Genomic DNA, 57671 nt, shown 5'->3' on the forward strand with positions numbered 1-57671 from the left:
CTCTCGGCCCTGGAGATGGCTCTGTGGCGTCGCGATCGCGGCGGCAGGCCCGTCCATGTGGGCGAGCTGGTGCATCATTCCGATGCGGGCTCGCAGGGCGGATTCAACTGGTCGTCGCAACACCTCGATCACGAAGGTGTGCGATGGGACGCAAGAACAAGCAGATACCCCAGGCGCCTGCGGGAGCGCGACGGCAGTGGGCAGCGGATCGGGCACTACGGCCGCCGATGCGCTCACCGGGCCGCCCGGAGCCCTCGCGTGCGGTGCAGCGGGACTTCTGGCGACAGGTCGCCTCGGGTGTGACCACGGCCGAGGCCGCCCAAGCGGTTGGTGTGTCATGGCCGGTCGGGGCCCGTTGGTTCCGGCACGCTGGCGGCATGCCTCCCATCAGCCTGGATGAGCCCACGGGCCGCTACCTGTCGTTCGTCGAACGCGAGGAGATCGCGCTGCTGCGTGCCCACGGGTGCGGGGTGCGCGAGATCGCCCGCAGGATCGGAGGCGATGCGGGAACGATCTCGCGTGAGCTGCGCCGCAACACGGCGACCAGGGGCGACAAACCCGAGTACCGGGCCTTGGTGGCGCAGTGGAAGGCGCAGTAGGCCAGCAAGCGCCCCAAGACGGCCAAGCTCGTGGACAACGATCGGCTACGCGAGTACGTGCAGGAACGGCTCGCCGGGAGCGTTCGCCGACCCGACGGCACCATCGTCGAAGGACCCCGGACACCAGCGTGGAAGGGGCTGAACAAGCCGCATCGACAGGATCGGCGTTGGTCTGTGGCGTGGAGCCCGCAACAGATCGCCCAACGGCTCAAGCTCGACTTCCCTGATGATGAGTCCATGCGTATCAGTCACGAGGCGATCTACCAGTGCCTGTTCATCGAGGGGCGCGGCGCGCTCAAGCGTGAGTTGGTCGCGTGTTTGCGTACCGGGCGGGCACTGCGGGTTCCCAGAGAGCGGGCACGCAACAAGCCGCAAGGACATGTCACCACCGATGTCGTCCTCTCAGAGCGCCCCGCCGAAGCTGCGGATCGTGCGGTCCCGGGGCACTGGGAAGGGGATCTCATCATCGGGACGGGCCGGTCCGCGATCGGCACGCTCGTCGAGCGCAGCAGCCGATCCACGCTGCTGGTGCACCTGCCCCGGTTGGAGGGTTGGGGCGAGAAACCGACGGTGAAGAACGGTCCCTCGCTCGGTGGATACGGTGCCGTGGCGATGAATGCAGCGCTGACGGTGTCGATGGCGAAACTGCCCGAGCAGCTACGAAAAACCCTCACCTGGGACCGTGGTAAGGAGCTGTCCGCGCACGCCCAGTTCGCGCTTGAGACCGGGACGAAGGTGTTCTTCGCTGATCCGCATTCGCCTTGGCAACGGCCGACAAACGAGAACACGAACGGGTTGCTGCGCCAGTACTTCCCGAAGGGTACTGATCTGTCTCGGTGGTCGTTTGAGGACCTTGAAGCTGTTGCCCTGGCGGTGAACAATCGGCCTCGTAAGGTCCTGGGCTGGCGGACTCCGGCCGAGGTTTTCGAGGAGCAGCTACGCTCGCTACAACAGCCCGGTGTTGCAACGACTGATTGAACTCCCCCAGTACACCTCGTTCCTGCTCACCGCGCATCTGGCCGGTGAGGGCATCGCCGCCTCCATCGGATCGGTGGGCGATGCCTACGATAACGCTCTGATGGAGTCAGCGATCGGGTTGTACAAGACCGAGTTGATCAAACCGCGTCGCCCGTGGAAGACGCTGGGCGGGGTCGAGTTGGCCACGGCTGAGTGGGTGGACTGGTTCAACAACACCCGGCTCCACGGTGAGCTCGGTCACGTTCCACCCGAGGAGTATGAAGCCAACTACTACCTTCACAACATCCTGGAACCGCAGGTCACAGCACAGAACATGAGTCTCTAACCAACCCGGGGCGATTCACATCTCCGTCTCCAATAAAGCCGCGGGCCATCCGTCCTGACACCGGCCCGCACCAGCCAGGAACAACGTTCCCGGCCGTGCCGGAACGCCGCCTCCGCGGGAAAAGACGTTGTGGACTTCGCGGGTACTCGGACACAGTGGCCCAGGCACAGACTCGATCGTCCTCAACGGACCCTCACAGGAGGAGGAAGACCATGTCCACCCTTCGGGTGACCGCCGAGCGGCTCACGATCCACCCGCACCCCGACGCCGACGCGTTGGAGCTCGCGCAGGTCGGTCTGTTCCACGCGGTCGTCCCGAAAGGGGCCTACCGAACCGGCGAATGGGCGGTCTACATTCCCGAGAACGCCGTACTGCCGGGCGAGCTCATCGAAGAGCTGGGCCTGACCGGCAAGCTCGGGGGCTCCAAACGCAACCGGGTCAAGCCGATCCGGCTGCGCGGTGAGGTGTCTCAGGGCATCGTCTGCCGACCCTCGAAGTTCGACGGCCGCAATCTCGCCGCCGACCACGAGGCCGGTACGGACTTCGCCGGTGATCTCGGGATCACCAAGTGGGTTCCGGAAGTCCCGCTGCACATGAGCGGCGAGCTCACCCCCGCCCCCGACCTGCTCAGGTGGATCGAGGTGGAGAACGTCAAGCGCTACCCCGACGTGTTCGAGCAGGGGGAGCCGGTCGTGGCCACGGAGAAGATCCACGGCACGGCCTGCCTGTACACCCTGGTCACCGAGACGGGGGAGGGGTTCGTCTCCTCCAAGGGCCAGGGCGCCAAGGGCCTCGGTCTGGTGCACTCGGCGGACAACCTGTATTGGAAGGCGGTGGACGCACACGGCGTCGCCAAGGCCGCGCGCATGATCGCGGAGCGTTTCGGCGCCACGCGGGTGGGCGTGTTCGGGGAGGTGTTCGGCTCGGGCGTGCAGGACCTGAAGTACGGCGAGACCGGACGCAGTGAACGGCCCGGCTACGCGGTGTTCGATGTGCGCATCGACGTCGACGGCGCCTCTCGGTGGATCGACGCCGCGGACCTGCCCGACCTCCTCACGGAGGTGGAGCTGCCCGCGATGCCGCAGCTCTACGACAGCCCCTACGACGAGGCCGCGCTGTTCGCGGCCGCGGAGGGCAAGGAGGCCTGGAGCGGGGCCTCCCTGCACCTGCGCGAGGGCGTGGTCGTACGTCCCGCGTACGAGCGGTTCTCCCGGGTCCTGGTCGGACGGGCGATCGCCAAGTTCGTCTCGGATGCCTACCTCACCCGCAAGGGCGGCACGGAGTACGAATAGCGCCGCGAGTCACCGCTGGCTACGCGTGTCCGCTCCCGCTGCCGCCCTCACCGGGCCTTCGCCTCGGTGGGGGCGGTGGCGGCCGTGGCCGGTATGCCTGTCGCCGGTTCGTCGGTGACCAGGAAGGGGTCGAGGATCCCCGGTGCGGCCACGGCGGCGAACCGGGTGGACTCGTCGGCGGCGATGTCGGGTGTCTCGTACCCCCCGGCCCCGGCCGAGGTCATGGCTGACACACTCCGGAGACCCAGCCAGCGCTGCACCACCGACTCACGGACGACGACGGTGCTCACCGCGTCGCGCCGTAGCGCGGTCGTCGCACGGTTGGCCAACCCTGAGCGGAGGACGACGTATTCGTCGGCGATGGCGTGGCCCAGTGCCCGGTGGGCGACCACAGCACCGACCAGGCCGAGTGGCCAGAGCACCACGGGAACCGCCCACACCGCCGCCCACGGCACCGCACCGGTCGCGGCCGCCCAGGCGAGCAGACCCGTGGGTACCCCTGCGGCCAGGGTCGCCCACCAGAGCCGTCGGCCCAGTGCGGTACGGGGATGGTGCCGCAACGGAGCCGTCAGCGGATTCCCCGCCGTGGCCAGCACGGCCGCGGCGGTCGGCCGCGCCACGCTCACCGGCCCCCGTGGCAGGACGGCGGTGGGCTGCGACATTGCCCCCTCTTCCAGGCCGGTCGTGATCACCGTGGTGTCGGCCACGCCCAGCCAGCGCCACAGCACCGGCTCGGAGACCTGGACCCCGCGGATCCGGTTCTCGTCGCGGTTGATCTCGCGGGTCCTGAAGAGCCCCTGCCGCGTCCGCAGCAGGGTGCCCTTCGTGCCGGGCACCCGGGCCAGCTGGAAGTTCCAGTACTCGGTCAGGAAGCTGACCGCCATCCCGGCCGCGCCCAGGACGCCCAGCGCGGCCACGCCCGCCAAGGCGGCCCACACCCAGTGGAGGTTCCACACGTCGAGGAGGTTCAGGACCCAGCCGAAGGGATCGACCCCGAACACGGAACCGACCGCGAAGACACCCCAGAGCAGGCCGACGGCGAGGACGTAAGCCCACACGTTGAACATGTTGTACACGAACCACCCGGGCCGGAACCCGGCCAGCACCTGGACCTGTCCGGTGTGCTCGTCCGGGTTCTCCTCGGCTCCGGCGGCCTCTTCAGCCCCCTCGGCCTCTCCAGCCCCCTCGGCCTCCTCGGCTCTTGGCGGCTGAGCGGAGGAACCGAACAGCAGGAGTCGCCGCAGGCTCTGCGCCGCCTCTTTGGACACCGAGTCCAGCTCGAATGCCGACTCGCCGGCTGCCGCCTGCTGTCCCGCGCCGATGTTGACCACGCGCAGGCCCAAGAGCCGGTGCCAGAGTTTGGCGTCCAGGTCCACGCTGCGGATCCGGTCCCTGCGCACCGAACGGTGGTTGCGGACGAACACACCGGTTCGCAGCTCCACGTGCTCCCCGGTTACCCGGTAGCGGGTGAACACCCAGCGCAGCGCGTCACCCGCCGCGCCCAGCACCCCGACGACCGCGACGGCCAGCAGCGGCCACAGGGTTCCGGCCCCGAAACCCTGGTCGAAGACCCACACCGCGATCACCATCGGGGCGAGTGAAAGCAGAGTCCACGCACCGTCGGCCCAGACCATCCGGACGCTCAACCGTGACCAGGGGGCGCTGCTCGTGCCCCCAGCGCCCGTCACCGGGCCCTCCGGGATCGTCCCCTCCGTGCTTTTCTCCGCCGGGGTCATGTGGCATCACCGGGGGTCCGCTGGGTGATGCCGCGCAGGTTCTCTGCCACTTCGGCGGCCACCTCGTGGTTGAGCCCGCCGATCTCGATGGCTCCCCGGGACGAGGCCGTGGTGACCCGGAGCGTGGACAGCCCCAAGAGCTGCTCCAGGGGACCTCGCACCGCGTCCACGGTCTGGATGCGCGAGATCGGCGCCACCCGCCACTCGCGGACCACCCAGCCGCTGAGCCCGTAGACGGCCTCGTCGGTGACCTCCCACCGGTGGACGGCGTACCGCCACCAGGGCTCCACGAGAGTCCCCACCAGGGTCAGAACGGCCGCGACCAGCAGAGCCAGGAGCAGCCACGGGCGGGCCGCCTCCCACAGTGCGTAGGCCACGAGCACACCGGCGAGGACCGGGCCGCCGAAGGCCAGCGACTGCAGCGTCCACCACAGGGTGGCCCGGCGTTCGACGCGGTGGCGGGGTGGGCGCAGCCGCACGCCCGGCTGCGGAGGGTTGGTTTCCGGAACGGGCTTCGGTGGTGCCGTACTCATGGGGAATCCTCCCGGCGGATCGCGTGGTGGACGAAGTCGAGGAGCGTGTCCAGCTGGTTGTCCAGGTCGACACCCGGGTCCATGGCCCAGGCGGTCAGCAGACCGTCGACAGAGAACAGGATGATGGTGGCGGTGCCCCGGGGGTCGAAGCCCCGGAACTCGCCCTCCTCCTGTCCTCGGCGGAGGATCCCCGACAGCTCCTCGACCTCCTCCTCCAAGGAGTCGGCGAAGTGCCGCGAACCGTCGGGGGAGCGGTGGTTGGTGATGATGTCGGACATGGCGAGGAACCCGGTGCGGTGCGCGCCGAAGTGCTCCACCTGACCGCTGATCCACGCTCTGACCTGACCCGAGGCGGTGGGTTCTGCTGAGATCCGGGCGGTCATGTGCTCCCCGGCCGCCTCGATGAACTGTTCCGCCACCCGGACCAGGAGTTCGTCCTTGCCCGCGAAGTGGTACGAGATCACGCTCTTGCTGATCCCGGCCTGTTCGGCGATCCGGGACAGCGAGGTGTTGGCGTAGCCGACCCGGGCCACCGTCTCCGAGGCGGCCTTGATGACCTGCTCCCGCCGCGCCTGCTCGATGAACGAGGAACGCTTGCGGCCGGATGGACTGTTTTCAGTCTGCATGTTCCTATTTTAGGCCGATCGGCCTACGATGGCGCAAGGGCCAACGGGCACAAGCGATGGAACACGGTGGTGAGTACCGACATGAGTACGGAAGACCCGATGCGAGGATCTCGCCTCTCCACATACCGGCTTCTGCTCTGCGGCGTGGCCGCCGGGCCCCTGTTCGTCGCGGTCTTCACCGTCGCCGGCGCCCTCCGAGCGGACTACGACCCCCTGCGCCACCCGGTGAGCGCCCTGTCCCTGACCGGGGCCGGGTGGGTCCAGGTCGCGAATTTCCTGGTCACCGGGGTGCTTCTGGTGCTCTTCGCGGTCGGCGCGCGCAGGGCGCTCAATCAGGGGGCGCTCGGGCGCAAGACGAAGTCGGGCGCCAAACCCTGGCTGCTCGGGATGGGCGGGGTCGGGCTGTTCGGCGCCGGGCTCTTCCCCGGCGACCCGCTCAGCGGCTACCCGCCGGGCACCCCGGACCACATCGTCTACACTCCTCCGGGGATCGCGCACGACGCGCTGTCGATGCTCTTCTTCCTGGGGATCCCCTTGGCTTGCGCCGCCTTCACCGGCTGGTCGCTCCGGACCCGTAGATGGGTACTGGCGGCCTACTCCGTCCTCAGCGCGATCGGGTTCCTCACCTTCTTCTTGGTGGCGAGCGAAGGGTTCATCCAGACTCCCGGCTTCGTCGAGTGGGGCGGACTCAACCAGCGCGTCTCCATCGCCACCGGCCTCGCCTGGACCACGGTGGTCGCCCTCGTCCTGACCTCGCTGACCCGGTCCCAGGAGAGCCGGTCACAGCAGGACGCCGCGCATGCCGGGACCAGCGCGCCCACAAGGTCATGAGCCCCGTCTCTCGAGTCCTGTCGGCGGCCGCCCTGGGTCAGGGAGCGGACGGCCACGACAGCCAGGCCGCCGGGTTGGCCACCAGGATCGCGGCCAATACCTCGTCACCGAGTTCCGTGCGAACCCGGGGCAGGAAACGGGTCGGCAGGTAGTCCATCCCGGGCATGCCGCCGTAGGCCCGGTACCGGGTGCGCCTGGCCGCGTCGCCGCCGAGGAGGAGGCGGTCCGGGCCGACACGCTCCACGGTGCGGACCAGGCAGTCCAGCACCGCCGAATCGGGCAGTGTCCGGTGCCGGGCCATGCCGTCGTAGCCCAAGTAGCAGCCGGTGGCGCACAGCTCCGCGTGCAGCCCCGGGTCCGGGTTGCGGTCGGCGTGCGCGAGCGCGACCGACGAGGCCGGCACCCCCGACGAATCCAGGATCTCCAGCACCTCGAAGGCAGCGCTGCCGTGCTCCAGGTGCACCATGACCGGCGCGCCCGTCGCCCGGTGCGCCGCGGCCACCGCCGCCAAGACCCGGTGCTCGAAGGGGGAGACCGACCAGTAGCCGACCCCCGCCTTGAGGAGCCCGGCGCGCACGGGGGAGCCCCCCGACTCTGTTCCCGCCCCGGCCCCGGCCTCCGAGCCTGAGCCCGCTTCCGCCGCCTCCTCGGTGAGGTTTCGGAGGAAGAGTTCCACCAGCCCCTCCTCCGTGAGCCCGAGCAGCGGGTCGCCGTCGCGGTAGTGCACTTGACGGTGACAGCCGGTGGTGGCGACGACGTTCAGGCCGGTCGCCTCCGCCACACGCGCGCTGGCCGCCGGGTCCCGGCCGAGGCCGAGCGGGGTGGCTTCCACCAGGGCGTCGATCCCGGCGACACCGAGCATCGCCGCTTCGTCCCTGCTCGCCTCCTCGTCGTCCAGCTCGTCGCCGGGCAGGAGCGGACTCACCTGGAACAGGTGCTCGTGGTAGTCGGTCCGGCCGAGCCGCTGCGGCGGGATGTCCCCGAGCACCGTCCGGACGAACGCACCGGACCTCCCGGCCGTCGCAGTCCTCCTCGCGGGCGTCACCGGACGCCCTCCGCCAGCTCGGACAGGCTGGAGACGTCCTCCTGGGTGATGGCCAGGTCGAAGACCTCGGCAATCGCCTGCGACCAGCCGTGCACGAAGTAGCGCCAGCCGTCCACGGAGTGCGCCCCGGCGGCCCGGGCCTGGTGCAGGAAGTCGAGTTCGCCGCGGTAGTTGATCTCCCACGCGATCGCACTCTCGGGGAACCGTGCCCGGTCCGAGACCGGAGAGCCCGGCATGTCCTTGCCCATGCCGGTGGCGTTGACGACGAGGCTGCCCGGTGGCAGTCCATTCAACAGGTCGTCCGCCGGGCCGTCGACCACCACCGGTTCCAGGACCACCGGTTCGGGCTCGGGGCCGCCGGGTGCCGCCTCCGCGAGGATCCTGCCCATGGAGTCGAGCGGACCCCGGTCCAGGGCCGTCGCCACGATCCGCCCCGGCCGGTCCCGGCGGTTGGCCAGGTACCAGGCGATGGCGGTACCGGCTCCGCCGGAGCCGAGGACGAGTACGTCGCCCCCGGTGTCGGTGAAATGGGTGGGGGAGAGGAACTCCTCCAGGGACAGGCCCGCGGTCAGCGGGTCCTTGGCGTGGCCCAGGAGCCGCCCGCCGCGCTTGGACACCGCCGACACCTCGCCGCACAGCCGTCCGAACCCGTCCACCTCGTCGAACAGGTCCCCGGCCGCCCGGTAGACCCCCGTCTTGTGGCTGGTGACGAGTGCTCCCGCGTACCGCTGGTCGTCGCGCAGCAGCTCGACGGTCTTGCGGTAGTCCCCGTCCGGGGCGCCGAGCGGAAGGTCGTGGCCGACCAGGTGTGCGCCGGGCAGCCCGAGGGCCTCGGCCCACAGCGGGAACACCCGTTGGATCGACGAACCGGCCGTGCTCACACCGACGAACCCCAGGGCGCTTCCCGGCTGGTCACTCATACACTCCCGCCTTCCCCGGCCTGTGGTGGCTCCGGCGCCCTCTGCCCTGGTCCCTCGTGCGCCGGTGGCGGTACGAGGCCCGGTGGTGTCCGGCCGTCGAGGACCGCCAGGACGTTGTGTACCGTACCCGTGCCCATCCGGTCGATCGCCTCCACCGTCTGCGCGCCCGAGTGGGGGGTGACGACCACGCGGTCGGCGAGGTCGGCGGCGAGGAGCGGGGACGGGTCCGCGTGTCCCTCGGACGTGCCGTGTTCCGAGGCCAGGGTGTCCGCCGCGTACCCGGCCAAGGTTCCGGCGCGCAGTGCTGCGGCGACGGCGGCCTCGTCGACCGTGTCCGCCCGGGCCGTGTTCACCAGGAACAGCCCGGGTCGCGCGGAACCCAGCCACACGGGGCCGACCACCCGCTCTCCGCCGGGGACGTGCAGGGTGACGGCGTCGCAGTTGGCAGCCAGGCCTTCGAGGGACGCGGGTTCGGCGCCGTACCCGCGCAGAACCGCGTCGGGTACGGCGGGGTCGTGGGCCAGGACCGTGCAGCCGAACCCGCGCACTCGGGCGGCGACGGACCGCCCGATCCGGCCGAAGCCCGCGATGCCCAGGGTGAGGCTCCCCAGTTCGCGCCCGGGACGGGGCCGCCAACGGCCCGCGCGCACGTCTCGGTCGCCCGCTGCGACCCCGCGCAGGGACGCCAGCAGCAGTCCGACGGCCAGGTCGGCGACGGCGGCGGAGTTGGCCCCGGGCGTGTTGGTGACCGGGATCCCGAGTGCGTCGGCGGCCGCGCGGTCCACGTTGTCGACGCCCACGCCGTGGCGGGCGAGCACACGGAGCCGCTTCGCGTGGCGCAGGTGCTCCGCCGTCACCGGTGCGGTACCGCAGATCCACGCCTCGGCCTCCGCCAACGACGGGGCCAGCGCCGCCATCGCGTGGCCGGTGGGGCCGTGCACCACTTGCAGCCCTGCACGCTCCAACTCCCCGACGAGGTCGGAGCTGCCGCGGCCGAACGACCGCGACGTGACGAGCACGGTCCCACGGGTCCCATCGCTCACGGGTGCCTCCTCTCGAACCAGGGCTCCAGTGCCGCGTAGGCGTCTTGGAAGGCTGAGTGCCGTTCGAGGAGGGCGTCGTGCCGCTCCCCGTCCGGTTCGAACTCGGCGGTGACCTCGGACAGGGAGCGCGCGGCGGACAGGTCGTCCAGGAGCCCCGTTCCGACGGCCGCGGTGACGGCCGCGCCGAGGCTGTTGGCCCCCTCCACGATCGACCGGCGCCGGACCGTGGTGCCCCAGGTGTCGGCGAGGATCTGCAGCCAGACGTCGCTCAGGGCGCCGCCGCCGATCGCGTCCACGCGGTCCACCCGGCGACCGGCGTCGGCGAACGCGTCCAAGCAGGTCGCGAGGTTGAACGCCACCCCTTCGAGGACCGCGCGGGTCAGGTGGGTGCGGTCGTGGTGCCGGGCCAAACCGACGAAGGCACCCCGGGCCAGGGCGTTCCAGTTCGGGGAGCGCTCTCCCATCAGATGGGGCAGGAAGTACAGGCCCGCGGTGTCGGCGGGGTCGGCTGCACCCACGAGGCGGTCGATGCCCTTGCCTCCCGGGCCGCCGGGGAGCAGCAGTTCACCGATCCAGTCCAGGGACGCCCCGCCCGCTTGCATCGTGGCCGTCGGCACGTAGTGGCCGGGGACGACGTGGTCGAAGGTCATGCTCCGGCGCATCGGATCGTGCAGGGGTTTCTCGGCCGACATGGAGATCCACGACGACGAGCCGAGGTAGGTGTAGGCGCCGTTGCCCGGGTCGATCACCCCCGTGCCCAGCGCGGCCAGTGGGCCGTCCCCGCCGCCGACCACCACGGGGGTGCCGACGGCGAGCCCGGTCTCCGCCGCCGCGGACACGGTGACCCCGCCCGCGACGGTGGTGGAGGGCACGATCGGCGGGAACAGGCCCGGGTCCACACCGGAGGCCTGCAAGACCTCGGCCGACCACGCGCCGGTGCCCTGGTCGTAGGCGTTGGTGCTGGAGGCGTCGGAGGGGTCGGTGACCAGCTCCCCGGTGAGCCGGTGCACCACGAAGTCTTTTGCCAGGCACACGTGTGCGATGCGGCGGTGCGCTTCCGGCTCGTGCGCGCGCAGCCACAGCAGTTTGGCGAGTGTGTAGGTGGGGTGCAGGCGGTGCCCGAGGTGCCGGTAGGCGCGGTCGGCGCCGAGCCGGCCCTCGAGTTCGGCCGCCTCGTCCACGCTCCGGTGGTCGGCCCAGATCAAGGCCGGCCGGACCGGTTCGTGGGCGGAGTCGAGCACCACGGCCCCCATCATCTGGCCGCTGAAACCGACGGCCCGCACCGACGCGGGGCTGGTTCCGGTCGTGGCCAGGAGGGAGCGCGTCGCCGCGCACACGGCCGCCCACCAGTCCTGCGGGTGCTGCTCGGCCACCCCGCCGTCGGCGTAGTGCGCGGGGTAGTGCTCCGTCGCCGAGGTGACGAGGCGGCCGTCGTCCTGGTGCAGTGAGGCCTTGTTGCCGGTGGTTCCCAGGTCGTGCGCGATGATCATGCGACTCCTCAGGGGCGGGGGTGGCGGTGCGGGTTCAGGGTGAGTACGGCAGGAACTCGTGGGTGCCCGGCCCGCCGGAACCGTTCCGGGCACGGACCACGCGGCGCCCCATCCCGTGGGTGAGGACCCATGCGTAGTCGTGTCCGGCGTCGCCCGGGTAGACCGCGAGGAAGCGGTACGGCTCGTCGCCGACGTTCACACTGCGGTGTGCCCACCCCGGGGGGATGTAGCCGATGACCCCCTCGGCCATGTCGACCCAGGCGCTCTCCCGTCCGTCGTGCATCAGCAGCCCGCCCACGCCGGACAGGCCCACGTAGATCTCACCGCGTGCCTTCGTGTGCTGGTGGCCCTTGGTCATGTGCAGCTCGCCGCCGACCGTGCCCGGGTGGATGGTGGTGATGGACTGGGGCAGCTCCCCGGCCAGTTCGGGTACGGGTGAGGACGCGACCTCGTAGACCACGGGATCCCCCGCCTCGACCGCCGCGGACCAGGCCTCAGCGTCGGCGAAGAGCCCTTCGAGCGCCGACATCCTGCGGGTCTGCACCGGTCCCCGGGGTTCGAGGGCCGCGCGGTCGGCGGTGGCGGTGATCCCCATCGGTGGGACGGGCCGGGCGGTGAACTCAGGCATCGGTACTTCCTCCCTGTTCGGACGCGTCCTGTGCGCGCGGTTTCCTGGACGGGGTACGGCGGCGGTACGACTGCAGCTGGTCCATGGCGACGGCTACGAGGATCAGCACGCCGATCGCGATCTGGAGGTAGAAGGGGTCGATCCCGAGGAGGGTCCCGCCGTTGTTGAGGATCCCGACGATGAGCGCGCCGAGGAACGCCCCCAGCGCGGTCCCCCGCGCCCCGAACAGGCTGGCGCCGCCGATCACGCAGGCCGCGATCGCACTGAGTTCGTAGGTCGTGCCCGCCGTGGGGACCCCGTTGGCGAGGCGGGACGCGAGCAGGACCCCGGCGACCCCGGCGAGCAGCCCTGACGCGGTGAACACGCTGATCTGCACCGCGCGTACCGGGACACCGGACAGGCGCGCCGCTTCCTCGTTGGCGCCGACCGCGTAGACGTAGCGCCCCCACACCGTGCGGCGGAGGGCGAACGTGACCGCCAGCAGCACGATGAGGGTGATCCAGATCAGGTTGGACAGGCCGAGGAACGTGCTGTTGGCGATAGCGACGAATTCGGGCGGGAGCGGCTGGATGGTGCGTCCGCCCGAGATCAGCAGGGTGAGCCCGCGTGCGATGCCCATGAAGCCCAACGTCACGATGAAGGCGGGGATGCGCACCACTGAGACCAGCAGGCCGCTCGTGGCGCCCACCGCCGCACTGGCGAGCAGCGCCAACAGGATCGCGACGGCCACAGGGAGGGCGCCCGAGGTCTCGTACACGGCGGTGGCCGCGATCACGCCGGACAGGCCCACCACGGATCCGACGGAAAGGTCGATCCCCCGAGTGAGGATCACCAGTAGCTGCCCCATCGCGATGATCGCGTAGATGGAGACCTGGCGGCCGAGGTTGTCGAGGTTGGTGAGGGTGAGGAAGGAGTCCGTGGTCAGGGCGAGCGCCAGGACGAGGACGATCAGCACGGGGATACCGTTGACGCCCCGGCCGAGCATCTGCCGTGCGGTCAGGACGTCCTCGGAACGGGACCCCGCCCGGTCCCCGTCCTGGCTGACCGCTTCCTTGCCGGAATCAGTGGTCATGGGGCCGCTCCTTCTCGTCCGATCGGGGCTTCCCGGTGCCGTCGGCTCCCTCGGGGGAGCTTGCGTACCTCTCGGGGGTGCCGCCGGCGCCGTCGGTACCCGCGGTGTCGAGGCTGGCGTGGCGGGCGATCTCGGCCTCGGAGGTGTCGGCCGCCCGGAGGTCGGCGGTGAGGCGTCCGCCCCGCATGACCGTGATGCGGTCGCAGAGGCCGAGCAGCTCCGGCAGGTAGGAGGAGACGACCAGGACCGCCATGCCCCGTTCCGCTAGGCCGGCGACGAGCTGGTAGATCTCCGCCTTGGCACCCACGTCGACGCCCTTGGTGGGCTCGTCCAGGAGGAGGACGCGGGCGTCCAGGGCGAGCCATCGGGCGAGCAACATGCGCTGCTGGTTTCCGCCCGACAGCGATGACGCCGGATCGTCCAGGTCCCGGTACCGCAGTCCGAGGCCCTCGATCGCGGCGTCGGCGTGCCGACGCGTCCACGACGGCGACAGGTAGCCCCAGCGGGACCCCCGCGTGTAGCTGGCGATGGCGATGTTCTCCCGGATGGAGAGCCCCGGCAAGAGCCCGGACTCCTTGCGGTCCTCCGTGAGCATGCCGATGCCGTGTGCTGCCGCGGCCCTGGGAGAGTTCCCCGGCACCTCGGTACCGTCGACCAGTACCGCACCGCCGTGGACGGCGTCGGCGCCGAAGACGGCCTGGAGCAGTTCGGTCCGCCCGGCCCCCACCAGGCCGGCCAGGCCCACGATCTCCCCGGAGTTCACCGTGAGGTCCACGGGATCGGGGAAGGCGGGTGCGGTCAGGCCGCGCACCTCCAGCCGCGGCGTGCTGCCGGGGGAGCGCGGATCGGGGTAGAGGGCGTCGACCGACCGTCCCACCATCGCCTCCACCAGACTGCCCGGGGTGAACTCGGAGATCGGCCGGGTGGTGACGTGTGAGCCGTCGCGCAGCACCGTGACGGTGTCGCCCACCTCGAACATCTCCTCGATGCGGTGCGTGATGTAGAGGACCGCGATGCCTTGGGCGGACAGTGTGCGGACGTGTCCCAGGAGCACGGCGGTCTCGGAGTCCGACAGTGCGGTGGTGGGCTCGTCGAAGACCACCAGACGGGCCTCGTCCCCGAGGACCCTGGCGATCTCCACGAGCTGCCTGGTCGCCATGGGCAGGTCGCCCACGACGCTTTCGGACGGCAGGTCCGCCAGACCGACGCGGGCCAGCCGCTCCCTGGCCAGACGGGACCGGCCCCGCCGGTCGACCAGGCCGAAGACCGACGGAAAGCGCCCCATCAGCAGGTTGTCCTGGACGCTGAGCTGCGGCAGGAGGCTGAGCTCCTGGTAGACCGCTCCGACACCGGCCTCGCGCAGCCTGGCGGGCGTGGGTTGGTGGCCGATGGCCTTTCCGTCCACCGCGTACGTGCCTTGGTCCCGGGGCTCGGCGCCGGTGAGCAGCCGGATCAGAGTCGACTTGCCCGCCCCGTTCTCGCCCGCGACACAGCGGACCTCACCGGGCAGGAGGCACAGGTCGACCCGGTCGAGGGCGCGCACCGGACCGTAGGACTTGCTGAGGCCCACGGCCTCGACGACGGGTGCCCTGCCCCCTGCCGACGCCTTTTCCGCCGAGGACCGCGGGGGGTCGGGCCGCTGTGGCCGCTCACTCATCGCCACCCGCTATCCGGTCGTGGTGGGCGGGTCGAGCAGGACCTGCAGGTCATCGTCGTCGATATTGTCGATGTCGACGACGACCGCCCCCGGATCGAGCTGGACCGGGGCGATGCGGTCGGAAGCTGTCATGGCGGCCTCAACCACGCCCTGGTAGCCGAAGAAGACGGGGTTCTGCACGATGAGCGCGTCGATGCTGCCGTCCCGGACCGCCTCCACCTCGGCGGGGTCGGAGTCGAACGCGACCACGGAGACCTCGTCGGAACCGAATTCGTCCACCGCGCGTGCGGCGCCGGTCCCGGAGGTGTTGTTGTCCGCGAACACACCGGCCAGGTCGGGGTTGGAGTTGAGGGCGTCCGCCACATCGGTGACGGCGGTGTTGATGTCGTTCTCGTTCACCAAGGTCTGCGTGATCTCGGCGTCCGGGCAACCGCTGGCCAGGCCCTGCTCGAAACCCTCGAAGCGGTCGATGAGTACCTGCTGGCCGGAAGCGCCGGACTCGTGCAGGACCTGTCCGTCCTCCTCACCGCGCTCGCCGAGCAGGTCGCACATGCGCTCGCCGGCCTGCTCGCCGGCCTTGATGTTGTCGGTACCGATGAACCCGTCGTGATCGGTCTCCACGGCGTTGTCCGCGATGATCACCGGGATCCCGGCGTCGCGGGCGCGGTCGATGGTGCTGTCGAGGGCAGTGGAGGAGTTGGGAGCCAGCACGATCGCGTCGACCCCCCGGGTGATCGAGTCCTCGAGCATGCTCACCTGCTCCTCGATGTCGGCTTCGGACGTGGGGCCGGTGAGGTGGACGTCCACGCCGAAGTCCTCTCCGGCCTGCTCCGCCCCGGCGAGCATCGACTGCCAGAAGTCGGAGTCGGTGGCCTTGACGAGGACGTCGACACGGAGTCCGGCGGCCTCGGACCCGGCGGCCTCCTCCGTGGCGGCGCCGCCGAAGACGGCCCGGCCGCCGATGACGCCGATGGCGAGGGCAAGTACCACGGCGAGTCCGGCGAGGGTTGGGGAAACGGTCCTGGGGCGTCTCATGGGTCGATCACTCCCGTTCGGGTGTGCCATCGCCCTGTGTATTGCCCCCGTCTGCGATGGCGCGGAGATTTCCGGGGAGTGTAATCCTGTAATTACAAGTGACGCAAGTCTCATCGGAGAAGCTTCCGCCACCCCCGCCCCCCCGCCCCCGCCAGACGGCCCGGGGGCGGGGCACCCTCCTGGGCAGCGGGAGCCTGGGCGGAGGTCAGTCCTCGTCGGTGACGATCATGAGCGGGCGCGGCGGGGACCCCGGGTCGGAAATACGGGTCAGCTCGACCTCCATGCGGCTGCGGTCGCCCCGGTGGAAGGCCACGAAGCTCTCCACAGGCCGCTCTTCGGCGTTCACGCTCAGGCTCCTCAGCACGAGCACCGGGGAACCCGCCCGCACCCCCAGGTCCGAGGCGAGCGAAGGGCTGGCCACGGACGCCTCGATCGTGCGGCGTCCGCGCGCAAGGCGCACCCCGTAGGACTGCTCCAAGAGCCGGTACAGCGACTGTTCGGTGAGGTCCTCGTCCACCAGTCCAGGAGCGACCTCCTCGGGCAGGTCGGTCACCGTCAGTACCCAGGGGACGTCGTCGACGAACCGCAGGCGCTCGATGTGCACCACCGGGTGCCCTACCTCGACCCCGAGCTCGGCGGCGACCCGGCTGTCCGCACGGCGGGACTCCAGGCTCCGCACCTCGCTGCGCAGGTGCGAACCGCGCGCCTCGGCGTCCTCGAACAGGCCGGTCAGCGACTGGGCCAGGCCCTCGTTCACTTTGGGTCCGGCCACGAAAGTGCCTCGCCCCTTGAGCCGCTCGATCACGCCCGCGTACTCCAGCTCGGTGAGCGCCTGGCGCACCACCGTACGGGAGACGTCGTAGGTGAGGCACAGCTCGTGGTCTCCCGGGAGCCGCGCCCCGGCCCTGAGTCCACGGCGCTCGATGTCGGCCAGCAGGATCTGTTTGAGCTGGTGGTAGTACGGCATCGGCGACGTACGGTCGATGGTCATCATGTAATGAGAGGATAACCAGTCGTCCGTCGGGCGGTGCGATCGGTTCAGCTCAGGCGCCAGGACTCTCGACGCGCAGGCGCCGGGGTGTGACGGTGGCCGGTTCGGGCATGCGGAGCGGTCCGGCGCCCGGGGTGAGGCGGCCGGCGATCGGTGCCCTGCGGGCACCGGTGCAGGACGGCACGGAACCGGCGAGCCCGTGCCAGCTGAGGAGGCCGATCAGCGCGAACAGGTAGGCCTCCTTGGCGTCGCTGTCCAGCCCGAGGTCTTCAGAGGTGCCCAGCCGCGCGGGGCCGAGCCGGTCGGCCAGCCGCTCCATCAGCACAGGGTTGTGGGCGCCGCCTCCGGAGGCGAGGACCTCGGCCACACCGAGGGGGCGCAGCGCGTCCGCGACGGTGACGGCGGTGACCTCCACCAGGGTGGCGAGCAGGTCCGCGCCCGAGAGGTTCGTGCCCAGGGTCTTGCCGCTGCCGCGCAGGGCGGCGTCGAGGTGGTCGGGGCCGAACAGCTCCAGTCCGGTGGTCTTGGGCGGGGACAGCTGGTAGTACGGCTCGGCGAGCAGGTATTCCAGCAGCGCGGGGTCGGGGCGGCCGGCCCCGGCAAGTGCGCCGCCCGCGTCGAAGTTCTCCCGGCCCTCCGTGACCAGGCGCATCGCGGCGTCCATGAGGGCGTTGGCCGGGCCGGTGTCGAACGCCTGGGGCGGGCTCCCCCCGCGTGCGACCGTGACGTTGGCGATCCCGCCGAGGTTGAGCGCCGCGGTGGGTTCCGCGTGCCCACCGAGCAGTAGCAGGTCCAGTGTGCTCGCCAGTGGGGCGCCCTGACCTCCGGCGGCCACGTCGGCCACCCTCAGGTCCGACACCACGGGAAGGCCGGTGGCCTCGGCGATCCACGCGGGCTGGCCGAGCTGGAGAGTCCCGTGCACGGTGCCGCCTTCGGCCCAGTGGAAGAGGGTCTGTCCGTGCGTGGCGACCAGGTCGGCCCGTCCGTCGGTGAACTCCTCGATCCCGCTCCGGGCCGCCTCCCCGAACTCCTGGCCGATGCGTGTGTCCAGCTGGCACACGGTCTCCAACGTGGTCCGGGCTGGTGGCAGCGCCTCACGGATCTGGTGGAGCAGGGGCGCGGAGTAGGGGCGGGTGAGGTGGCCCATCGGCGTGAGCCGCACCAGGTCGCCGTCCAGCTCCATGCGGGCGGCGGCGACGTCGATCCCGTCCGCCGAGGTACCGGAGGAAACACCGATGACGATCATGCGGCTCCTAAGCCAGGGGTGGTGCGTGTGAGGTGTCGACCGGGGGTCGGCACCCGACGTTACCCGCCGGGAACCCGCAGGGCATCACCGGTATGCCGTGTGCAGCGGCGGCGCCCCCCGGCTCCGGCCGAGGGGTCACCGGACGGTGGCGGGGGCCGCTCTGGCGGGTCAGCGCCGTCGGCGGCTCGACCGGGTCCCGTACCCGGCCATGTGCACGGCCAGGAAGGCCAGTCCGGCGAGAGCCATCGTCGTGGGGGTAACGAAACCCTCGATGCTCTGGCCGAGGAGCTCCAGGAGAAGGGCGATTCCGAACAGGACCGCCGCGGTGATCGCGAACACGGTGCCTCCGGGGGGGTTGGTCGGCACTGCGGTTGGAGTTGCGGTGTACCCGGAAGCCGCCCGGGTAACCGGATTCCCGGGCGGCGCCCCCGTGGTCCTCCCGTGCTCAGCTCAGGTGGTGCACCTCCTGCAGCCCGTACACGGGGGTGGGGATGTCCTCGTGGCGGGCCTTGAGCTGGAGCGCGAGGTACAGCGAGTAGTGCCGTGACTGGTGCAGGTTGCCCCCCTGGAACCAGAGTCCTTCCTGCCGGGTGGGTTTCCACATGTTGCGCTGTTCGCCCTCCCACGGGCCGGGGTCCTTGGCCGTGTCCGAACCGAGGCCCCACACCTTCCCGACCCGGTCGGCGACCTCCTGGCTGATCAGGTCGGCGGCCCAGCCGTTCATCGATCCGTAGCCGGTCGCGTACACCACGAGGTCGGCCGGGAGCTCCGTGCCGTCCTCGAGAACCACGGAGTCCTCGGTCAGCTCACGGACCTGGCCGTGCGCGAGCTGCACGTCCCCGTTGGCGACGAGGTCGGCGGCGCCCACATCGATGTAGTAGCCCGACCCCCGGCGCAGGTACTTCATGAACAGCCCGGACTCGTCGTCGCCCCAGTCGAGCCGGAACCCGGCCCTCGCCAGGCGTTCGTAGAAGTCCCGGTCGCGCTCCTTGATCGCGGCGTAGATCGGCTGCTGGAACGTGTGCATGATCCGGTACGGAAGCGATGCGAAGGTCAGGTCGGCCTTGTGCGTCGTCATGCCCGCGGCCAGGGCGCGCTCGGAGTAGAGGTCGCCGAGCCCGAGGTCCATCAGGGAGTCGGACCGCACGATGTGCGTGGACGAGCGCTGCACCATCGTCACGTCGGCGCCGTTCTCCCACAGCGCACCGCAGATGTCGAAGGCCGAGTTGTTCGACCCGACGACTACGACCCTGCGGCCCCGGTAGGCGTCCGGACCGGGGTGCTGGGAGCTGTGGTGCTGCTCCCCGCCGAACCGGTCCTGTCCCGGGAGCTCGGGCACGTTGGGTTTGCCGGACATGCCGGTAGCGAGCACCAGGTGCTTGGGACGCAGCGTGAGCTCCTCGCCGTCTCGGTCGACGACAACGGTCCACTCGCCGCTCTCCTCGTCGTAGGCGGCGCTCTCACAGGTGGTGGAGGACCAGTAGTTGACCTCCATGACCTTGGTGTACATCTCCAGCCAGTCCGCGATCTTGTCCTTGGGGGCGAACACGGGCCAGTTGCGCGGGAAGTCCAGGTAGGGGAGGTGGTCGTACCAGACGGGGTCGTGCAGGCAGAGCGATTTGTACCGGTTGCGCCACTGGTCGCCGGGCCGGGCGTGGCGGTCGACCACCACGTACGGGACGCCGAGCTGGGTGAGCCGGGCCCCGAGTGCGATCCCGCCCTGGCCGCCGCCGACCACCACCACGTAAGGCTGGCGGCTACGGCCCATCTCCTCGACCTCGGCCTCGCGGGCCTCGGCCCAGGTCACCCGGTCGCTGCGGGCCCCGTGCACCGTACCTAGCGGGCGCGATGCGCCCGCTGACTCCTCGTGCCCCTTGAGCTCGTAGAGGGTCGTGAGGAGGGTGAACGCACCCTCCTCGGTCAGGCGCAGGTGCCCGCGTCCGCGGCCGACCGCGGTCTCGAAACCGATCCAGGCCTCGACCACCCCGTCGCTCTCGGTCGGTTCCTCCTCTGTGTGGAAGCCCGACGGGTCCGCGGCGTCGAGGACGGACTCCAGCAGGTCCGCCACGCCTTCGGGACCCTCGACGGTCCGCAGGTTCCAGGTAAACGCGACCAGGTCGCGCCAGAAGCTCGTGGCGGCGAACATCCCCGCCGCCCGTCGGGTGTCGCGGGCGGTAAGCGCGGCATCGAAGTCCGCGAGCCACGCGTCGACGCGTCGCTGGGGCGTGGACAGTCCTGACGATTCCGCCTCGGATTCGGTGAAGAGTGTCATGGGACAGCCTCCTTGGCGTAATGTGACTGCCATCACAGGCCAAAGGGGTGTGCGGCGCACAGGGTTGCGGATGATTGCACGGGGCGGCCGCACGGAGTGGTGGACCCCCGGGTATCGGCGCATCCGCGCACCCAAGGACGGACTTCGCGAGGACGGTGAGTCGTGAGAGGCTTCAACGCGATCGCTCCCGGCACCGACCTGCCCGCCCACGCCCGGTCCCTGCACCGGACCCGCAGCGCGGTCATCGGCGGGGACCGGCCCCCCGAACACCCGCGCACCCTCGTTGCCCGCTCCTGGTCGCGGGTGCTGGATATGGGTGTCGACCCCGACGGCGCCAACCCCCGGCTCGTTCTCCCCCTCGACCAGATCGAGCGCAGGCGCCGAGAGTCCCCGCTGGCACCGGTGGTGGACGAGTTGCGCCGGATGCTCGCCGACGTCGCGGAGGCCTCGCAGTGCCTCATGGTGATCACCGACGCCGACGGTGTCATCCTCTGGCGGGACGGCGCCACCCGGATTCGGATGCGTGCAGACAGCCTCGGCTTCGGGGAGGGGGCCTCCTGGACGGAGCGAGCGGTGGGCACCAACGCGATCGGCACCGCCATAGCCGAAGCCCAGCCGGTGGAGCTGTTCGCCGCCGAGCACTTCGAGAAGGGGCAGCTCCCCTGGTACTGCACCGCCGCGCCGGTCCACGACCCCCGGACCGGGGCGATGCTCGGGGTCGTCGATGTCAGTGGTCCGGCGCTGACCCTGCACCCGCTGGTCGGCGCGCTCGTCGCGAGCGCCGTGCGCCTGGCCGAGATGCGCCTGGCCCGCTACCACGAGCAGAGCCTCGAGCGGCTGCGGGCGTCCGCGGGGCCGAGGGTAGCGGGCGCTTCCGGGCCCCTGTTACTCGTCGACGAGGACGGTTGGGTGGCGCACAGTGCGGGGATCGCCGCCCGGGAGCGTGTCGCCGCTCCGGTGGAGGACCGGGCGCTCACCGTGCCCGGCCTGGGGGTGTGCTTGCCGGAGCCGGTTAGGGGAGGCTGGTTGGTGCGCCCGTGCGGTGACACGGCCACGGTGGCGCTGAGACTGGACCTGTCCGGGCCGCCCGCGCTCGAGGTCACCGGCGGGCGCGCCCCTTGGCGGAGCCCGCTGAGCACCAGGCACGCCGAGATCCTGCTGTCGCTGTACCTGGCGGGGCCGGCCGGCTTGAGCGCGTCGGACCTGAGCCGGGCGCTTCACGGGGACGAGGACCACGTCGTCAGTACCCGGGCGGAGGTCTCACGGCTGCGCAGGGCCGTGGGTTCGGTGGTGGCGTCGCGGCCCTACCGGATCGAGGACGGGGTCCGCCTCACCGTGGACACGGGCGGTGCCGAGCGCTTGGACGACTGCGCGTTCGTCCGCACCAGTGCCAGTCACGGAGTGCGTGCCCTCCTCCCGCCCTGAGGGGCCGAGCCCGCCGGTCCTGATCCGAGGATGGTGTGTGCCTGCCAGGTCCGAAGGTGCGCGTCCGGTGTTGCCGCGTGCCGCTACGGCCCGTCCAGATCTAGTGTGGCGGTGATCAAACCCGTGGTCACGGCCGCAGTTTGCATGTTCATACATTTACGTGCATACTTTTTGCATGTCCAAGGTGCTCACTTCCCTGCCTGTCGGTGAACGTGTCGGAATTGCCTTCTCTGGAGGCCTCGACACGTCCGTAGCGGTCGCGTGGATGCGCGAGAAGGGCGCGGTCCCCTGCGCTTATACCGCCGACATCGGCCAGTACGACGAACCCGACATCGCCTCGGTGCCCGGTCGTGCCACCGACTACGGGGCGGAGTTCGGCCGCCTTGTCGACTGCCGTGAGGCCCTGGTGGAGGAAGGTCTCGCCGCTCTCGCCTGCGGAGCGTTCCACATCCGCTCCGGTAGCCGCGTGTACTTCAACACCACACCGATCGGCCGGGCCGTCACCGGCACCCTGCTGGTGCGGGCCATGCTTGAGGACGGCGTCCAGATCTGGGGCGACGGCTCCACCTACAAGGGCAACGACATCGAGCGGTTCTACCGCTACGGCCTGCTCGCCAACCCCTCCCTGCGCATCTACAAGCCGTGGCTGGACGCTGAGTTCGTCACCGAGCTCGGCGGCCGCAAGGAGATGTCGGAGTGGCTGGTCGCACGGGACCTGCCCTACCGGGACAGCACCGAAAAGGCCTACTCGACCGACGCCAACATCTGGGGCGCCACACACGAGGCCAAGGCGCTCGAGCACCTCGACACCGGTATCGAGATCGTCGACCCCATCATGGGAGTGCGGTTCTGGGACCCTGAGGTCGAGGTCGCAACCGAGGACGTGACGATCGGCTTCGAGAAGGGCCGTCCGGTCAGTCTCAACGGCAAGACCTTCGCCACCTCCGTCGAGCTGGTCCTCGAGGCCAACGCGATCGGCGGCCGCCACGGCATGGGCATGTCCGACCAGATCGAGAACCGGGTCATCGAGGCCAAGAGCCGCGGTATCTACGAGGCCCCGGGCATGGCACTGCTGTTCGCCGCCTACGAGCGGCTGGTCAACGCCATCCACAACGAGGACACCCTCGCCACCTACCACAACGAGGGGCGCCGCCTCGGCCGGCTCATGTACGAGGGGCGCTGGCTGGAGCCGCAGGCCCTGATGCAGCGCGAGGCCCTGCAGCGCTGGGTGGGCACTGCGGTCACCGGCGAGGTGACCCTCCGCCTGCGGCGAGGGGACGACTACTCGATCATGGACACCACCGGCCCGGCGTTCAGCTACCACCCGGACAAGCTGTCCATGGAGCGCACCGAGGACTCCGCGTTCGGTCCGAGCGACCGTATCGGCCAGCTGACCATGCGCAACCTCGACATCGCCGACTCCCGCGCCAAGCTGGAGGAGTACTCCGCCCTGGGCATGGTCGGCGACTCGCACCCGACGTCGATCGGCGCCGCCCAGGCCGCCTCGACCGGCCTGATCGGCGCGATGCCCGAGGGCGGCGCCGAGACCATCGCCTCCCGGGGCCAGGGCTCCGAGGACGACCTGCTCGACTACGCGGCCATCGAGGCCGGCACCGACTGACGTGTCATAGGAACCGGGCGGCCCGCCGCCCACCGCTTCCGTCCGCCCCGCCCGGTTCACCGAGCGGGGCGGACGTGTGACCGGGTCCGGGGCCGAGCCGGCTGGTCAGGCGGGAGCGGTCGCCTCGATCGCGCCCCACGTGAGGCTCTCCAGATGGGGCCCGAGCACCCTGCCTTCGGTGAGGAGGGTCTCGGTAGCCCGGTCGCCCATCTCCGCGCGCAGTTCCCGCTCGTGTTCGCGGATCAACGCGTAGAGCCGCCCCCACGCCTCCGGTTCGCCCGGTAGTTCGTGCCGCGGCCCCGGTACGAGTCCGGCCGCACGCAGCGGCTCCGCCAACACGGTGGCCCCGCCGTCGCCCACACCATCCCTCGGCTCGGCCGCGGTGAACAGTAGGCGGCCCCCGGGGCGCAGGATCCTCCGCACCTCCCTGAACGCGGCGTCCGGATCCAGAGCCAGGACCAGGGCGTCGACGCTGACCACCGTGTCCGCCGATGCCTCGGGGAGCCCTGTGTCGGCGAAGGTGCCGGTGCGGAACTCGGCACGCCCCGAGGGCAGCCACGCATCGGCCCGTTCCCGTGCGATCTCCACTGCAACGGGGGACCAGTCCACTCCCGTCAGCCGGGTTCCGGTCGCCCGCGCCAGCCAGAGCCCCGGACCCCCGAGGCCGCATCCGAGGTCCACCAAGGTGGTTCCGGGTGCGGGGCGCAGTGCCGCGACCATAAGTCCGAGCAGGCGCCACGGGCACCCGCTGAACGGGCGGACCTCAGAGGGGTACTGCTCACCCCACGCGCGTGCCCACAGGTCCCTGAGCAGGGAGCTGTCGTTCTGGGCGCGGAACTGGGCGTCGAAGAGGTCGGGGGTCATCTCCTCGATGTCCACGGTCTGGGATTCGCCGGTCGCGGGCGGGTGTTCGTTCGACAAGAGCTGGCTCCTTGAGATCGGGGGTGGTCCTCGTACCCGAGTCTCGCAGCGGTCCCCGGCCGGGGGGACTCCAGGCCGGAGGAGTGCCGTAAGTCCTGGTCATGCGAGTGAAAGTCGGGACCTTCGGTCCTACAACGGACTGAGTACAAAACTTGACTTACTCCAGAAAACGCGGCAGACTTCGAGGCATGCCAACCCCTTCGGATTTCGAGCAGATGCTGCGCGAGTCCGCCCTGCGGGTGACGAGCCCTCGGTTAGCGGTGCTGACCGCCGTGCACGACCACCCCCACGCGGACACGGAGTCGATCATCGACGTCGTGCGGGGGAACCTCGGCACGGTGTCCAACCAGGCCGTCTACGACGTGCTCAAGGCGCTGACCAGTGCGGGGCTGGTGCGACGCATCCAGCCACAGGGCACCGTGGCCCGATACGAGACGCGGGTCGGGGACAACCACCACCACGTCGTGTGCCGGTCCTGCGGTGCCATCGCCGACGTCGAGTGCGCCGTCGGCCACGCACCCTGCCTGACAGCGTCCCACGGCCACGGCTTCGCGATCGACGAAGCCGAAGTCGTCTATTGGGGCGAGTGCGCCGAGTGCTTCAGCGCACACAGCCCCTGAAACAGCAAGTTCACCCCTTCCCTAAGGAAGTCGATGTCTGAGAACAACGATGTAGTCGCGCCTACACCCGCGGAGAACCAGGGCGGCGGCTGCCCGGTCGCGCACGGTGCCCGGGCCCCGCACCCGACCGCCGGCGGTGGCAACCGCGGCTGGTGGCCGAACCAGCTCAACCTGAAGATCCTGGCCAAGAACACCCCCGTGTCGAACCCGCTGGGCAAGGACTTCGACTACGCGAAGGCCTTCGAGGCCCTTGACCTGGACGCCGTGAAGGCGGACATCGCCGAGGTCCTGACCACCTCCCAGGACTGGTGGCCGGCCGACTTCGGGCACTACGGCCCGCTCATGATCCGCATGGCCTGGCACAGCGCGGGCACCTACCGCTCGCACGACGGCCGTGGCGGCGGCAGCGCCGGCCAGCAGCGGTTCGCGCCGCTGAACAGCTGGCCGGACAACGTCAACCTGGACAAGGCCCGCCGTCTGCTGTGGCCGGTCAAGAAGAAGTACGGCCAGAACATCTCCTGGGCCGACCTCTACATCCTCACCGGCAACGTCGCGCTCGAGTCGATGGGTCTCGAGACCTTCGGCTTCGGCGGCGGCCGCGAGGACGTGTGGGAGCCGGACGAGGACGTCTACTGGGGTCCCGAGACCGGCTGGCTCGACGACGAGCGCTACACCGGCGACCGTGAGCTCGAGAAGCCGCTGGCCGCCGTCCAGATGGGCCTCATCTACGTCAACCCGGAGGGCCCGAACGGCAACCCGGACCCGATGGCCGCCGCTCGCGACATCCGCGAGACCTTCGGCCGCATGGGGATGAACGACGAGGAGACGGTCGCCCTCATCGCCGGCGGTCACACCTTCGGCAAGACCCACGGCGCCGCCCCGGACGACAACCTCGAGGCCGACCCCGAAGAGGCCGGTCTGGAGATGCAGGGCCTGGGCTGGAAGAACCAGCACGGTGCCGGCAAGGCGGGCGACACCATCACCTCGGGTCTCGAGGTCACCTGGACCACCACGCCCGCGCAGTGGGGCCAGGGCTTCTGGAAGAACCTGTTCGAGTACGAGTACGAGCTCACGAAGAGCCCGGCCGGCGCGAACCAGTGGGTCGCCAAGGACGCCGAGGAGATCATCCCCGACGCCCATGACGCCACCAAGAAGCACAAGCCGACCATGCTCACCACGGACCTGTCGCTGCGCGTCGACCCGGTCTACGAGCCGATCTCGCGCCGCTTCTACGAGGACCCCGAGGCCTTCGCCGACGCGTTCGCCCGCGCCTGGTACAAGCTGACCCACCGTGACATGGGCCCGAAGGCGCGCTACCTCGGCCCGGAGGTCCCCGAGGAGACGCTGATCTGGCAGGACCCGCTGCCCGCCCAGGAGGGCGAGGTCATCGGTGACGCCGAGATCGCCGAGCTGAAGACGAAGATCGCCGAGTCCGGTCTGTCCGTCGCCCAGCTCGTGTCCACCGCGTGGGCCTCGGCGTCGAGCTACCGCGACAGCGACAAGCGCGGCGGCGCCAACGGCGCCCGCATCCGCCTGGAGCCGCAGATCGACTGGGAGGTCAACAACCCGGCCGAGCTGCGCGGCGTCCTCGCCAAGCTGGAAGGCGTCGTGGACGCGTTCAACGCCTCCTCCGCCAAGAAGGTCTCCCTCGCGGACGTGATCGTGCTCGCCGGCGGTGTCGGTGTTGAACAGGCCGCCAAGGCGGCCGGCCAGGACGTCTCCGTCCCGTTCACCCCGGGCCGCGTGGACGCCACGGCCGAGCAGACGGACACCGAGTCGTTCGCCTACCTCGAGCCGGTCGCCGACGGCTTCCGCAACTACTACGGCAAGCAGAACCGCCTGCCCGCCGAGTACCTGCTGCTCGACAAGGCGAACCTGATGGGCCTGAGCGCGCCGGAGACCACCGTCCTGGTGGGCGGCCTGCGCGTGCTGGGCGCCAACTACGACAACTCCGACGTGGGTGTGCTCACCGACAAGCCGGGCACGTTGACGAACGACTTCTTCGCCAACCTGCTCGACCTCGGCACCACTTGGGCGCCGACCGGTGAGAACTCCGAGACGTCGCAGACGTTCGAGGCCAAGGACGACTCCGGTGCGGTCAAGTGGACCGGCAGCCGCGTCGACCTGGTGTTCGGCTCCAACTCCGAGCTGCGCGCCGTGGCCGAGGTGTACGCCTCCGACGACGCCAAGGAGAAGTTCGTCCAGGACTTCGTCGCGGCGTGGACCAAGGTCATGAACGCTGACCGGTTCGAGATCGCCTAAGTCCGCGTTCGTGTGCCCTCCTCCATGAGCGGCACCCGGATCCGGAACCGGCCCGACCGCCTTGGTCGGGCCGGTTTCCGTTGGGGCGGCTCTCCGGCATAGCTGGACGGAGGGGGCCGGTTCACCCGCCTCCGTGAGAGGACGCGTCAGGCCACTTCGTGCCCTGGGGTAGTGTCCTGGCGCGATCGGCCGGTACTGTCATGCGGCGAACGGTGATCGCCGCGGGCAGAGCAGCCAAGGTGACGGCCGTTCGCTCCTGTGTGAGAACTGTGCAGACGCGGGTGGCGTTGGTCTCGCTACCGCGAATCGGGTTGAACCCGAAGATAACGAAGTGGTATCGATAAGAGATATGCGTGTCGATCAGACCCCCGTGAGCCGCCCAGCGCCGGCGCCGACCGCCCCCGCCCCGGCAACGAGCTGGATCGATTTTGCCCGGGTCGTCGCGGCCGCGGCCGTCGTGATCGTGCATACGATCTCGCCGCTGGTGAGCACCGCCTACGCGGACCTCAACACCCCGCCCTGGTGGGTCGCGAACGTCCTGGACTCCGCGCTGCGTTGGTGCGTGGCGGTGTTCGTGATGCTCAGCGGGGCCCTGCTGCTGCGCCCGCGGGACGAGAGCCCTGGGGCCTTCTACCGCAAGCGGTGGGCCAAGATCGGTGTGCCCCTGATCGTGTGGACCGCCGGCTACCTGCTCTGGATGCGGTGGCGCGACGACATCAGCTTCTCCGACGCCGTCGGCCAGGCCGCTTCGGGATCGCCCTCGATCCACCTGTACTTCCTGTACATCATCGCCGGCCTCTACCTGTTCACGCCGTTCCTGCGGACGGTGGTGGCCCACACGTCGCGCTCCGGGCTCTGGTGGTTCGCCGGAGTGTCGCTGGCCGTGGGCATCATCGACCAGATCCTCGCCATGGTCGACGGCGCCGGCGGCGTGACCGCCGTGACGCACTTCGTGCCCTTCCTCGGCTTCTACCTGCTCGGGTACCTGCTGCTGCACAGTGAGCCCACCCCTCGGGCGACCCGCTTCGGTGCCGTCTCCTTCACCGTGGGAGTCACCGTCATCGCGGTGGGCGCGTGGGTGGCCACCATGGTGCAGGGGGAATGGGGGACCGGCGGCGAGTACGTGTACGACTTCCTGTCCCCGCCGATGGTGCTCGCGGGTGTGGGCGCCTACCTGCTGCTGCGCGCCGGCGGACTACGCTTGGCGGAGGCCACCGGACCCGTGGCGACCAGGGCGACCAAGGCCGTCGGTGCGCTGTCCGGTCTGAGCTTCGGCGTCTACCTTGTACACGTCATGGTCCTGAACACACTGCGCGACATCGGCGGCACCTTCGAGGGCACCCAGGCATTGATGGCGGCGAGCGGCTACGCGATCGCGACCGCTGCCATCAGCCTCCTCCTGGTGGCCGTCGCACAGCGGATCCCGCTGCTGCGCGCGACGGTCTGACCGCGCCTCCGCGCGCCGCCGTTCGGGCAGGTGAAAAACGGGGCGACCCGCCTGCCCGAACGCGGCTAGCATGACCCCCATGTGCAGCCCGATCGCCTTCACGGAGTTCCGCCGCTTCTAGCGGCGGCGCTCGATCCCACATCAGCGTCTTGCCGCCAGGACTGTGTCAGCGGGCGGCTTCTGAATGCTGCCCGGAACATCTCTTCCGAGCGGTAGACACCTGTGTCTTTCACATCAAAACACCAAGATGCCCGGCGTGACGCCGGCTCCGCGCGGCCCTGGGTCGCGCTGACGTTCCTGTCGATGCTGCAGTTCGTGATCGCCATCGACGTCACCGTCGTCAACATCGCGCTTCCATCGATCGGGGCGGACTTCGGGGTCGAGACCCGGCAGCTGACGTGGGTCGTGGTCGCCTACACCATCACCGGAGGCGGCCTCCTCATGCTGGGAGGGCGCCTCGCCGACCTGTTCGGCCGACGTCGGGTCCTGATCGCCGGCACCTGGATCTTCGGCGGGGCCTCCCTGCTTGCGGGCCTCGCCCCGACCTTCGAGTGGCTCGTGACCGCACGCCTGCTCCAAGGCGTTGGTGAGGCGCTGATCCTGCCCGCCGCGATGGCGAGCATCATCGTGCTCTTCCCGGAGGGTCCGCGCAGATCCAAGGCGCTGGGCATCTGGGCGGCGGTGGCCAGCAGCGGGCTCGTCGTCGGGTTCGTGATGTCCGGGGTCATCACCGAGCTCTTCGGGTGGCGCTGGATCTTCCTGGTAACCGTTCCGTTCATCGCGATCGCACTCGTCGGGGTCCTCACGGTCGTCCCGGCGGCCCACCGCCCCTCCCGGGTCCCGCTCGACGTCGCGGGCTCCCTGCTGCTCACCGCGGCGCCCCTGCTGTTCGTCTTCGGTGTCGTCGAGGCGGGAGAGGGCAGCGGTACCGGCATCGGCACGCTGCCGCTCGTGGCACTGGCCGCCGCCGTGGCCGCGGCGGTGCTGCTCGTCGTCGTGGAGCGCCGCGCCGCCGACCCGATGGTCCCGCTCAGCTTCCTCCGGAACTCGGGACGGCTGTCCGCCAACGCCGCGACCGCGTGCCTGAGCGCGGCGCTGTCGACTTCGTTCCTGCTGTTCACGCTGTACCTCCAGGACCGGATCGGCCTCTCACCCCTTCAAGCAGGGCTGATGCTGCTACCGCTGGCGATCGCGCTCATCGCGGTGGTGACCTTCGTGCCACGCGTGATGGAGAAAGCCGGGCCCGCCGTCGTCGCGCGCACGGGGATCACGTCGACGGCGCTCGGCATCCTCTCCTTCGCGACGACCGCATGGTTCGGTGCCTCCGCGCCGACCTTGATTCCGGCGATGCTGCTCATCGCGGTGGGCATGGGCTTCGGCCTGGTCGGGCTCCAGTACGCGGCGGTGTCCGGGGTGACCGAGGAGAACGCCGGCATCGCATCGGGCATCCAGCGCGCCTCCGACCAGCTCGGCGGAGCGGTCGGCGTGGCGCTCTACATCGGCCTCGGGTTCTCCCCGCTGATGGCCCGCTTCGGGGACCCGTTCATCATCGCGAGCGTCATGGCCACCACGGGACTCGTCCTGGCCGGGCTGCTCACCCGAGGGATCGGCCGTGCCGAAACGGCGGATGACGCTACCGCCTGACCGGCGGCGACCCACGCGGTGCGGTAGCTCTTGGTGGCAAGAACCGGGCGACACCGCACCGCGGGGCGGATCTTCGACAACTGGGCAGGTGCTGACCGTCAGGCGGACGAATCCCGCCAGACCCGGCGCAGCTGTTCGGCGACGACGCCCACTGCGGGGCTCTGGTGGCGTCGGGGGTGGGCGATGATGTGGACCCCGCAGTCCGTGAGCGGGGGACCGTCGAGGACCCTCAGCGTGCCGGAGCGGATCTCGGACTCCGCGGTGATCCGCGGCAGCACGGTCCAACCGAGACCGACGTCGACGCAGCGTTTGATGGCCTCCACGCTGCCGAACCGCGACCGGCGTCCGGGTGCCTCCCCGGTGGCGGCGAGCTGGTCGGCGACGTCGTCGCTATAGCCGCACCCCTCTTCGATCAGCAGAGCGTCCCGGCGCGTCAGCTGCGCCCACGTCCCCGTGCCCTCGGTCCCGGTGCTCCCTCCCTCGGCACCCCCACTTGGGGTGCCTTGGTCGAGAAGGACCAGAGTTTCGGTGCCGACGGGCTCAACCTTCAGCTCCGTGGGTGGTTCCTGGGGCTCCATCGCCAGCGCGAGGTCCACCGTTCCCCGGCGCACCGCATCCAGGGCGTCGTCGATGCCGCCCGGGGTGACCCATACCTGGACCTCGGGCTCCACCCCGCGGACAGCGCTGATGATCGCCGGAAGCCGGTACGTGCACAGAGATTCGGGGGCCATGAGGCGTACGGTTCCTGACGGGCGGCCGCTGCCGCAGGAGGCCGCGCGGAGCCGCCCCTCCGCGGAGAGGACCTCTTCGGCGCGCGGGACGAGCCGGGCGCCGACGTCGGTGACGGCCACCCCGGTGGGGAGGCGGTCCAGCAGGCAGCCGTCCAGCTGCCGTTCCAGCTTCTGCACGTGGCTGGTCACCGTGGACTGGGTGTAGCCGAGTTCCGACGCGGCGTCGGTGAAACTGCCCAGACGCGCGACCGCGAGGAAACTGCGCAGGAGTCGGGTGTCCACGGTGCCTCCAAGCCGTCTGGAACAGGGGCTATTTATTTTTGCAATGGAGTCAATCATGAATCATTGTTTGACGCGATAGCGTTCCGAGTCGGACGCTGGACCCGTGAGTGGACAGCGCAGTGAGAACCCGCGACGGACGCCAAGCGCGGACGGAAGGCGGGGCGACAGGCTCGTCATCCTGCTGGTCGTGACCTTCCTGGCCTTCGTCAACTACGCGGCCCTGCTGTCCGTGGTGCCTCTTTGGACCTCCGAGGGCGGCGCGGCCAGCGTGCTGGTCGGTGCGATGACGGGTGTGATGATGGCGGCCACGGTGGGCACCCAGGTGGCCATGCCGTGGCTGTTCGCCCTCATCCGGCTGCGCACGATGATGGTCTTCGGTGCTGTGCTGCTGGGAGCACCCACCCCGCTCTACGCAATGTCCACGGAGGTCGCGCCGATCATGGCGATCACCGTGGTCCGGGGCATCGGCTTCGCCTTCGTCGTCGTGGCCGGGGCCACCCTGGTCGCGGATCTGGCCCCGGAGGGCAGGCTCTCGACCGCGGCCTCCTACTACGGGGTCGCCGCCGCGCTGCCGAACCTCGCCGCGCTGGCCGGAGGGGTGTGGATCGCCCAGACGTGGGGCTTCTCCCTCGTCTTCGGAGCTGCCGGTGCGGCCAGCCTGCTTGGAGCGGTACTGGCGGTCCGCCTGCCCGGAGAGAACCGCGGATCGTTCCACCTGGTGTCGGTGGGCGACATGCGCGCGATCGCGGCGCCGATGGTGTTGTTCCTAGTGACGGCGGGTTCGTTCGGGGCGGTGACCACGTTTCTTCCGGTGTCCGGCCCGGGGGCGGGAGCCGTGACGCTCGCCCTGCTTGCGGCGTCGGTCGCGCTGGTGGTCGGGCGGCTCGGGGCGGGCGCGATCGGTGACCGGTACGGGCCGGCGCGGCTTCTGACGGCCTCGGTGCTCACCGGAGCCCTCGGATGCGTCCTCATCGCCGGGTCGCTGGACGGACCGACCTGGGTGCTGCTGCTCGGGGCTGCGCTCCTGGGGGCCGGTTTCGGGGCGTGCCAGAACGACTCCTTCGTGGTCACCGTCCAGAGGTTGGGCGTGGGACGCGGTGGCACGGCGAGCACTGTCTGGAACATCGCCTATGACGGAGGTCTGGGGCTCGGCGCGGTGGCGCTCGGGTGGGTCATCGGCGGCCTGGGGTACGCGGGGGCGTTCGTCGCCATGGCCGCGGTTGCCGCGGCTGTGACGACGCTCTGCTGGATGCCCCGGCTCCCGCGCATTGCGGGCAAGGCTGTGCGGTAGCCGCCCCGATCCGTTCTTGCCAGGTCAGGGGACTGAACTTGGAGACCGTCGTTCTCGTGTGAGTCGCACACACAGAAGACATGAAAATCTCCCGTGTCGACCGCTGAGGCCTCTCGTAGGGTTCCTCTTGGCTTCGAGGAAAACGAGGATGCGCGAAGGATAGCGGAAGTGGCAAAGTGCCCTGCTTATGGCAAGTCTGACCAGTTCCCCGGCCATCTCCCAGCTTCGCCTTTCCCGGGCTGTCCATCCGTCGGCCCGATTTCCCGGCCACATGAAGGAAATGGTCCGTATTTCCAACGCCGGGCGAACAGCGCGGATGTTCGAGGTGGGCCCTGGAGACCCGGGAGAGGGGCGCCCGGCCATCGGTAAGGTGTACGACCACTGACCCGGCCACCGGGTCCGTCGGCGCTCTGCCTGCCCACGTGCCGCCGCCCAGGCGATCAACGAGGGATCCTCCATGCTTGCGACGCCGGTATGGCTGGGATGGCGTTCTGTACGCCACCGGCCGGGAACCGTTCTGGGCGCGACGATCGTCCTGACGATCGCGGCGACGCTCGTGAGCGCGTTCGCCTTCATCTACTACTCCGCTGACCAGCAGGTAGCAACCGTCGAACGGTATGCCGCAGCTCCCGTGGTGGTGGCCTCCGACTACCGTTGCTGATGTCGTAAGTAACCATCAGCATTCCGTGCATTTCTTTACGAAAGGTCCGTGACGGTGTCACCACAACCTGGGTTGGGTGTCCTGACGACGGTGTCCCGCTTCTGTCCGCATGTGCGGTCTTGCGCCACCGGCCCGCCCCGCACCCGCTCTGCGGCGGGTGCGGGTGGTGCGGGTCTTACGGTCGGCTCCACGGGCCTTCGGAGCTCTCGCTCCCCGGTCTCCGGCCACTCCGGTACCGGTACTGCCCACCTGCGCCGCTAGGGCGGCGAGGTTGCGTGCTGCGTTGACGTCCCGATCCAGCACCAGGGGACACTCATCGCAGTCGAACACCCGGATGTGCAGCGGCAGCTTGGCTTTCGTCGCCCCGCACTCCGAGCAGGTCTTACTACTGGCGAACCACCGGTCGGCCACCACCAGGCGCCCGCCGTTCCAGATGGTTTTGTAGGCCAGTTGGCGGCGGATCTGCCCGAACCCCGCATCCTGAATGTGGCGGGCCAGGCGGCGGTTCTTGACCATCCCGGCCACGTTGAGGTCTTCGATGACCACCGTGCCGTATTCGCGCGCCACACTGGTGGTCAGGTGGTGCAGCGCGTTGGTGCGCACATTCGCCACCCGGTGGTGCACCTTGTTTCGGGCCTGGTTGGCCTGGACCCACCGCTTGGGGGGAGGGCGCCCGGTGCGCCGGTCCGGACCCTGGCGCCGCGACACCCTGCGCGAGGCCCGGCGCAGGTCGGTCAGTGCCCCGTCCAGGTGGCGGGGGTTGGCCACGTGCCACACCCGCCCGTCGGTGTCGGCGACCACCGCCAGGGACTTGACCCCCAGGTCCACCCCGGCCACCCCCTGCGGCCGGGCCGGGACACGGGGGGCGCGGGCGATCTCGACCTGGAAGGAGACCTGCCACCGGCCCCGCCGGTGCGAGACCGTGGCCGAGAGGATGCGTGCGGTCCCGTTGGTCAGGCGGCGGTGGAGTTTGCGGGTGGACTCATGGGTGCGCACCCGCCCCACCACCGGCAACGTGACATGACGACGGGAGTCCTCACACCGGATCGTACCGGTGGTGAAGCGGCAGGACAGGGGCGCCCGGTGCTTGGATTTGGGCCGCGGCACCCCCACCTTCGGACCTTTGCGATCGCCGCGCTTGGCGGCGGCATAGGCATCGAAGCCGGCTGCGGCGCCTGCTAGGCCGGTGTTGTAGGCCTCCTTGGAGTTGTCGGCCCACCAGGTGGCGAACCGGGGGTCCTGGCGTTTGGTGGCGTTGAAGGCCCGCCGCAGGCTGGGCAGCGACCAGGACCGCCACGGGGTGCGCTCGGACTCAGCAACCCCGTAGGAGGCCTCGGCTGCGCGCTGGTCCCAGGTGGCCAGGACGTGGTTGCGGGCCCAGTTGAAGGCCGTCCGGGCCCCTCCGCAGTGCGAGCGCAGCCGCTGCTCGGTCTCAGACCCCGGGTCCAGAGCGAAGACGTAGGCCTGGACCGCGTGCCCGGGGCGGGGCTGGAACCCCCGCTTCTTGCGCTTCTTCTTGCCTTCCGATTGCTGTTCGGCTTGGTGTGGGGCGGTCTCGGCCACGGGTCCCACCCCCTCCTGGCGCCTCGTTCACACGTTCGAGAAAGACGTTAGCGGGACGGGCGGGCCGGTGTGGGGGGAATCGGCGAACTCTCCCTGATTCTTTTCTCCGGGGCGAACCGATCCGAGTGCCTGGCTCTTCAACGGTGGCCTGCGGCCGTAGTGATCTTTGCTGACAGGAGTGGCTGGTTGCTGAGGGAACACAGAACAGCTCACAACCCCATCCGCTCCCTTCGGAGGGGAGCCAGGCGCCGCTCGTCCAGACCCGCGATCTCCGTCTCGCCCAGAGTGCCCCTGCCCTTGGTGGGTTCCGCCAGCCCGGCAGCGCACTGCAAGAGGGTGGTCTTACCGGAGCCCGAGGAGCCCATGATCGCGGTGAAGGACGCGGCTGGCAAATCAACCGTCACGTCGCGTAGCGCCGCCACCTCAGCGGACTCCTGCCCGCGTCAGGACACCCAGCTGAGGTTGTGGTGACACCGTCACGGACCTTTCGTGCAGAAATGCACGGAATGCTGATGTTCGCTTAAGACATCAGCAACGGTTCGTCTTCCAGGGTTTCAACCTGCTCCCCGCGCTCACCGGACGCGAGAACGTGGTGCTCCCCCTGCAATTGGCGGGGCGTGCCGTGGACCCCGGGTGGCTGGAGGTCATCCTGGAGCGGACCGGTATGCGCGAGCACATCGACCGCCACCCGCACCAGCTCTCGGGCGGTCAACAGCAGCGCGTCGCGCTGTGCCGGGCGTTGATGGCACGGCCCGAGGTCATCTTCGCGGACGAGCCCACCGGTGCTCTCGATACCCGCACCGGGCAGGAGATCCTGTCCTTGCTGCGTTCCGCCGTGACCATGAGGGTGTGCAACGACGGGGCCTCTGAGGGGCCGGTGGCATGGGGCACCGGGTTGGCCGGGATCCACGAGCGCTGCCGGGAGTTCCAGGGTGAGATGAGCGCGGGGCCCACCCCGCGCGGAGGTTTCGCCCTGACGTGCCGCATGCGGGTCGTCTAGCTCCTCCGCCCCACGTCCGGTCAGTTCCTCTGCCTCGCGCTCGCTCCGGCGGAGGCATGCCCTATCCTGATACTGAGAACGGTGATCGCAGTATGTGTGGAGGTAGAACATGGGCGGCACGAAGTGGACTTCGACCCAGTGGGCGCGGAACGGCGGCGTCCGGCTGGCCTACGACACGTTGACCGGCGCGGACGAGGGGGAGCCGCTCCTGCTCGTCATGGGTCTGGCGGTCAGTCGGCAGTGGTGGCCCGACGACCTGTGCCAAGCACTGGATGGGCAGGGCTTCTCGGTCGCCCGCTACGACCAGCGGGACTCCGGCGAGTCGACCTACCTGCCACCGACCAAGACCCAGCAGCCCTTCAAAGCGCTGCTGGGCAGGCGCGGCGAGGCGTACACGGCCGAGGACATGGCCGACGACGCCGTCGCGGTGATGGACGCCCTCGGCTGGGAGTCCGCGCACCTGGTCGGTGTGTCACTCGGCGGTGCCGTCGCGCAGCGCGTCGCCGTCCGCCACCCCGGTCGGGTCCGCACTCTTACTTCGATCTCGGCGGTCCCCGGCGACGCGGCGGGGCTGGGCACCCTGCGCTACATCCACCTGCCCGGCCTCGTCCGGACCAGCCGGATGGGCCACCCCGACACCAGGGAGGGATCCATCCAGGCCAGCGTCGACATCGCCCGGTTCTGCGCGGCGCCCGGCCACCCCTTCGACGAGCAGGAAGCGCGTGAGCGGGCCGAACGCCTCGCCGATATCGGCGTCGGTGACACCAAGGCGCAGAGCCGCCAGATCGGTGCCCAGTGGCACGGTCCGGCGATCAGCACGATCACGGCGCCCACGCTGGTGCTGCACGGCCGGGACGACCCCCTGATCCGGCCGCGCGCGGCCAGCGCGATCGCCTCCCGGATCCCCGGTGCGCGCCTGGTCACCCTGCCGGGCGTCGGCCATGACATCCCCGCGCGGGTGCGGCACACCGTCGCCGCGCAGATCCGAGCACTCGCGGACAGCACGACCGGACTGGCCGAACCGTCGTGAACCCGGCGATAGAAGCGCGTGCCGATCCGGCTAGCGGGGCTCTCGGATTGCGGTGACCAGGTCGTTCGCGGTCTCAGCGAGAGAGTCGAGGGCGTGGCGCAGGGGCCTGCGCGAAGCAGCGCCGGCGTTGGTGACGGCCAGGACGCGCCGCGTCGGGGCCGGATCGCCGTAGAGGGGGATGCGCACCACCGGGTAGCGGTCCGACCAGCGGGCCAGGCGCGACACCAGGCACACCCCGAAGCCGCGGGAGACCAGGGCGGTCCCGGTCTCCCACTCGTTCACGTAGTGGGCGACTTCGGGGGTGAACCCCGCGCTGGCGCAGGCGGTCATGACCAGTTGGTGGTAGGTCGTGCCGAGGCGCGCCACGATCCAGGACTCCGCTGCGGTCTCGGACAGGCGTACTTCCGATCTCCGGGCGAGCGGGTGGTCCAAGGGCACCAGCAGGTCGAGGGGGTCGTCGATCAGGTGAAGCTGGTCGAAGCGGGGGTCGGAGACGGGGGGTGTGGTGGGGGTGAGCACCACGACGGCAAGGTCGACCGTGCCGGAGAGCACCAGGTCATAGCATTCGGCGGGCTCGGCCTCGATGGCCTGGGTGCGCAGGTGGGGATAGGCCTCGTTGAGGCTCGCCATGGTGGGAGGAAGCAGTACACCGGCAGCCGTGGAGAAGCCGCACAGGGTCAGTGTTCCGGTGGGCTCCTCCACGTGCTCCGCGATTTCGGCCCGGGCCCGCTCCCACTGGGCGAAGAGTATGTCGGCATGGGTCAACAGCGTGCGGGCCCCCGACGTCAGCCGGACCTGACGCCCGTGGTGGGTGAGCAGCACGACCCCCAGTTCACGGGAGAGCTGTTTGATCTGCTGGGACACGGTCGAAGGGGTGTAGTTCAGCGCCCGCGCCGCCGCGGTCACCGTCCCGTGGTGGTTGATCATGCGCAGCATCTGGAGCCGATGGTCGATCATGTGGCCTCACCGAACGGAATTCTTCAATAACGTGTGCTATTCAAGCACGGTTGTTCGGGGGCATGCTGAAGCCATGAAGCCCCAAGGTCGCCGACCGTTGAACGTGCTGGGGTCGCGGAGCCCCATGCAGCGCATGGCCGTCGCGGGTACCGCGCTGGCCGCCCTCTCCGCCGCAGCCAACATGGTCAGCCCGCTGTACCCGACCTACCAGCAGCTGCTGGGCATGTCCGATCTGACCATGACGGCCCTGTACGCCACCTTCGCCGCCACGGCCCTGCCCGCGCTGCTGCTCTTCGGTCCGGCCGCTGACGCGGTGGGGCGCAGACCCGCCCTGGCGGCCAGTCTCGCCTGCGCCTTCGCGGGAACCCTTCTCTTCGCCCTCGGCGGTACCACCGGCACCCTGTTCCTGGGGCGCGTGCTGCTGGGCATCGGGCTGGGAACGGGCACCGGCGCCGGCATCGCGATGATGGTGGAGGCCTCGCCCGCACGGCGCCCGATGAGCGGATCGACCCTGGCGACCTTGGCCTTTGTCGGTGGAAGCGGGGCTGGGCCGCTCATGGCGGGCATCGTCGGCCAGTACGCCAAGGACCCGACCACCACGCCCTTCCTCGTGATGCTGGGCCTGCTGGCGACCGTGTACCTGTTGGTGCTCACCCTCGGCCGGGGAACGCCGGTCGTACGGCAGCGCTGGCGACCCACCCGGCCCTCGGTGCCCGCCGCCATGAAGCACAGCTTCGCCATCGCCGCCCTCACGGGCTTTGTGGGGTGGGCGGTCGTCGGCATCTTCCTGGCACTGCTGCCCTCCCTGGTGGACGGCTTCGGGGCGGTGTCCAACCTCGCGGTGTCCGGTGCCGTGGTCGGCGCGCTCCTGACGTGTTCGGCACTCAGCCAGCTGGGCGCCCCGCGGCTGGAGCCACGGGCAGCGCAGACCATCGGTCTGACCGCTTTGGCGATCGGCATGGCGGTGCTGGTCGGCTCCCATCTGCCGTTGTTCTCCGGAGCGCCGGCCCTGGTGATGACGGCGGTGGCGGCCGTGCTCTCCGGTTGCGGACACGGCCTCAGCTACTGGGGAGCCGCGACGGAGGTCGACGCCCTCACACCCGAGGGGTGCCGCGCGGGTGTCACGGCCTCCCTGTACCTGTCCTTCTACGCCGGTGCGGGCGCCCCCGCCGTGGTGGTGGGGCTGCTTTCTCTGGGCACTCCGTTGATCAGCGCGATCCTGCTGGTGAGTATGGGTCTCTCGCTCTGCATCATCGTGCTCCTACCGGTTCCCAGCCTGGTGCAGACCCCGGTGCTGAGTCGGCCGGTGCCGCCCCTTCCCCGCAGGGCCGATGCCGTTGGAACCGGCGACCCCGGTACCGGATCGGCCTTGTCGGGCGCCCCCGCCGCGGCCGGACCCGTCCGCTAGTCCGTTCCGCCGGGAAGCTCCTGTTCGAACCAGACCACTTTTCCGTTGGCGCGGGCGCTGCTACCCCACCGCCGGGCCAGGCGGCTGACCAGGATGAGCCCGCGCCCGCCCTCGTCGGTGTCTGCGGCGTTGCGGATGACGGGGCGCTGGTGGTCGTCGTCGAACACCTCGCAGAGGAGGTGATCGTCGTGGAGGAGGCGCAACTCGATCGGGTTCCCGGCGTGCCGGAGCGCGTTGGTCACGAGCTCGGTGGCCAGCAGTTCCGTGGTGTCGACGAGTCCGTGCAGGTCCCAGGAGGCCAGGGTCGTGCGCACGATGCGGCGCACTCTGGCCGGAGTGCTGCCCGAAGGTTCCAGGTACCAGTGCGCGACGTTTCCCGAGGCAAGTCCGTGGAACCGCGCCATGAGCAGGGCGACGTCGTCTTCGCGGTCCTCGCCGAGGAATGAACCCACCAGCTTCTCGCACAGCGCGTCGAGGGGACCCTGGTTTCCGGACAGGTGGGAGCGGAGCTGGTCCAGGCCGGTGCCGAGGTCCTGGCCGCGCCGTTCCACCAGGCCGTCGGTGCACAGCACGAGGATGTCGCCGTCCCCCATGGCCATTTCCACTGTTTCGAAGGCGATGCCGCCCAGGCCGATGGGGCCGCCCGCGGGCAGGTCCAGCTGGTCGGTGTGCCCGTTCGCGCGCAGCACCACCGGGGGAACGTGTCCGGCGTTGGCGAGTGTGCACCGGCGGGTGACCGGGTCGTAGACCGCGTAGATGCAGGTGGCGAAGTAGGTGTCGCCCAGTTGGTGGGCGAGGTCGTCCAGGTTGCGCAGGACCTGGTCGGGCGGCAGGTCCAGGGCGGCCAGAGTCTGGACCGCGGTTCGGAACTGGCCCATCGCCGCTGCCGAGCCGACACCGTGTCCCATGACGTCGCCGACCACCAGTGCGGTGCGCCCTCCGCGCAGGGGGATGGCGTCGAACCAGTCACCACCGATCTTCGCCGTATGGCTGCTGCTCAAGTAGCGGTGGGCAAGCTCGACGCTGCCAAGCCGCTCGGACAGCTGCGGCAACAGGGCCCGCTGCAGCTTGTCGACGATGTCGGCTTCAGCCCGGTAGATGTCGGCGCTGTGCACACCAAGGCCTGCCTGGGAGGCCAGCTGACGGGCCAGCAAGGTATCGACCTCGTCGAACGGGGGGCGTTCGGCGTCCCGCAGGAGGACCATGGCCCCCAGTACCCGGCCGCGCACCGCGAGCGGCAGCGCCAGCAACGACCGGCCGACCAGGAGCTGCTCCAGGCCCGGTATCGGGTGAGCGGACGCGAGCTCGGCGGCCTGGGCGTCGTCGATGCGCGTGATGACCAGGGGGTCGCCCGAAGCCAGGGTGCGGCGCACCGGGCTGGTAGGGCTCATGATCTGGACGGAGCCTTCCGGAAACACCGTGTCCCACGTGTCCGTCGCCTCGTGGTGTTCGGTGGCCACACGGCGCATCGACGTCTCTGCCGGATCGTCGGCCCCGGGCGCGGCCAGGTCGACACGGTGCGGAGCGAAGAGCGCGTCGATCAGGTGGACGGTGGCCACGTCGGTGACGCGGGGGACCGCGACCCGGCTCAGCTCGCGGGCGGTTCGCTCCAGGTCGAAGTGGGCTCCGATGCGGTCGGTGGCGGCGTTGAGGAAGGTCAACGGGGTGCGCATGGCGGCCCGCAGCCCCTGCTCACGGGGGAGCGGGTCACCGCCTTGTTTGATCGGCCGGTCCGTGGTCATCGGTCTCGGCGGCAGATGAGGAAGATCTGGATCTCGGGTTCGGCCTGGGTGGTGGCCGGGATGTAGGAGTGGACCTCTTCTTCCTCGATGGTGAGTCCGGCGCGGCTGAGTACCGTGTGGAGGTCGTCGCGCAGGTAACCCGTGACACGGAGGGGTTGGCCGAGGAACGGGATGACGATGTCGTCCACGTCGGCCTCGACCATGGAAAGGCAGAGACGGCCCTCTGGAGCCAGGGACCGGCGGATGGTCCCCAACATCTCGGAGATCCCTGAGCGGGGCAGGTGCAGAAGCGAGAAGAAGGAGACGATCGCGTCGTATCCGGCATCGTCAGGGGAGAGGTCGACCATGTCGCCCTGGACGATGTCGGCTTCCGGAACGTTGGCGCGGGCGAGGGCGACCATGCGGGGAGACAGGTCGAGGCCGGTCACCCGGTGTCCGGCGGAGGCCAGTTGGCCGGTGGTGGGCAGGCCGGTGCCGCACCCCAGATCGAGGACACGGGCACGGTCGGGAAGCCGACGCAGTAGCCGTTCGGTGAAGTCGATCTGGCCTTCCTTGTGCGGAAACGCCTCGTCGTAGCGGTCACCGATGGCGTCATAGGCGGATGCCTGTGCCCGCTCGCGTTCGTACCAGGGCCGAGCCCCTGGAGCGTGCTCGCGCGTCACCTTGGCTTCTTCGGACATGGAGCACCGGTCCTTTGTCTCACGTCGTTCGGGCGAATTCTCCACGCGATACGGCGCAGCAGTGCTACGGCTGGCGGCCACCGGATTCCGTGAATGCTGGGAACGCCCTGTGTCAAAGGCTGATGCTACGTTTGCTCGTGTTATGAGGCAATGTACGCGTTGAATTCTCACAAAATCGACAAAAAGCCACGAAAAGGTGATTCTGGTAGCCGCGCGACTGGGAACCGAGGGCGGAATGGATCTCCACCGAGCCGTCACCGACGGTCGAGTCCATCATGACGGGCCGGTCGTGGATGCCGCCGCCGACGACTACGGGCACCTGACCCACCGCCGCCCTTCGTCGGTGGTGGAGGCGGGATCGGCGCGCGATGTGGCCGCAGTGCTGCGGCTGTGCACGGACCGCGGGGTCCCTGTGGCACCCCGCGGTCAGGGCCACTCCACCGACGGACAGGCCCAGGCCGGCGGCGGCGTGGTCATCGGAACGGGTGCCCTGAGGGCGGTCGAGTGGGACCGCGACCACCGGGTACGCGTCCAGGCGGGTGCGTTGTGGAGCCAGGTGCTGGACCACACCCTCCAGCGCGGACGTGCTCCCCGGGTCCTCACCGACTACCTGGAGCTCTCTGTCGGGGGAACGCTCTCCGCGGGCGGGCTCGGCGGTGCCGGGCACCGGTACGGCGCCCAGACTGACGGGGTGACCGAACTCCAGGTGGTCACCGGTGCCGGGGAGGTCGTGACGTGCTCACCCGCGGACCGGCCCGCGCTCTTCCACGCGGTGCTGGCCGGTCTGGGACAGTGCGCGGTCATCACCCGGGCCACCATCGAGACGGTTCCGGTTCCCGAACGGCTCAGGAGATACGTGCTCGAGTACCCCGACCCGGCCGCGCTCATGGCCGACCAGCGCCGGGCCGCCGCGGGCGGGCGCTTCGCCTACATCGAGGGCCAGGCGCTGCCCGCCCCCGGAGGCGGATGGCGCTACGTGCTGGAGGTCGTGGACCGTCCCGGTGGCCACCCGGACCCGGGGGCCGAGGACGTGCGCATCGGAGACCTGGGCCACCGGAGGGGCACGGAGGAGGCCACCGATCTCACCTTCGCAGAGTTCGCCCACCGGATGGACGAGGGCGTCGCCTACTTGCGGTCCACCGGCGAGTGGTACGACCCCCACCCGTGGTGGAACGCCCTGCTGCCCGGCAGCACCGCTGAGGCGGCCGTGGCCGAGGTCTTCACCGAGCTCACCCCCGCCGACCTCGGTCCCAGCGGACTGGCCCTGCTCTACCCGGTCGCCCGCCCCCGCACCCGGCTGCTGCGGGCACCGGACGAGCCGCAAGTGTTCTTGCTGTCGCTCCTGAAGACCGCGTCGCCGGGGCCCGGGGTCCCCACGGCCCAGGCGATGATCGCTGCCAACCGGCGCCACTACGAGAAAGTCCGCGCCCACGGCGGGTTCCAGTATCCGGTGGGCAGCATCCCGATGAGCAGCGAGGACTGGCGCGAGCACTACGGTCCGCACTGGCCCGACCTGGCCGCGGCCAAGCGGGAGTACGACCCCGCCAACGTCCTCACCCCGGGGCCGGGGATACCGACCTGACCCCCGGCACCGGTGATGAATCTCCGCCACTGGGCTCCTTCCCGAGCTCTACGGGAGACTAGTGGCGGAGCGCTCTGCCGCGTCTGCGCCCTCCGGCGCGGGCCGGTCCGTCCCGGTGCCCTCGCCGGGTGGCACCGAGCCCTGAGCACCGATGCCACGGAGCATCACCGCGGTCACGGCGGCCAGGACGAGGACGGCACCCGCGCCCGTCCAGCCCGTCGTGTTCAGTCCCGCGACGAACGCCTCCTGGGCCTCCTGGAACACGGAGGCGGGAATGTCCTCCGAGACCGAGGCGGCCCCGGAGAGGCTGTTCTCCACGACCCGCGCCGTGTCCTCCGGCAGTCCGGAGAGGGCCTGGGTGTCCATCCTGCTGGTGTAGACGGCGGCGGACAAGCTGCCGACGACGGCGATCCCGGCCGCCAGACCGAGTTCCTGCACGGTCTCCGACATGGCCGAGGCCGATCCCGCCTTCTCCGGGGGAGCGGCGCCCACCACCAGGTCGGTGCCCAGCGCGGCGAGCGCGCCCAGTCCCAGGTACACCAGGGAGAACGCCAGGACCACGGAGTACAGCCCGCCGGAAGCCCCCACCACGCCCATCAGCGCGTACCCCAGGGCGGACAGCACCAGCACACCCGCCACCACGAAACCCGGGCGGATCCACCGGGTCAGGACCGGTGCGATGGTCGCGGAGAGCATCATCATCAGCGCGGGCGGGCCGAACCACAGGCCTGCGGTCAGGGGCGACAGCCCTTCGATGAGCTGGAGGTACTGGGTGGTGAGGAGCATGGTGCCGCCAACGCCCACCAGGCCGACGAGCATCACCCCCAAGGCGACGCTGAAGGCGCGGTTCTTGAAGAGGCCCATGTCGAGCAGCGGGCTCTCCAGGAAGAGCTGGCGGCGGACGAAGACCACGGAGAACACGGCGCCGACCACCGCGGCGGCGATCACCGACAGGGTCGGTCCCGCCTTGGCGAACTCCTTGATCGCGTAGACGACGGGCAGGAGGGCCAGCAGGGACAGGAGCACGCTCGGCAGGTCGAACCGGCCGCTCTGCGGTGCCCGGTACTCGGGCAGCAGGACCGGAGCCAGCAGGAGCATCAGACCGATGATCGGCACGGCGATCAGGAAGGCCGCGCCCCACCAGAAGTAGTGCAGGAGCACACCGCCGACCAAGGGACCGGCGGCCATACCCCCGGCGAAGAAGGTCGCCCACAGCCCGATGGCCAGCGCCCGCTGGCGGGGGTCGTGGAACATGTTGCTGATCAGGGCGAGCGTCGAGGGCATGAGCGTGGCACCGGCGATACCGAGCGCCGCGCGGGAGGCGATGAGTATTTCGGCCGTGGGCGAGTAGGCGGCCGCGATCGACGCGGCGATGAAGGCGACGCCACCGATCATCAGCAGGCGCCGGCGACCGATCCGGTCCCCGAGGGTGCCCATCGTGATCAGGAAGCCCGCGATCAGGAAACCGTAGGCGTCCACGATCCACAGCTCCTGGGTGCCGCTCGGGCTCAGGTCCATGGCAAGGGAGGGCAGGGCCAGGTGCAGGACGGTGAGGTCCAGTCCCAGGAGAACGGTCGGTAGGGCCAGTACGGCCAGGCCGGCCCACTGCGCCGGGCCCGCCCTGCCGCTGTGCTTCACTGACATGTCTTACGATCCTCTCCTTGCGCTGTCGGAACGGCTCCAGACTGGGCGGGACCGCGCACGGGCAGCGCACGGGCCACGCACGGCCGCGCACGGAGCACGCACGGGGATCCCGGGCCCGCCTTGTACCCTTGGGGCATGCGTTTTGGGGTGCTTGGCTCGCTCGCCGTGTGGGACTCCAGTGGGGCCCAGCTCCCGATCACCGAATCGAAGGTCCGGGCGCTGCTCGCCAACCTGCTGGTCCACCAGGGAAGGCCGGTCTCCACGGACCGGCTCATCGAGGACCTGTGGGAGGGGAACCCGCCCAAACGTCCCCTCAACACCCTCCAGACCAAGGTCTCCCAGCTCCGTAAGGTGCTGGGAGCCGAGCGCGTCCTCCGCACCCCGGCCGGCTACCGGGTCCGCGTCGGGGACGGCGAACTCGACGCGGACCGGTTCCGGCGGGCCGTTGAGGAGGGGGAGCGCGCGGGGGAGCCCGGTGCCCGCAGCCGACTTTTCTCCGAGGCGCTGGACCTGTGGCGGGGACCGGCCTTCTCAGAGTTCGCCGACGCCGCGTTCGTCCGTGCTGAGGCCGCACGCCTGGACGAACTGCGCGTCGAGGCGGCGGAGTACCTGGCCGAGGCGCGTATCGGAACAGAGGAGAACCCCAAGGCCGTCGCCGGGCTGCGGGAACTCGTCGAGGAGCACCCGCTTCGGGAACGGCCGCACGGCCTGTACATGCTGGCCCTGTTCCGGGCCGGAAGGCAGGGGGACGCCGTCCAGGTCTTCCACGACCTGCGTGCCAGGCTGGGCGAAGAACTGGGTGTGGACCCCGGTCGCGCACTGAACGAGCTCTATGCCTCGCTCCTGCGCCAAGAGCCGGAGTCCATGGCGCTGCCGCAGGTTGCGGAGTCCCCGCAGAGCGATCCGCCCAACGCTGAGGAGCCGCCGCGGAGCGATCAGCTCGACGTCCCGGAGCCTCCCCGGAGCACCTTCCCAGCCCGCCGACCGGGCTCATCGGGCGCGAGTCCGAGCACGCACACGTGCGCGGGGCGCTCTCCGGCCGGCACGGGAGCTGCCTGGTAACCCTGACCGGCCCCGGCGGCGTGGGCAAGACCCGCCTGGCTGTCGCTGTCGCGCACGCGCTGACCGAGGAGTTCCCCGACGGTACGTGGATCGTCGAGCTGGCCGGGATGGACCGGGATGCCGCGCCCTCGGAGCTTGCCGAACGCGTCATCGCGGCTCTGGGCCTGTGCGAAGGCGTTCCGGACTCCGAGTTCGACCTGGTGAAGTGGCTCCGCGAGACCTTGGTGACATGGCGGACGCTCCTGGTTTTGGACAACTGTGAGCACGTGGTGGACTCGGTCGCGGACCTGGCCGGGGCGCTGCTGGAGGCCGACGGGGTGCGGCTCATGGTGACCACCCAGGAGCCGCTCGACGTGCCCGGGGAGACGGTCTTCCCGGTGGCGCCGCTGACGCTGCCCGGCCACCACCGTGAACCGGTGGAGATGACCGCATCCTCCAGCGCGGTGCGGCTCTTCGTGGAGCGGGCCGTGGCCGCCTCGCCCGGGTTCGCACTGACCGGGGACAACGCCGCCGACGTCGCCGCGATCTGCCGCCGCCTGGACGGCATCCCGTTGGCCATCGAACTGGTCGCCGCCCGGATGCGCGCACTCACGACGGAGCAGGTCGCCACCGGCCTGGACGACCGCTTCGCCCTGCCGACCGGGCCGGGGCGCGGTCGGCCCACCCGGCAGCAGACCCTGCGATCCATGATCGACTGGAGCTGGCACCTGCTCACCGAGGCGGAACGCAGGGTCCTGCGCCGGTTGGCGGTGCATCGGGACGGATGCACGCTCGACGGGGCGCGGGCCGTCTGCGCCGAGGGGACCGGACTCCGCGTCGGGGAGGAGAGGGCCGGTTCCGAAACGCGGGACGTGCTCGACGTGCTCTCCTGCCTGGTCGACCGGTCACTCCTGGGGCGCGAGGGAGACCGGTACCGGCTCCTGGAGTCCGTCGCCGCGTACTGCGACGAACGGCTGAACGAGGCGGGTGAACTCGAGGAGGTGCGCCGCAGGTTCGTCTCCTTCCACGTCCGGGAGGCAGAGCGACAGGACCAGTTGCTGCGGGCCGGGCGGCAGGGCGAAGCACGGACGTGGTTCGACAGCGAGACGGTGAACCTGCGCTACACCCTGGAACTTGCGGTACGCGGCCGGGACGCCGAGACCGCGCTGCGCCTGGTCACCGCACTGGCCCGGTACTGGCGCCTGCGCAAACGGGGGGCCGAGGCACAGCGTTCGCTGGAGGCGGCGCTGCGGCTCGAGGGCGGTCCGCCGGAGGAGCGTTACCTCGCCAGCGGATGGCTCACCGCCTTCCAGGGAGGCGAGCCCTCTGAGTACCGTGCGGACCGTGTACCCCGCGAGGACCGCGAGGACCGCGTACGCAGCGCGGACAGTGCCGGCCGCAAGGACCGCGCCGCCCAAGGGTAGGGGTACGGGGCCTCCGGTCCTTCACTACCGGCAGCTGGGCCCGCGGCCGCTGCGCGCGGCCACGGTGTTCTCAGGCATGGGCCACGGTCACGGTGCCGAACGGCCCGAAACCCCATCCGAGGGAGGGGTTCTCCACCCTGGAGGCCCCGGCCTCGCGCAGGAGCTCGCCGACGCGGTCGCGGGTACGCAGCACCGAACCGGTGACCGCGAGGCTCCGCAGGGCGTATTCGGCGGCGTGGTCGTCTGTGGGGGCCTTGTCAGCGGTACGTTCGGCCAGTACCAGGGCGGGTCCTGCGGCGAGCGCGGCCCGGAGCAGCTCCAACGCCGCCTCGTCACCGCGGCCTTCCAGCGCGCCGATGAGGACGGCGCAGTCGTTGTTCGGCCACGTGGCCTCGGCGGTGCCCGGCAGGTGCACGGTGCGCCCGCGTGCGATGTGCGAGGCGACGAACGGTGCGGCCTCCCCGCACACCGCGATGGTGCGTGCGTCGGCGACCGGGGTGAGCTGCGCCAGGGGTTCGACCACGAACTGGAGCTGGTCGGCGGCCCGCTCGTGGTGGGCGGCGTCGAGGGCCTCGTCACGGGCACGGCGCTCATGCCAGGAAGCGGTTCCCAGACGCGGCGACGCGCGGCCCGAGCGCACCACGTCGAGGAGGTCGACCAGCGCGAGCGCCTCAAGGTTGGCCGGGTTGTCGAGCGAGAGCGCTTCGAGCGGCGCGTCGTCCATGAGGATGCCGCCCCGGGCGGTGTTGCGGTACCGCTCACCGTCCCGCTCGACCAGTCCCAGTGCCTGCATCGCGTCGAGCAGGGGAGCGAGGTGCTCCGGCGTCGCGCCGGTCTCCCGGGCGAGTTCGGCGAGGGTCGCGAAGCCGTGGCTGATGAGGGGGGCGATGCCGAGCGTGACGGCCACGCGTGTGACGATCGGCGGCGCCAGCTCCGTCATCTCGTGGACTTCGTGGAGCAGTTCCTTCGAGGTCTTCTCGGCGTCGCCGGCCGCTTCGGGGCCGGTCCGTTCCGCCTCGTCGCGGGGCGCGGTGTCCTCAGCCCCGGCTGTCTTCGGGCGCCGCCAGTATCCGACGACCTCGACGTCCTCCTTGGGAAGCCCGAGGTCCTTGCGGAGGTAGCGGCGGATGGGGGCGATCGTCATGGCCTCACCGCCGACCCACGCGTAGACGCGCAGGTCCGGCAGTGCCACGTCCCGCACGGCGTCGAAGAGCTGCGGGCTCGTGCCCGCGGGGGTGTCACCGCGCACGAGCCAGTCGATGCGGATATCCGCCGCGGTCGGGATGTCCTGGCGGTCGGCCTCGGTCGGGACCTCGACGATCACGCGTCCGCGCGTGCCTTCGGGTGCCTCGGCCAGCCAGCGGCCGATCGCCGGCAGTGCGGTCTCGTCGCCGACCAGGAGGTGCCACTCGGCCTCGTCGTTGCGCATCGCGCACGTTTTCGGGCCCGCGAAGTAGATCTCCTCGCCCGGCCGTGCACGGTAGGCCCAGCCCGCGGCCAAGCCGTGGTCGTGGCGGACGAAGTCGACGTCGAAGGTGTTGGTCTCCGGGTCCCACGACCGCACGGTGTAGTCCCGGGTACGGGTGAAGGCGTCGGGGTCCCACGCGAACCGGTTCTCCTCCTGTGTGCCGATATGCGGCACCGTACCGTCGGCGTGCGGGACGACGAGCTTCACGTGGTCGTCGAAGCCGTCGGACCGGAACGGAGGGCGTTCGTAACCCGCACCCATCATCCCGGGGGTGAGATCCTCGCCGGTGAGCGTGATCCGGCGCGTGTTGGGCGTGACGTCGACGACCCGGGCCACCTCAGCACGGCGAAGCACGATGGGGTGGATCTGCAGGGGCCGAGAGGTTCGGGGCACGTGAACTCCTGAAAGAAGCCTGAGGTGAATTCAGGTGAGCCTAACCTAACCCTATTCTCGGCGACAAACTGCACCAAGGCGTCGTTGGCGGTGCCGCGACGACTCGGGGCGTGGACAGCCGCTGCAGTGGTCGAGTCGCCCCCGGGCGCCTGCGCGATCAGGCCCGTGTCACCGGTTCCGGTGCGGCTGACCGGAACGCGGAGACCGTCCCGGCCAAGAGGCCCGCCAGCCCTCCGGCCCCGGTGACGACCCCACTCACGAACGGCACCCAGTCGGGGTGGCCAGCGGCGGTCATGGCGAGGCCGACCGCGCCGAGGACGGTCATGAACGTGGCGGCATGGAAGATCACCCGCATGCCCCAGTACCAAGCCAGGGGGAAGAAGTGCAGGCCGACCGCGAAGGCGATCCAGGCGACGTTGGCCTGCATGGGCCAGTCAAAGTGGCGCAACAGCTGGATTCCGCCGACGATCAGCACGATCTCCAGGGCGACCACGACGAAGTAGAAAGGGCCGAACCGCATCACCGGGTCGCGCGCCTCAGGTTCGGTACCGTCCGAACTCCTTGCGGGGCCGCTCTCCGGACCGCCGCTCGGGCGACGGCCCGAACCGCTTCCAGGATCCTGTTCGACGGCACCGGACCTCCGGCGCTCGGTCGCGATGACCATGGCGGCGATGGTGACCACGGCGACGATCGCGAGGCTTCGCAGGACGAGCGCGACGGTCGGGTGGAGCGGTGGTCCGGTGTTGAGGAGGACGAAGGCCAAGCAGAAACCGGTACCGATCAGAATGCCGATGTATCTGGTCATGGCGGAAAAGTACCCTGGGCCCATGTAGCGATGTCGGTGCCGGTCACGATGACCTCATCCGGTCAGCAGGCAGGCCCCGACCGCCAGCTCGATCCCTTCACGGTCCGGCGTGACCCGCGGCCGGGGCGGGCGTGGGCACGTCCGCCAGTTCGAGGGTGTCCGGCCCGCCGAGCCCCACTGAGCGACGGCCCGCGTCGGAGGCGTCACCGTCGGGAGCCCCAGCCATGGCGCAGGCGCTCGAAGCCGCAGCAGGGCGAGGGCCGGGCCACCACGAAGTGGTGAACCCGACCCACGTAGGGCTCACCTCGAAGGGTCGGAGATCTTCCCGTAGCCGAGCGCACTCCAGAAGTCGCCACGTACGTAGCGCTGCTCAGGCTCAGGATCGAAGTCCCAACGGCGCACCCGCCCCTTCTGCAGCGCCTCGGCCACGAGACGGCGGCTCGCCTGGCTCGCGAGCACGTCGGATTCCAGGTCGGGGAGGTCGTACCGGGCCCCGAGTGCCGCCCGCATCTCCCGGACGGAATCCGCGTACTCGGGCTTCTCGGCACGGTTCTGCAGCTCATCCGGGTCCGCCGAGAGATCGAAGAGCTGCACCGGATCGCCGGGGCACACCACGAGTTTCAGGTGCCCACGCACCAGTGTCAGCTGGGGCCGGAACGTGCCCTCGGCGAGGTACTCGATCACGATGTCGCGGTCCGCGGGGGACGCTTCGCCCGCGCGCTCCCGGCGGGCAGTCTCGAGCAGCGACTGCCCGGCCTGTTCACTTGCGGCTGGAGCCCCCGAGAGCTCCAGCAGGGTGGGCATCAGATCGAGCAGGCAGACCGGGTTGGCGAAGCGGCCCTTCGGTACCAGGTGCTCAGGCCCGTGCACGATCATCGGGACCCGCGAAGACTGCTCGTACGGTGACATCTTGTACCAGAGGCCCTTCTCACCCAGCATGTCACCGTGGTCGCTCGTGACGATGATGACGGTGTCGTCGGCGAGACCGAGCTCGTCGACGCGCTCGCGAATGCGGCCGATGTGGTCGTCGATATAGCTCACCGCGGCGTAGTACGCACGGCGGGCCCTGCGCACCTCGTCGATGGCGGGCTCCCGCTTGTCGAACCCGCTCATCGCCCGCAGGCGGTGGCTGTGCGGGTCCTGCTCAGGGTCGGGAACCTCGGGATGGGCCGGATCAGGGATCCCGTCGTCGGCGAACCGGTCCCAGTGCTCGCGTGGCGGCTCATACGGATCATGCGGGTGAATGAACGAGGTGACCATCAGGAAGGGCAGATTCTCCCCCGCGGCCTGGTTGGCACGGACCCTGTCGTTGAGGTGGCGCAGGGTTCGGAATCCGACCTCGTCGTCGAAGTCCTGCTGCACCGTGGCCTTCGATACACCGGCGGTGAACACCGCATCTGCGTCGTGGTACCACTGGAGCCGATCCTCCAGGCGGCGATTCCAATCGGGGACCATGTCGAGATCGGCCGGGTAGACGTCCGTGGTCAGCCTCTCCTCGAAGCCGTGCTGCTGATCCGGCCCGATGAAGTGCATCCGCCCGATCAACGCCGTGTGGTATCCGATAGCCCGCAGCCGGTGGGCAAAGGTCGGTTCGGAGGCCGCGAAATCGTCTCCGTTGTCGTAGCAGCCGAGAGCTGAGGGCATGCGGCCGGTCATCATCGACGCACGCGACGGCGCGCACAACGGAGTGTTGCAGTACGCGCGGTCGAACACCGCCCCCTCTTCGGCGAGAGCATCGGTGTTCGGGGTCTTCGCCGCCTGGTCACCGTAGGCACCGAGAGCCTGCGGTGCCATCTGGTCAGCCTGGACGACGATGATGTTCGGTCTATTCTGAGTCATGGTTCTTCCTTGCAGTCATACGGAACAACGGGGTGTGGATTGAGCTGCTGTGGTCCCCCGCGCGGGACGACCAGCCGGCGGCCGGGGGCCGTGGAAGGCGCCGAAGCCAAGGTGCTGGGGCGGCTTGCTGCCGCTGCCGCCGACGAACTGCGCATGATCGGCCTCGCAGGAGGCGCGTTCCTCATGGGCTGCTCGGACCGGTTCGCCTATCCGGAGGACGGAGAAGGACCTGTTCGCGAGGAGCGGGTAGGGCCGTTCGCCATCGCGCCGACGACGGTGACGGTGGCCGAGTTCGCCGCCTTCGTGCTCGACACCGGGTACTGGACCGATGCCGAGAAGCTGGGGGATTCCCTCGTGTTCCAGGGCCTGCTGCCCCAGAGGCTGCGCAGCAGTGCCCCGGCGGTCGCGCAGACGCCGTGGTGGCGCCAGGTCGAGGGTGCCTGCTGGCATCAGCCCGAAGGCCCCGGATCCTCGGCGGAGACCCGCAGCGGACACCCGGTCACCCATGTGTCGCAGCGGGACGCAAGAGCCTATGCCGAGTGGGTCGGTGCCCGGCTTCCGTCGGAGGCCGAGTGGGAGTTCGCGTCGCGCGGCGGACTCGAGCAGCAGCCCTTCCCCTGGGGCGCCGTACGGGAACCCGACGGGGCGCCCCGCATGAACACGTTCCCCGGTGACTTCCCGGACGGCCCGACCGGCCCGGTCGGCACCGTGCCCGCCGCCGCGTTCGAGCCCAACGCCTACGGCCTGTACAACACCACGGGCAATGTCTGGGAGTGGACCAGCGGCGTCTTCGACGGGACCGACGGACGGCCCGTGCTGCGGGGCGGATCCTACATGTGCCACGCGTCGTACTGCCTTCGATACCGCACGTCCGCGCGCACCGCAGCGACCGCGGACACGACCCTCGGCCACGCCGGCTTCCGCCTGGCCCTCGACGCCAGCTGAACGGCACGGGCCCAGGGCGATGACGTCAGCGGCCCTCACGGTCGGCCTCGGTCTCCGGTGCCCCGCCGCGAGGGTCTTCCTCTGCCGCCGCGGTCTGTTCGGAAGTGATCTCTGAGATCTCACCGGTGACCGCGTCATAGCCGTCGGCCCATTCCCCGGTTGCGAAGTCGTAGCCGACCGGTTCGCCCTCTTCATTGGTGCGCTGGTACCACTCGGTGTAGCTGCCGTCGGTGGAGTCGATGGCGGCCCCGGCACCGCCCCCGGGCCGGGAGCCCACGACCTTCAGTGAGAAGTCGTCGCCGTACAGGTCCACGCCCTCGGTCACGGCGTTGTTCACTGCCGTCTCGACATAGCGCATGCGCAGGGCCAGGGGATCGGTGCGCAGTTCCCTGAACCACGCGATGATGGCGGCGAGCAGCACGAGTGCGAACGGCACAGCAGTGACGATCACGAGTTGCTGCAGACCTTCCAAGGCCATCGCATCGCCGAGAAGCAGCATCACGATCGCGATTCCCGACATGACCAGGCCCCAGAAGACGACCACCCAGCGGCGGGGCCTCTGATCTCCCTGCGTGGTGAGCATGCCCATCACGACAGACGCGGAGTCGGCGGCAGTGATGAAGAAGATCGCGAGCACCAGGATCACGAGATAAGGCAGCCACTCGACATACGGGAGGTTGCCGATGAGGGTGAAAAGCACCTCCGGTGCGGGCATGTCGTCTGTGAATCCGTCCGCGCCCTCCCGGTACATCCAGATGGAGGTGCCGCCCATCACTCCGTAGGCGACGAAGAGCAGCGCCGACGGAATGAAGATCGTGCCGAGGGTGAACTGGCGGATGCTGCGACCGCGGGAGATGCGTGCCAGGAAGATGCCCACGAAAGGCGACCAGGAAATCCACCACGCCCAGTAGTAGACGGTCCACAGCGATTGGAATTCCTGGGTTTCCGGACCCCACGAGAGTGATCGGCCCATCATGTCGAACAGGGAGCCGAGGTACTCCATGATCGCCGAGGGAAGCAGGTTCAGGAGGAACAGTGTGGGGCCGAAGAAGAGCACCACCGCAATCATGCCGATGGTGAGAACGATGTTGGCGTTCGACAGGTACCGGATGCCCCGGGCGACGCCCGAAACGGCCGAGACCACGAATCCGACGGTCAGAATCGCGATGATGACGACCAGAGTGCGGTTCGTGAGCTCCCCGGCACCCGACACGATCGTGACGCCGGCACCGATCTGCATCGCCGCGATACCGAGAGCGGCGGCGGTGCCGAAGAGCGTTGCGATGATCGCGAAGATGTCGATGAGCTTTCCGGCGAAGCCCTCGGTGAGGTTCTTGCCGAACAGGGCGCTGAAGATCGAGGACATGAGCAGGGAGCGCCCGCGGCGGTAAGCGGCGTAGGCGACAGCGCCGCCGACCAGTGCGTACATGGCCCACGCGTGGAAGCCCCAGTGGTAGTACATCTGGGCGAGTGCCGTGTGCATGGCCTCGACCGACTCCGGCTCGTTGGTCAGCGGCGGCGGTGAGACGAAGTAGCCGAGCGGCTCAGAGGGGCCCCAGAAGAGGACCGCCACACCCAGGCCGGCGGCGAACAGCATGGCCGTCCAAGAGAACGTGCTGAACTCGGGTTCTTCACCGTCCTTTCCGAGCGGGATCCTGCCGTAGCGCGAGAACGCTATGCCCAGGAGCGAGACGAGCACGATGATGGCCACGGCATTGAACATCCAGCCGAGGTTGTCGGTCGACCAGTAGAAGGCCGTCTCAGCGACCGCGGCGACGCTTTCCGGTGACGAGATTCCCCAGGCGACGAAAGCGACGGTCAGCGATCCGGTGATCGCGAACACGAGCCAGTCGACCCGGTAGCGGCGGCGCTGTTCGTCGATCGCGATGCCGGGTACGAGGACCGGGTGCGTGTCGTGGGGATACCTGGGATGCCGGTAGTCCAAGCTTCCCCACGCGCTGGAACCCGTGCGGTGCCTCGGGTTCGAGATCTCCTTATTGTCTTTGTCGTCCGTGTGCCGCTTCTGGCGTTGTATCGGCGGCTCTCCGCCTGTGGACGAGTTTTCGGGCATGACAAAGACAGCCTCCTCATGGGTCTGCAAGAAGAGGTGCGGATCAGGCCTGAAATGGCGTGACCGCACGATGAGAAAGGGAAGTGAAGGGCTTGAGAAGCCGACGATTATTTCCGCAGGGTTCCAGTGGAATTAGTAGCTATTGCTGTCTGGGGTGCTACGGAAGGACATGCACGCATATCTGCATGCATGTTGGTGCCGGGAAGCGTCGGTCGCCGTTCTTGGCGATGTCGATTCAGTGGCCCGGGGCGCGCTTACTTACGGCTCTCCGCCCCACCAGCCGATTGCTACGCCTGCCCACGAATCGTTCTCGTGGCCGATCGTGTCAGGCGAGCCGTGAGAGCTGGTCGGGTCACTAAGGACGGCTCGGATTTCAAGGCGCTTCGTGAGCCCGCCGCGCTTGGGCTGGCGCTGCACCAACGATGCGAATTCCGACATAACTAAATATAGTAACTGCAATGCTGGACTCTGTCAACTTCTCGAGTGGGAATCTATTGTTCAATTCTCCTTTGATCGCTTGGGTTCAAGGTGGCGGCTTTCGCTGTTGGGTGAGGGGTGTATTCCGCTCGGCCTTGGATTCGAAAAGGTTTTCTGGGTAAGTATTTCCCTCATGCCTTGCTGAGGGTCCATGGAGGCGTGCCGATAATCCTGGGGTGCAGGCACGAGCGGACAACCGGGTCCGGAACACCCGGGTAGTCGCCTGACGTCCCGGGCAGGGCGAGGCCCGGTCTCCAGCCTTCGACAGTTCATGCGGTGAGGTACACCCGCCGGTATGCCGTCCCGGGACAGGGCACGTGTGTGCGGACGGGACGGTCAGCCGCGGACCGGCCCGCCAAGCACTCGGAAAGTACGGCCTTCGTACACCAGGGGGCTCCCGCCTTCGGGGCTTCCCGCGTCGTGCACTTCCGACGCGGTCAGGAGACTGTCGCCGACACGGAAGCGTCCGACGATCGGCCCCCGGAGCCAGGAGACCGTGCCGGGCAGAACGGGGCGGCCGAGCCCGGGGGTTCGCTCCGCCCGCACCCGCACCCGCACCCGCACCCGCACCCGCACACCGTGCGCCTCTGCCCACTGCGTGTACGGGTCGACCGACCCCGTTCCATCGCTGAGTACGAGCACCGAGGGGCGGTGCTCGCTGGTGCGGGCCGTGGTGTTTCCGTAGGGCCCCCGCGCCGGGAAGACCGGTGCGACCGCGATCGCGCCGGCCACGGCGCCGCCTCGCTCCACGGCCGTCCGGGCGGCCAGAACCGCACCGGCACCCAGACCGACCACGACCACCGGGGTGGAGAGCCGTGTCCCGCCGGCCTCGTCGACCGCGTCGGACACCGTCCGCATGGCAGCTTCCCTCCCACGCCACACCGCGGTCTCCGGTGCGACCTCGACCGGTGAACAGGCTGCCAGGACCCGGCACCGCGGAACCCGCCGCCACAGATCGGCCTGGAAGGCCCGGGGCAGGGGACCGTTGCCGTGCAGTGTGACCACGGTCAGGTCCGGTTCCTCCGGCATGGTGATCCACTCCGGGGAGCGTTCGGGCGCGGCGGGTCGTTCTGCCCAGCGGGCCTCGGCCCGGGCACGCAGCTCCGAGCCCTCGGGCAGCTGCCAGACCTCGGACAGGGACGAGTCGTCCAGTAGGGCGGGTGCCCACCAGCCGCCGGAGCGCTCGCTGTCGAGCAGCCGCCGGAGCGCCTGTACCGGGACGCCGTCGAGCCCGTGGCACCCCGCGATCACGTAGTCGCACCAGAACGCGGTGACCGGCTCCACCCGGGCCGAGGCGGTCGCCAGGGCGACGGCCTCCCCGGTCCGCCCCTCGGTCGTCGCCGCGCGGATCCCGGAGACCAACACGTCGGCGCGCTCCTCCTCGCCCCTCACGGCCGCATCGCCATCTCGTGGAAGACCCCGTCCGGGTCGTGGTCGGCGAGGACCCGATCGATGCGCGCGGTGTCCCCGTAGGCCTGCTCTCGCAGGTCTCGGAAATCACCGAAGCCCGCGTGGAAATTGCCGTAGATACCCAGCACCCCGGTCTCCCGCACGGCGCGCCCTAGGTCCTCGCACCAGGCGACACAGAGGCCGTCGCCCTCCGGGCCGCTCCACTCGGCCTGGACGGTGAGCAGGAAACGGGCCCGCCGGTGCGCGAATGCCGTCGCGCGGTCCTCACCGTCGGCGACCGCACCGCCCAGCGTCCGCAGGGTCGCGTAGGCACCGTCCGGACACGTGGGTTTCCGACGGGCCGCCCTCCGCGGGTAGGTGTCCTGCATGGTGCGGAATCGCCAGGGCAGGCGACGGCGCCCATCCAGACCAGGGCGTGGCAGCGGGCCGTGGCGCGGGAGAGCGGAACCGGAGAACCGCCTTCGTGACCGACGCTTCCGGTCACACTCGCGACGGCTCGTTCGTCATCCGAGCAAGGACCGCGGAACGGAAGGATGATCGATATGTGCCAAACGGAGGTCTTCGAACGGGAACGGCCGCGCCTAGCGCGTCTCGCAACCAGCGTGCTGAATGACCACGCCGAGGCCGAGGACGTCGTGCAGCAGGCCTGGCTCCGGTTGGAACGCTCCGACACAGACATCGACTGCCTACCCGCGTGGCTGACGACGGTGACCACCCGGCTGTGCCTGGACCGGCTTCGTTCCCGAGTCCCGGTGGCGGTGGCCGACTTCGAGGTGGAGGAGGCCGCACCCGACGTCGCGGACGAGATCTCACTGGCCGACACGGTCGGCGTCGCCCTACAGGTGGTGCTGGATCGGCTCTCGCCGCAGGAGCGCGTGGCGTTCGTGCTGCATGACAGTTTCGGTTTCGAGTTCTCCACCATCGCCACCATCCTCGACACCACGCCGGGGGCGGCCCGCAAGCTCGCC

The 57671-nt window shown here is 70.0% G+C and carries 47 protein-coding genes and 3 pseudogenes (1 of these 50 running past the window's edge); 20 read left to right on the plus strand and 30 right to left on the minus strand.

Annotation, left to right across the window (positions count from 1 at the left end):
• Positions 1–227: 227 nt before the first annotated feature.
• The 3 genes and pseudogenes from ACYVDG_RS23305 (at position 228) to ACYVDG_RS23315 (ending at position 3194) form a co-directional block, all read left to right on the plus strand.
• Positions 228–1577 (plus strand): annotated as a pseudogene (locus tag ACYVDG_RS23305) (IS30 family transposase).
• 7 nt (positions 1578–1584) lie between these two features.
• Positions 1585–1902: pseudogene (locus ACYVDG_RS23310) on the plus strand (integrase core domain-containing protein); the annotation flags it as partial.
• A 212-nt stretch (positions 1903–2114) separates the two neighbouring features.
• A complete protein-coding gene (locus ACYVDG_RS23315) occupies positions 2115–3194 on the plus strand; it encodes an RNA ligase (ATP) (protein ID WP_460757720.1) in 1080 nt (359 codons plus the stop codon).
• 47 nt (positions 3195–3241) lie between these two features.
• Here the strand turns inward: ACYVDG_RS23315 and ACYVDG_RS23320 are convergent, their stop codons facing one another.
• The 3 genes from ACYVDG_RS23320 to ACYVDG_RS23330 all read right to left on the minus strand — a co-directional run bounded on the left by ACYVDG_RS23320 (position 3242) and on the right by ACYVDG_RS23330 (position 6089).
• A complete protein-coding gene (locus tag ACYVDG_RS23320) occupies positions 3242–4828 on the minus strand; it encodes a PH domain-containing protein (RefSeq protein WP_460757721.1) in 1587 nt (528 codons plus the stop codon).
• Between the two features lie 98 nt (positions 4829–4926).
• Positions 4927–5463, minus strand: coding sequence for a PH domain-containing protein (locus tag ACYVDG_RS23325; protein WP_460757722.1), 537 nt, complete (start codon positions 5461–5463; stop codon positions 4927–4929).
• Positions 5460–6089 carry a TetR/AcrR family transcriptional regulator gene (locus ACYVDG_RS23330; protein WP_460757723.1) on the minus strand — a complete coding sequence of 210 codons (630 nt, stop codon included), beginning with the start codon at positions 6087–6089 and terminating at the stop codon, positions 5460–5462. Before ACYVDG_RS23330 ends, ACYVDG_RS23325 begins: the two co-directional genes overlap by 4 nt.
• A 99-nt stretch (positions 6090–6188) precedes the next feature.
• Here ACYVDG_RS23330 and ACYVDG_RS23335 point away from each other — a divergent pair, with 99 nt between their 5' ends.
• Entirely contained in the window at positions 6189–6920 is a 732-nt protein-coding gene (locus ACYVDG_RS23335; protein WP_460757724.1) for a DUF998 domain-containing protein, read from the plus strand.
• Positions 6921–6957: 37 nt separating this feature from the next.
• On the opposite strand, the gene ACYVDG_RS23340 is transcribed toward ACYVDG_RS23335, so the two are convergent.
• The 12 genes from ACYVDG_RS23340 to ACYVDG_RS23395 form a co-directional block, all read right to left on the minus strand.
• Entirely contained in the window at positions 6958–7908 is a 951-nt protein-coding gene (locus tag ACYVDG_RS23340; RefSeq protein WP_460757725.1) for a phosphotriesterase family protein, read from the minus strand.
• Between the two features lie 53 nt (positions 7909–7961).
• Positions 7962–8885: a shikimate dehydrogenase family protein gene (locus ACYVDG_RS23345; protein ID WP_460757726.1), complete on the minus strand. Its 924-nt coding sequence runs from the start codon at positions 8883–8885 to the stop codon at positions 7962–7964.
• Positions 8882–9928: an NAD(P)-dependent oxidoreductase gene (locus ACYVDG_RS23350; RefSeq protein WP_460757727.1), complete on the minus strand. Its 1047-nt coding sequence runs from the start codon at positions 9926–9928 to the stop codon at positions 8882–8884. The genes ACYVDG_RS23345 and ACYVDG_RS23350 overlap by 4 nt, the downstream gene beginning before the upstream one ends.
• Positions 9925–11418: a xylulokinase gene (gene xylB / locus ACYVDG_RS23355; RefSeq protein WP_460757728.1), complete on the minus strand. Its 1494-nt coding sequence runs from the start codon at positions 11416–11418 to the stop codon at positions 9925–9927. The genes ACYVDG_RS23350 and xylB overlap by 4 nt, the downstream gene beginning before the upstream one ends.
• Before the next feature lie 34 nt (positions 11419–11452).
• Positions 11453–12046: a glucose-6-phosphate isomerase family protein gene (locus tag ACYVDG_RS23360; protein WP_460757729.1), complete on the minus strand. Its 594-nt coding sequence runs from the start codon at positions 12044–12046 to the stop codon at positions 11453–11455.
• Positions 12039–13118 (minus strand): ABC transporter permease, encoded by a 1080-nt coding sequence (locus ACYVDG_RS23365; RefSeq protein ID WP_460757730.1) that lies wholly within the window; start codon positions 13116–13118, stop codon positions 12039–12041. Before ACYVDG_RS23365 ends, ACYVDG_RS23360 begins: the two co-directional genes overlap by 8 nt.
• Positions 13108–14775 (minus strand): sugar ABC transporter ATP-binding protein, encoded by a 1668-nt coding sequence (locus tag ACYVDG_RS23370; protein WP_460757731.1) that lies wholly within the window; start codon positions 14773–14775, stop codon positions 13108–13110. The genes ACYVDG_RS23365 and ACYVDG_RS23370 overlap by 11 nt, the downstream gene beginning before the upstream one ends.
• Before the next feature lie 9 nt (positions 14776–14784).
• Entirely contained in the window at positions 14785–15810 is a 1026-nt protein-coding gene (locus tag ACYVDG_RS23375) for a substrate-binding domain-containing protein (protein WP_460757732.1), read from the minus strand.
• 205 nt (positions 15811–16015) lie between these two features.
• Complete coding sequence (locus ACYVDG_RS23380) at positions 16016–16804, minus strand: GntR family transcriptional regulator (RefSeq protein WP_460757733.1); 789 nt, start codon at positions 16802–16804, stop codon at positions 16016–16018.
• A 49-nt stretch (positions 16805–16853) separates the two neighbouring features.
• Positions 16854–18047 (minus strand): anhydro-N-acetylmuramic acid kinase, encoded by a 1194-nt coding sequence (locus ACYVDG_RS23385; protein ID WP_460757734.1) that lies wholly within the window; start codon positions 18045–18047, stop codon positions 16854–16856.
• A gap of 168 nt (positions 18048–18215) precedes the next feature.
• On the minus strand, positions 18216–18413 hold the full coding sequence (locus ACYVDG_RS23390; RefSeq protein ID WP_460757735.1) for a hypothetical protein: 198 nt from the start codon (positions 18411–18413) through the stop codon (positions 18216–18218).
• 79 nt (positions 18414–18492) lie between these two features.
• Entirely contained in the window at positions 18493–20319 is a 1827-nt protein-coding gene (locus ACYVDG_RS23395) for a flavin-containing monooxygenase (protein WP_460757736.1), read from the minus strand.
• Positions 20320–20481: 162 nt separating this feature from the next.
• Here ACYVDG_RS23395 and ACYVDG_RS23400 point away from each other — a divergent pair, with 162 nt between their 5' ends.
• Together ACYVDG_RS23400 and argG are read left to right on the plus strand one after the other, a co-directional pair.
• Positions 20482–21744: a GAF domain-containing protein gene (locus ACYVDG_RS23400; protein ID WP_460757737.1), complete on the plus strand. Its 1263-nt coding sequence runs from the start codon at positions 20482–20484 to the stop codon at positions 21742–21744.
• Positions 21745–21919: 175 nt separating this feature from the next.
• Entirely contained in the window at positions 21920–23365 is a 1446-nt protein-coding gene (gene argG, locus ACYVDG_RS23405) for an argininosuccinate synthase (RefSeq protein WP_460757738.1), read from the plus strand.
• Positions 23366–23470: 105 nt separating this feature from the next.
• Here the strand turns inward: argG and ACYVDG_RS23410 are convergent, their stop codons facing one another.
• On the minus strand, positions 23471–24286 hold the full coding sequence (locus ACYVDG_RS23410; protein ID WP_460757739.1) for a class I SAM-dependent methyltransferase: 816 nt from the start codon (positions 24284–24286) through the stop codon (positions 23471–23473).
• Positions 24287–24474: 188 nt separating this feature from the next.
• Here ACYVDG_RS23410 and ACYVDG_RS23415 point away from each other — a divergent pair, with 188 nt between their 5' ends.
• From ACYVDG_RS23415 to ACYVDG_RS23430, 4 genes are all read left to right on the plus strand, one after another.
• Positions 24475–24906, plus strand: coding sequence for a Fur family transcriptional regulator (locus tag ACYVDG_RS23415; protein WP_460757740.1), 432 nt, complete (start codon positions 24475–24477; stop codon positions 24904–24906).
• Positions 24907–24939: 33 nt separating this feature from the next.
• Positions 24940–27168, plus strand: a complete 2229-nt coding sequence (gene katG, locus ACYVDG_RS23420; protein WP_460757741.1) for a catalase/peroxidase HPI — start codon at positions 24940–24942, stop codon at positions 27166–27168.
• A 349-nt stretch (positions 27169–27517) separates the two neighbouring features.
• Positions 27518–28615 carry an acyltransferase gene (locus ACYVDG_RS23425; protein ID WP_460757742.1) on the plus strand — a complete coding sequence of 366 codons (1098 nt, stop codon included), beginning with the start codon at positions 27518–27520 and terminating at the stop codon, positions 28613–28615.
• Positions 28616–28918: 303 nt separating this feature from the next.
• Complete coding sequence (locus tag ACYVDG_RS23430; RefSeq protein WP_460757743.1) at positions 28919–30259, plus strand: MFS transporter; 1341 nt, start codon at positions 28919–28921, stop codon at positions 30257–30259.
• 98 nt (positions 30260–30357) lie between these two features.
• Here the strand turns inward: ACYVDG_RS23430 and ACYVDG_RS23435 are convergent, their stop codons facing one another.
• Positions 30358–31272, minus strand: a complete 915-nt coding sequence (locus ACYVDG_RS23435) for a LysR family transcriptional regulator (protein ID WP_460757744.1) — start codon at positions 31270–31272, stop codon at positions 30358–30360.
• Positions 31273–31375: 103 nt separating this feature from the next.
• On the opposite strand from ACYVDG_RS23435, the gene ACYVDG_RS23440 reads away from it, so the two are divergent.
• Complete coding sequence (locus tag ACYVDG_RS23440) at positions 31376–32563, plus strand: MFS transporter (protein WP_460757745.1); 1188 nt, start codon at positions 31376–31378, stop codon at positions 32561–32563.
• Positions 32564–33020: 457 nt separating this feature from the next.
• The gene (locus tag ACYVDG_RS23445; RefSeq protein WP_460757746.1) at positions 33021–33224 is read left to right on the plus strand and encodes a hypothetical protein; all 204 of its coding nucleotides are present in this window, start codon (positions 33021–33023) and stop codon (positions 33222–33224) included.
• Positions 33225–33281: 57 nt separating this feature from the next.
• Here ACYVDG_RS23445 and tnpB read toward each other — a convergent pair whose 3' ends face one another.
• Together tnpB and ACYVDG_RS23455 are read right to left on the minus strand one after the other, a co-directional pair.
• Positions 33282–34787, minus strand: coding sequence for an IS607 family element RNA-guided endonuclease TnpB (gene tnpB / locus ACYVDG_RS23450; RefSeq protein ID WP_460757747.1), 1506 nt, complete (start codon positions 34785–34787; stop codon positions 33282–33284).
• 209 nt (positions 34788–34996) lie between these two features.
• Positions 34997–35209 (minus strand): ATP-binding cassette domain-containing protein, encoded by a 213-nt coding sequence (locus ACYVDG_RS23455; RefSeq protein WP_460757748.1) that lies wholly within the window; start codon positions 35207–35209, stop codon positions 34997–34999.
• Between the two features lie 104 nt (positions 35210–35313).
• On the opposite strand from ACYVDG_RS23455, the pseudogene ACYVDG_RS23460 reads away from it, so the two are divergent.
• Both ACYVDG_RS23460 and ACYVDG_RS23465 read left to right on the plus strand, forming a co-directional pair.
• Positions 35314–35787, plus strand: a pseudogene (locus ACYVDG_RS23460) (ATP-binding cassette domain-containing protein); the annotation flags it as partial.
• A 109-nt stretch (positions 35788–35896) separates the two neighbouring features.
• A complete protein-coding gene (locus ACYVDG_RS23465; protein ID WP_460757749.1) occupies positions 35897–36817 on the plus strand; it encodes an alpha/beta fold hydrolase in 921 nt (306 codons plus the stop codon).
• A gap of 30 nt (positions 36818–36847) precedes the next feature.
• Here ACYVDG_RS23465 and ACYVDG_RS23470 read toward each other — a convergent pair whose 3' ends face one another.
• Positions 36848–37774: a LysR family transcriptional regulator gene (locus tag ACYVDG_RS23470; protein WP_460757750.1), complete on the minus strand. Its 927-nt coding sequence runs from the start codon at positions 37772–37774 to the stop codon at positions 36848–36850.
• A gap of 73 nt (positions 37775–37847) precedes the next feature.
• Between ACYVDG_RS23470 and ACYVDG_RS23475 the strand changes: the two genes are divergently transcribed.
• Entirely contained in the window at positions 37848–39182 is a 1335-nt protein-coding gene (locus ACYVDG_RS23475; protein ID WP_460757751.1) for an MFS transporter, read from the plus strand.
• Here the strand turns inward: ACYVDG_RS23475 and ACYVDG_RS23480 are convergent.
• Positions 39179–40924: a SpoIIE family protein phosphatase gene (locus ACYVDG_RS23480; RefSeq protein WP_460757752.1), complete on the minus strand. Its 1746-nt coding sequence runs from the start codon at positions 40922–40924 to the stop codon at positions 39179–39181. The genes ACYVDG_RS23475 and ACYVDG_RS23480 overlap by 4 nt on opposite strands.
• Positions 40921–41604 (minus strand): class I SAM-dependent DNA methyltransferase, encoded by a 684-nt coding sequence (locus tag ACYVDG_RS23485; protein WP_460757753.1) that lies wholly within the window; start codon positions 41602–41604, stop codon positions 40921–40923. The genes ACYVDG_RS23480 and ACYVDG_RS23485 overlap by 4 nt, the downstream gene beginning before the upstream one ends.
• 235 nt (positions 41605–41839) lie before the next feature.
• Between ACYVDG_RS23485 and ACYVDG_RS23490 the strand changes: the two genes are divergently transcribed.
• On the plus strand, positions 41840–43186 hold the full coding sequence (locus ACYVDG_RS23490) for an FAD-binding protein (protein ID WP_460757754.1): 1347 nt from the start codon (positions 41840–41842) through the stop codon (positions 43184–43186).
• Positions 43187–43234: 48 nt separating this feature from the next.
• Here ACYVDG_RS23490 and ACYVDG_RS23495 read toward each other — a convergent pair whose 3' ends face one another.
• Entirely contained in the window at positions 43235–44830 is a 1596-nt protein-coding gene (locus ACYVDG_RS23495; RefSeq protein ID WP_460757755.1) for an MFS transporter, read from the minus strand.
• Between the two features lie 135 nt (positions 44831–44965).
• Between ACYVDG_RS23495 and ACYVDG_RS23500 the strand changes: the two genes are divergently transcribed.
• Both ACYVDG_RS23500 and ACYVDG_RS23505 read left to right on the plus strand, forming a co-directional pair.
• Positions 44966–45892 (plus strand): AfsR/SARP family transcriptional regulator, encoded by a 927-nt coding sequence (locus ACYVDG_RS23500; protein WP_460757756.1) that lies wholly within the window; start codon positions 44966–44968, stop codon positions 45890–45892.
• Complete coding sequence (locus ACYVDG_RS23505) at positions 45850–47295, plus strand: ATP-binding protein (RefSeq protein ID WP_460757757.1); 1446 nt, start codon at positions 45850–45852, stop codon at positions 47293–47295. The genes ACYVDG_RS23500 and ACYVDG_RS23505 overlap by 43 nt, the downstream gene beginning before the upstream one ends.
• Before the next feature lie 70 nt (positions 47296–47365).
• On the opposite strand, the gene ACYVDG_RS23510 is transcribed toward ACYVDG_RS23505, so the two are convergent.
• From ACYVDG_RS23510 to betC, 4 genes are all read right to left on the minus strand, one after another.
• The gene (locus ACYVDG_RS23510; RefSeq protein ID WP_460757758.1) at positions 47366–49156 is read right to left on the minus strand and encodes a siderophore-interacting protein; all 1791 of its coding nucleotides are present in this window, start codon (positions 49154–49156) and stop codon (positions 47366–47368) included.
• Positions 49157–49313: 157 nt separating this feature from the next.
• Positions 49314–49961, minus strand: a complete 648-nt coding sequence (locus ACYVDG_RS23515) for a hypothetical protein (RefSeq protein WP_460757759.1) — start codon at positions 49959–49961, stop codon at positions 49314–49316.
• A 97-nt stretch (positions 49962–50058) separates the two neighbouring features.
• A complete protein-coding gene (locus tag ACYVDG_RS23520; protein WP_460757760.1) occupies positions 50059–50187 on the minus strand; it encodes a hypothetical protein in 129 nt (42 codons plus the stop codon).
• A 74-nt stretch (positions 50188–50261) separates the two neighbouring features.
• Entirely contained in the window at positions 50262–51800 is a 1539-nt protein-coding gene (gene betC / locus ACYVDG_RS23525; RefSeq protein ID WP_460757761.1) for a choline-sulfatase, read from the minus strand.
• Positions 51801–51953: 153 nt separating this feature from the next.
• Here betC and ACYVDG_RS23530 point away from each other — a divergent pair, with 153 nt between their 5' ends.
• Positions 51954–52745: an SUMF1/EgtB/PvdO family nonheme iron enzyme gene (locus ACYVDG_RS23530; protein WP_460757786.1), complete on the plus strand. Its 792-nt coding sequence runs from the start codon at positions 51954–51956 to the stop codon at positions 52743–52745.
• A 25-nt stretch (positions 52746–52770) separates the two neighbouring features.
• Here the strand turns inward: ACYVDG_RS23530 and ACYVDG_RS23535 are convergent, their stop codons facing one another.
• From ACYVDG_RS23535 to ACYVDG_RS23545, 3 genes are all read right to left on the minus strand, one after another.
• Positions 52771–54690: a BCCT family transporter gene (locus ACYVDG_RS23535; protein WP_460757762.1), complete on the minus strand. Its 1920-nt coding sequence runs from the start codon at positions 54688–54690 to the stop codon at positions 52771–52773.
• A 939-nt stretch (positions 54691–55629) separates the two neighbouring features.
• Positions 55630–56685 (minus strand): flavin reductase family protein, encoded by a 1056-nt coding sequence (locus ACYVDG_RS23540; protein ID WP_460757763.1) that lies wholly within the window; start codon positions 56683–56685, stop codon positions 55630–55632.
• A complete protein-coding gene (locus tag ACYVDG_RS23545) occupies positions 56682–57071 on the minus strand; it encodes a hypothetical protein (protein ID WP_460757764.1) in 390 nt (129 codons plus the stop codon). Before ACYVDG_RS23545 ends, ACYVDG_RS23540 begins: the two co-directional genes overlap by 4 nt.
• 174 nt (positions 57072–57245) lie before the next feature.
• On the opposite strand from ACYVDG_RS23545, the gene ACYVDG_RS23550 reads away from it, so the two are divergent.
• Positions 57246–57671, plus strand: the 5' portion of a protein-coding gene (locus tag ACYVDG_RS23550; protein WP_460757765.1) for a sigma-70 family RNA polymerase sigma factor. It continues 411 nt past the right edge of the window; the window shows 426 of its 837 coding nt (coding positions 1–426); its start codon is at positions 57246–57248; its stop codon lies beyond the right edge, outside the window.

The sequence above is a fragment of the Nocardiopsis oceani genome (assembly GCF_054777395.1).

Excerpts from the sequence above, each read along its gene's own strand:
- ACYVDG_RS23485 (WP_460757753.1), bottom strand. The coding sequence starts at position 41,604 with ATGTCCGAAGAAGCCAAGGTGACGCGCGAGCACGCTCCAGGGGCTCGG.
- ACYVDG_RS23475 (WP_460757751.1), top strand. The coding sequence starts at position 37,848 with ATGAAGCCCCAAGGTCGCCGACCGTTGAACGTGCTGGGGTCGCGGAGC.
- ACYVDG_RS23465 (WP_460757749.1), top strand. The coding sequence starts at position 35,897 with ATGGGCGGCACGAAGTGGACTTCGACCCAGTGGGCGCGGAACGGCGGC.
- betC (WP_460757761.1), bottom strand. The coding sequence starts at position 51,800 with ATGACTCAGAATAGACCGAACATCATCGTCGTCCAGGCTGACCAGATG.
- xylB (WP_460757728.1), bottom strand. The coding sequence starts at position 11,418 with ATGATCATCGCGCACGACCTGGGAACCACCGGCAACAAGGCCTCACTG.
- ACYVDG_RS23470 (WP_460757750.1), bottom strand. The coding sequence starts at position 37,774 with ATGATCGACCATCGGCTCCAGATGCTGCGCATGATCAACCACCACGGG.
- ACYVDG_RS23480 (WP_460757752.1), bottom strand. The coding sequence starts at position 40,924 with ATGACCACGGACCGGCCGATCAAACAAGGCGGTGACCCGCTCCCCCGT.
- ACYVDG_RS23365 (WP_460757730.1), bottom strand. The coding sequence starts at position 13,118 with ATGACCACTGATTCCGGCAAGGAAGCGGTCAGCCAGGACGGGGACCGG.
- ACYVDG_RS23425 (WP_460757742.1), top strand. The coding sequence starts at position 27,518 with ATGCGTGTCGATCAGACCCCCGTGAGCCGCCCAGCGCCGGCGCCGACC.
- ACYVDG_RS23315 (WP_460757720.1), top strand. The coding sequence starts at position 2,115 with ATGTCCACCCTTCGGGTGACCGCCGAGCGGCTCACGATCCACCCGCAC.
- ACYVDG_RS23520 (WP_460757760.1), bottom strand. The coding sequence starts at position 50,187 with ATGGCTGGGGCTCCCGACGGTGACGCCTCCGACGCGGGCCGTCGCTCA.
- ACYVDG_RS23335 (WP_460757724.1), top strand. The coding sequence starts at position 6,189 with ATGCGAGGATCTCGCCTCTCCACATACCGGCTTCTGCTCTGCGGCGTG.
- ACYVDG_RS23385 (WP_460757734.1), bottom strand. The coding sequence starts at position 18,047 with ATGATCGTCATCGGTGTTTCCTCCGGTACCTCGGCGGACGGGATCGAC.
- ACYVDG_RS23530 (WP_460757786.1), top strand. The coding sequence starts at position 51,954 with ATGATCGGCCTCGCAGGAGGCGCGTTCCTCATGGGCTGCTCGGACCGG.
- ACYVDG_RS23415 (WP_460757740.1), top strand. The coding sequence starts at position 24,475 with ATGCCAACCCCTTCGGATTTCGAGCAGATGCTGCGCGAGTCCGCCCTG.
- katG (WP_460757741.1), top strand. The coding sequence starts at position 24,940 with ATGTCTGAGAACAACGATGTAGTCGCGCCTACACCCGCGGAGAACCAG.
- ACYVDG_RS23395 (WP_460757736.1), bottom strand. The coding sequence starts at position 20,319 with ATGACACTCTTCACCGAATCCGAGGCGGAATCGTCAGGACTGTCCACG.
- ACYVDG_RS23375 (WP_460757732.1), bottom strand. The coding sequence starts at position 15,810 with ATGAGACGCCCCAGGACCGTTTCCCCAACCCTCGCCGGACTCGCCGTG.
- ACYVDG_RS23515 (WP_460757759.1), bottom strand. The coding sequence starts at position 49,961 with ATGACCAGATACATCGGCATTCTGATCGGTACCGGTTTCTGCTTGGCC.
- argG (WP_460757738.1), top strand. The coding sequence starts at position 21,920 with ATGTCCAAGGTGCTCACTTCCCTGCCTGTCGGTGAACGTGTCGGAATT.
- ACYVDG_RS23545 (WP_460757764.1), bottom strand. The coding sequence starts at position 57,071 with ATGCAGGACACCTACCCGCGGAGGGCGGCCCGTCGGAAACCCACGTGT.
- ACYVDG_RS23380 (WP_460757733.1), bottom strand. The coding sequence starts at position 16,804 with ATGATGACCATCGACCGTACGTCGCCGATGCCGTACTACCACCAGCTC.
- ACYVDG_RS23490 (WP_460757754.1), top strand. The coding sequence starts at position 41,840 with ATGGATCTCCACCGAGCCGTCACCGACGGTCGAGTCCATCATGACGGG.
- ACYVDG_RS23320 (WP_460757721.1), bottom strand. The coding sequence starts at position 4,828 with ATGGTCTGGGCCGACGGTGCGTGGACTCTGCTTTCACTCGCCCCGATG.
- ACYVDG_RS23445 (WP_460757746.1), top strand. The coding sequence starts at position 33,021 with ATGCTTGCGACGCCGGTATGGCTGGGATGGCGTTCTGTACGCCACCGG.
- ACYVDG_RS23325 (WP_460757722.1), bottom strand. The coding sequence starts at position 5,463 with ATGAGTACGGCACCACCGAAGCCCGTTCCGGAAACCAACCCTCCGCAG.
- ACYVDG_RS23370 (WP_460757731.1), bottom strand. The coding sequence starts at position 14,775 with ATGAGTGAGCGGCCACAGCGGCCCGACCCCCCGCGGTCCTCGGCGGAA.
- ACYVDG_RS23500 (WP_460757756.1), top strand. The coding sequence starts at position 44,966 with ATGCGTTTTGGGGTGCTTGGCTCGCTCGCCGTGTGGGACTCCAGTGGG.
- ACYVDG_RS23430 (WP_460757743.1), top strand. The coding sequence starts at position 28,919 with ATGCTGCAGTTCGTGATCGCCATCGACGTCACCGTCGTCAACATCGCG.
- ACYVDG_RS23330 (WP_460757723.1), bottom strand. The coding sequence starts at position 6,089 with ATGCAGACTGAAAACAGTCCATCCGGCCGCAAGCGTTCCTCGTTCATC.
- ACYVDG_RS23345 (WP_460757726.1), bottom strand. The coding sequence starts at position 8,885 with ATGAGTGACCAGCCGGGAAGCGCCCTGGGGTTCGTCGGTGTGAGCACG.
- ACYVDG_RS23360 (WP_460757729.1), bottom strand. The coding sequence starts at position 12,046 with ATGCCTGAGTTCACCGCCCGGCCCGTCCCACCGATGGGGATCACCGCC.
- ACYVDG_RS23495 (WP_460757755.1), bottom strand. The coding sequence starts at position 44,830 with ATGTCAGTGAAGCACAGCGGCAGGGCGGGCCCGGCGCAGTGGGCCGGC.